General features: G+C 65.7%; 36 protein-coding genes and 3 pseudogenes (2 of these 39 only partly in view). 26 read left to right on the top strand and 13 right to left on the bottom strand.

Annotated features, from left to right (window positions below; translation table 11 throughout):
- The 15 genes from trbE to FHR21_RS08265 form a co-directional block, all read left to right on the top strand.
- Positions 1-1,985: the 3' portion of a conjugal transfer protein TrbE gene (trbE, locus tag FHR21_RS08335; RefSeq protein WP_184097118.1), read on the top strand. Its footprint begins 469 nt before the window's first position; 1,985 of the gene's 2,454 nt are visible here — the last part of the coding sequence; its start codon lies beyond the left edge, outside the window; it ends in the stop codon at positions 1,983-1,985.
- A 4-nt stretch (positions 1,986-1,989) separates the two neighbouring features.
- Complete coding sequence (gene trbJ / locus FHR21_RS08330; protein ID WP_184097116.1) at positions 1,990-2,742, top strand: P-type conjugative transfer protein TrbJ; 753 nt, start codon at positions 1,990-1,992, stop codon at positions 2,740-2,742.
- Between the two features lie 126 nt (positions 2,743-2,868).
- Positions 2,869-4,170, top strand: a complete 1,302-nt coding sequence (gene trbL, locus FHR21_RS08325; protein WP_184097114.1) for a P-type conjugative transfer protein TrbL — start codon at positions 2,869-2,871, stop codon at positions 4,168-4,170.
- A 3-nt stretch (positions 4,171-4,173) separates the two neighbouring features.
- Positions 4,174-4,977 carry a conjugal transfer protein TrbF gene (gene trbF, locus FHR21_RS08320; protein WP_067105498.1) on the top strand — a complete coding sequence of 268 codons (804 nt, stop codon included), beginning with the start codon at positions 4,174-4,176 and terminating at the stop codon, positions 4,975-4,977.
- Complete coding sequence (gene trbG, locus FHR21_RS08315) at positions 4,974-5,792, top strand: P-type conjugative transfer protein TrbG (RefSeq protein WP_067105497.1); 819 nt, start codon at positions 4,974-4,976, stop codon at positions 5,790-5,792. Before trbF ends, trbG begins: the two co-directional genes overlap by 4 nt.
- Positions 5,789-7,006 (top strand): TraB/TrbI/VirB10 family type IV secretion system protein, encoded by a 1,218-nt coding sequence (locus tag FHR21_RS08310; RefSeq protein ID WP_184097112.1) that lies wholly within the window; start codon positions 5,789-5,791, stop codon positions 7,004-7,006. The genes trbG and FHR21_RS08310 overlap by 4 nt, the downstream gene beginning before the upstream one ends.
- Positions 6,999-7,214 (top strand): DUF2274 domain-containing protein, encoded by a 216-nt coding sequence (locus tag FHR21_RS08305; RefSeq protein ID WP_067105495.1) that lies wholly within the window; start codon positions 6,999-7,001, stop codon positions 7,212-7,214. Before FHR21_RS08310 ends, FHR21_RS08305 begins: the two co-directional genes overlap by 8 nt.
- Complete coding sequence (locus FHR21_RS08300; protein ID WP_082737238.1) at positions 7,211-7,432, top strand: helix-turn-helix domain-containing protein; 222 nt, start codon at positions 7,211-7,213, stop codon at positions 7,430-7,432. Before FHR21_RS08305 ends, FHR21_RS08300 begins: the two co-directional genes overlap by 4 nt.
- A 451-nt stretch (positions 7,433-7,883) precedes the next feature.
- Entirely contained in the window at positions 7,884-8,171 is a 288-nt protein-coding gene (locus FHR21_RS08295; protein ID WP_067184137.1) for a hypothetical protein, read from the top strand.
- The gene (locus FHR21_RS08290) at positions 8,168-8,392 is read left to right on the top strand and encodes a hypothetical protein (RefSeq protein WP_067105493.1); all 225 of its coding nucleotides are present in this window, start codon (positions 8,168-8,170) and stop codon (positions 8,390-8,392) included. The genes FHR21_RS08295 and FHR21_RS08290 overlap by 4 nt, the downstream gene beginning before the upstream one ends.
- A 115-nt stretch (positions 8,393-8,507) precedes the next feature.
- Complete coding sequence (locus tag FHR21_RS08285) at positions 8,508-10,655, top strand: catalase (RefSeq protein ID WP_184097110.1); 2,148 nt, start codon at positions 8,508-8,510, stop codon at positions 10,653-10,655.
- A gap of 12 nt (positions 10,656-10,667) precedes the next feature.
- Positions 10,668-11,900: an NAD(P)/FAD-dependent oxidoreductase gene (locus FHR21_RS08280; RefSeq protein WP_246427113.1), complete on the top strand. Its 1,233-nt coding sequence runs from the start codon at positions 10,668-10,670 to the stop codon at positions 11,898-11,900.
- Between the two features lie 223 nt (positions 11,901-12,123).
- Positions 12,124-13,923: a cation:proton antiporter domain-containing protein gene (locus tag FHR21_RS08275; RefSeq protein WP_338113109.1), complete on the top strand. Its 1,800-nt coding sequence runs from the start codon at positions 12,124-12,126 to the stop codon at positions 13,921-13,923.
- A gap of 442 nt (positions 13,924-14,365) precedes the next feature.
- A complete protein-coding gene (locus FHR21_RS08270; protein WP_156482940.1) occupies positions 14,366-14,518 on the top strand; it encodes a hypothetical protein in 153 nt (50 codons plus the stop codon).
- 132 nt (positions 14,519-14,650) lie between these two features.
- Positions 14,651-14,821, top strand: a complete 171-nt coding sequence (locus tag FHR21_RS08265) for a hypothetical protein (protein ID WP_184097106.1) — start codon at positions 14,651-14,653, stop codon at positions 14,819-14,821.
- Positions 14,822-14,941: 120 nt separating this feature from the next.
- Here FHR21_RS08265 and FHR21_RS08260 read toward each other — a convergent pair whose 3' ends face one another.
- From FHR21_RS08260 to FHR21_RS08240, 6 genes are all read right to left on the bottom strand, one after another.
- The gene (locus tag FHR21_RS08260; protein ID WP_067184129.1) at positions 14,942-15,124 is read right to left on the bottom strand and encodes a hypothetical protein; all 183 of its coding nucleotides are present in this window, start codon (positions 15,122-15,124) and stop codon (positions 14,942-14,944) included.
- An 11-nt stretch (positions 15,125-15,135) separates the two neighbouring features.
- Complete coding sequence (locus tag FHR21_RS08255) at positions 15,136-16,437, bottom strand: glycoside hydrolase family 130 protein (protein ID WP_067105490.1); 1,302 nt, start codon at positions 16,435-16,437, stop codon at positions 15,136-15,138.
- Entirely contained in the window at positions 16,430-18,613 is a 2,184-nt protein-coding gene (locus FHR21_RS08250) for a glycosyltransferase family 4 protein (protein ID WP_246427112.1), read from the bottom strand. Before FHR21_RS08250 ends, FHR21_RS08255 begins: the two co-directional genes overlap by 8 nt.
- Before the next feature lie 141 nt (positions 18,614-18,754).
- Entirely contained in the window at positions 18,755-18,889 is a 135-nt protein-coding gene (locus FHR21_RS21050; protein WP_255211373.1) for a hypothetical protein, read from the bottom strand.
- A 1-nt stretch (position 18,890) separates the two neighbouring features.
- Entirely contained in the window at positions 18,891-19,166 is a 276-nt protein-coding gene (locus tag FHR21_RS08245; protein ID WP_148650869.1) for a hypothetical protein, read from the bottom strand.
- 318 nt (positions 19,167-19,484) lie between these two features.
- Positions 19,485-20,315 carry an SDR family oxidoreductase gene (locus tag FHR21_RS08240; RefSeq protein ID WP_067105487.1) on the bottom strand — a complete coding sequence of 277 codons (831 nt, stop codon included), beginning with the start codon at positions 20,313-20,315 and terminating at the stop codon, positions 19,485-19,487.
- 111 nt (positions 20,316-20,426) lie between these two features.
- Between FHR21_RS08240 and FHR21_RS08235 the strand changes: the two genes are divergently transcribed.
- From FHR21_RS08235 to FHR21_RS08210, 6 genes are all read left to right on the top strand, one after another.
- Complete coding sequence (locus tag FHR21_RS08235; protein ID WP_067184118.1) at positions 20,427-20,645, top strand: hypothetical protein; 219 nt, start codon at positions 20,427-20,429, stop codon at positions 20,643-20,645.
- Between the two features lie 431 nt (positions 20,646-21,076).
- The gene (locus tag FHR21_RS08230) at positions 21,077-21,400 is read left to right on the top strand and encodes a DUF6961 family protein (RefSeq protein WP_067105485.1); all 324 of its coding nucleotides are present in this window, start codon (positions 21,077-21,079) and stop codon (positions 21,398-21,400) included.
- 277 nt (positions 21,401-21,677) lie between these two features.
- Positions 21,678-22,283 carry a hypothetical protein gene (locus FHR21_RS08225; RefSeq protein ID WP_221235068.1) on the top strand — a complete coding sequence of 202 codons (606 nt, stop codon included), beginning with the start codon at positions 21,678-21,680 and terminating at the stop codon, positions 22,281-22,283.
- On the top strand, positions 22,276-22,569 hold the full coding sequence (locus tag FHR21_RS08220; RefSeq protein WP_217983779.1) for a hypothetical protein: 294 nt from the start codon (positions 22,276-22,278) through the stop codon (positions 22,567-22,569). The genes FHR21_RS08225 and FHR21_RS08220 overlap by 8 nt, the downstream gene beginning before the upstream one ends.
- Complete coding sequence (locus tag FHR21_RS08215; protein ID WP_067105482.1) at positions 22,559-22,792, top strand: hypothetical protein; 234 nt, start codon at positions 22,559-22,561, stop codon at positions 22,790-22,792. The genes FHR21_RS08220 and FHR21_RS08215 overlap by 11 nt, the downstream gene beginning before the upstream one ends.
- Before the next feature lie 30 nt (positions 22,793-22,822).
- Positions 22,823-23,092 (top strand): hypothetical protein, encoded by a 270-nt coding sequence (locus FHR21_RS08210; RefSeq protein WP_067105481.1) that lies wholly within the window; start codon positions 22,823-22,825, stop codon positions 23,090-23,092.
- Positions 23,093-23,300: 208 nt separating this feature from the next.
- Here FHR21_RS08210 and FHR21_RS08205 read toward each other — a convergent pair whose 3' ends face one another.
- The 5 genes from FHR21_RS08205 to FHR21_RS08185 form a co-directional block, all read right to left on the bottom strand.
- On the bottom strand, positions 23,301-23,543 hold the full coding sequence (locus FHR21_RS08205; RefSeq protein WP_184097102.1) for a hypothetical protein: 243 nt from the start codon (positions 23,541-23,543) through the stop codon (positions 23,301-23,303).
- 73 nt (positions 23,544-23,616) lie between these two features.
- Positions 23,617-23,823, bottom strand: a complete 207-nt coding sequence (locus FHR21_RS08200) for a hypothetical protein (protein WP_067105479.1) — start codon at positions 23,821-23,823, stop codon at positions 23,617-23,619.
- A 16-nt stretch (positions 23,824-23,839) separates the two neighbouring features.
- Positions 23,840-23,983, bottom strand: a complete 144-nt coding sequence (locus FHR21_RS08195) for a hypothetical protein (protein WP_184097100.1) — start codon at positions 23,981-23,983, stop codon at positions 23,840-23,842.
- Positions 23,984-24,007: 24 nt separating this feature from the next.
- A complete protein-coding gene (infA, locus tag FHR21_RS08190; protein ID WP_067105478.1) occupies positions 24,008-24,265 on the bottom strand; it encodes a translation initiation factor IF-1 in 258 nt (85 codons plus the stop codon).
- Between the two features lie 15 nt (positions 24,266-24,280).
- The gene (locus tag FHR21_RS08185) at positions 24,281-24,487 is read right to left on the bottom strand and encodes a cold-shock protein (protein ID WP_067105477.1); all 207 of its coding nucleotides are present in this window, start codon (positions 24,485-24,487) and stop codon (positions 24,281-24,283) included.
- A 590-nt stretch (positions 24,488-25,077) separates the two neighbouring features.
- On the opposite strand from FHR21_RS08185, the gene FHR21_RS08180 reads away from it, so the two are divergent.
- The 4 genes and pseudogenes from FHR21_RS08180 (at position 25,078) to FHR21_RS08165 (ending at position 27,730) form a co-directional block, all read left to right on the top strand.
- On the top strand, positions 25,078-25,455 hold the full coding sequence (locus FHR21_RS08180; protein ID WP_169799620.1) for an RNA-dependent RNA polymerase family protein: 378 nt from the start codon (positions 25,078-25,080) through the stop codon (positions 25,453-25,455).
- A 569-nt stretch (positions 25,456-26,024) separates the two neighbouring features.
- Positions 26,025-26,444: pseudogene (locus FHR21_RS08175) on the top strand (conjugal transfer protein TraG); the annotation flags it as partial.
- Complete coding sequence (locus FHR21_RS08170; RefSeq protein ID WP_082737236.1) at positions 26,413-26,598, top strand: helix-turn-helix domain-containing protein; 186 nt, start codon at positions 26,413-26,415, stop codon at positions 26,596-26,598. The pseudogene FHR21_RS08175 and the gene FHR21_RS08170, both read left to right, overlap by 32 nt.
- 367 nt (positions 26,599-26,965) lie before the next feature.
- Complete coding sequence (locus FHR21_RS08165; protein WP_184097179.1) at positions 26,966-27,730, top strand: phage integrase central domain-containing protein; 765 nt, start codon at positions 26,966-26,968, stop codon at positions 27,728-27,730.
- On the opposite strand, the pseudogene FHR21_RS08160 reads toward FHR21_RS08165, so the two are convergent.
- Both FHR21_RS08160 and FHR21_RS20830 read right to left on the bottom strand, forming a co-directional pair.
- Positions 27,697-28,311, bottom strand: a pseudogene (locus tag FHR21_RS08160) (IS256-like element ISSpma2 family transposase); the annotation flags it as partial. The gene FHR21_RS08165 and the pseudogene FHR21_RS08160 overlap by 34 nt on opposite strands.
- Before the next feature lie 123 nt (positions 28,312-28,434).
- Positions 28,435-28,638, bottom strand: a pseudogene (locus FHR21_RS20830) (transposase); the annotation flags it as partial.
- Positions 28,639-28,697: 59 nt separating this feature from the next.
- Between FHR21_RS20830 and FHR21_RS08150 the strand changes: the two are divergent.
- Positions 28,698-57,671, top strand: the 5' portion of a protein-coding gene (locus FHR21_RS08150) for a CARDB domain-containing protein (protein ID WP_184097098.1). 8,061 nt of this gene lie beyond the right edge of the window; only the first 28,974 of its 37,035 coding nucleotides appear in the window; the start codon lies at positions 28,698-28,700; the stop codon falls past the right edge of the window.

Below are 57,671 nucleotides of genomic sequence, written 5' to 3'. Positions count from 1 at the left end.
GCTTCATCGCCGAGACGGACCGGGCGCTCGACTTGTTCAGCGGTTTCATGCCGGAGGTGCGCGCGCTCGACGATGGCGAGACGCTGACGTTCCTTCACGGCACCATATCGACGCGCCGCCATGTCGTCGCGGTCCCCGAAACCCCAATGTATCTCGACGCCATATTGACCGACACGCCATTGACCGGCGGGTTGGAACCGATGCTCGGCGACGAGCATTTGCGGACGCTGACCATATTCGGCTTTCCGAATGTCAGCCGGCCCGGAATCCTCGATGCGCTCAATCACGAAGATTTTTCATATCGTTGGGTCACGAGATTTATAGCCCTCGACAAGCAGGAGGCGACCAAGGCGCTGACCAAGCTGCGCCGCCAATGGTTCAACAAGCGCAAGTCGGTGACGGCGATGCTGCGCGAGGTGATTTACAACCAGCCCGCACAGCTTCTCGATAGCGACGCCGACAACAAGGTGGTCGATGCCGACCTGGCCTTGCAGGCGCTCGGCGGCGATCATGTCGCCTTCGGTTATCTGACGACCACGATCACCGTTGCCGATACCGATCGCGCTCGCGTCGAAGAAAAGGTGCGGGCGGTCGAGCGCATCGTCAACGGGCTGGGTTTCACCTGTATCCGCGAGACGGTCAACGCGGTCGAGGCGTGGCTGTCGAGCCTCCCAGGCCATGTCTATGCCAACGTCCGGCAACCGATCGTTCACACGCTCAATCTGGCCCACCTGATGCCGCTATCGTCGGTATGGGCGGGATCGGCACGCAACGCGCATCTGGACGGACCGCCCTTGCTCTATGCCGAGACGAGCGGATCGACCCCGTTCCGGCTCTCGACCCATATCGGTGACGTCGGCCACATGCTCATTGTTGGTCCGACCGGCGCGGGCAAGTCGGTGCTGCTGGCATTGCTCGCCTTGCAGTTCCGGCGTTACCCCGATTCCCAAGTCTATATCTTCGACAAGGGTTTTTCGGCGCGCGCCGCGGTGCTGGCGATGGGCGGCGCGCATCATGCGCTCGGCCTCGGCAGCGAGGACGAAGGCGGGAAGGCCATCGCCTTTCAACCTCTACGGCATATCGACCGCGCCGACGAACGGGCGTGGGCGGCCGAATGGATCGGCGCCTTGCTCGCCCATGAAATGATCGTGGTCACGCCGGAGGTCAAGGAAGCGGTCTGGTCGGCGCTAACCAACCTCGCGACCGCGCCGGTCGAGCAACGGACGCTGACCGGCCTGTCGCTGCTCTTGCAGTCGGCGCCGCTGCGTGTCGCCCTCGCGCCCTATACGCTCGAAGGGCCATTCGGGCGACTGCTCGATGCCGCTGAGGACGACCTTGCGATTGCCGATGTTCAGTGCTTCGAGACCGAGGCGTTGATGGGGCACGCGGGCGTCGTCGCGCCGGTGCTGACCTATTTGTTCCATAGGCTCGAAGAGCGGTTCACCGGGCGGCCGACGCTGCTCATTCTTGATGAAGCCTGGGTGTTCCTCGACCATCCGCTGTTCGCGGCGCGCATCCGCGAATGGCTGAAGGTGCTGCGCAAGAAGAATGTCAGCGTCGTGTTCGCGACGCAATCGCTGGCCGACATTGCGGATTCGACGATCGCACCCGCGATCATCGAGAGTTGCCCGCAGCGCATATTGCTGCCGAATGACCGGGCGATCGAGCCGCAGAGCCAGGCGGCCTATGTCCGCTTTGGCCTCAACGCGCGGCAAATCGAGCTGGTCAGCCGCGCCGTGCCGAAGCGGCAATATTATCTGCAATCGGCGCGCGGCAACCGCCTGTTCGAACTGGGACTAGGCCCGATCGCGCTCGCACTGTGCGGTGCGTCCGATCCCGACACCCAGAAGCGCATCGACGCGACCCTCGCCAAACATGGCGCGGACGATTTTGCGGCGCATTTCCTGACCCAAGCCGGCCTCGATTGGGCGGCCGAGCTGCTTGGCCGATTCCCCGCCGTCCAACCTCCAGCAGAAAAGGAATAGCATCATGCCCCGCTCTCCCGTCCGCAATTATCTGCTCGCCACAGCGCTTGGCCTTGGCACGATCGGCACCGTCATCGTCGGGGTCTACACGACGAGCACCCCCGCCTCGGCACAGATCAGCGTGTTCGATCCGACCAATTATCGGCAGAACCTGCTCACCGCCGCGCGGACGCTCCAGCAGATCAACAATCAAATCCAGAGCCTTCAAAACGAAGCCCGGATGCTCGTCAATCAGAGCAAGAACCTCTCGCGCATCGACTTCCCGCAGCTCGACCAACTTCGCCAGACGCTCGGCGAGATCGACAAACTCATGGGGCAAGCGCAGGGCATCGACTTCCGCGTCGATCAAATCGACGAGCAATTCCGTCGGCAATTTCCCGACAGCTTCGCGTCGGTGATGAAGCGCGACCAGCGAATTGCGACCGCTAGACAGCGCCTCGATAATGAAATGGCCGCGTTCCGGCAGACGATGCAGGTTCAGAGCGGTATCGTCGAGAATGTCCGCGATGACGCGCAAACCCTCGCGGCGATCGTCGCCAAGAGCCAAGGCGCAGAAGGAAGTTTGCAGGCACAGCAGGCGACAAACCAGCTTCTCGCGCTCGCGACCAAGCAGCAGTTCCAGCTCCAGAACCTGATGGCGGCGCAGTTCCGAACCGAATCGCTCGAAGCGGCGCGGCGCGGCCAGAGCGCGCGCGAGGCCCGTGTCCGCACGAGCCGATTCCTCGGCGACGGCAAGGCCTACACGCCGCAGCCATAGCTTGGGCGGCGCTGCGCCCCTTGTTCCCCGGCGAGCGCCGTCCCGTCGCGGGGACCGCATGGCTCCCCCCTCTCGAGGCCAGCGGTTCCCGCGACCCCAATCCATTGCCTTTAAGGAGTCCCGTGCGTGCAGGATTTGAATGTCATCGACCAGTTCATGCAGGCGTTCATCGCCTATATCGACAGCGGTTTCGGGCTGCTCGGCGGCGATGTCGGTTTCCTGACCACGATCCTGATCGGCATCGATATCACGCTCGCCGGGCTGTTCTGGGCGCTTGGCGGTGAGGACGACGTCATCGGCAAGTTTTTGAAGAAGATTCTCTATGTCGGCGCCTTCGCGCTGATATTGAACAGCTTTCCGCTCCTCACCGACATCATCTTCCGCAGTTTCGCCGGACTGGGACTGACCGCGGGCGGCAGCGCGATCGGCGCGCAGGATTTGCTGATGCCGGGCCGGCTCGCGGGAACCGGATTCGAGGCCGCCTTTCCGCTTCTGGTGCAAGCGAAAGAGCTCGTCGGCCCGATCGACTTCTTCAATAATTTCGTCGAGATCGCGGTGCTGGTAATTGCCTGGGTGATCGTCATCGCGGCCTTCTTCATTCTCGCGATCCAGCTTTTCATCACGATCTTGGAATTCAAGCTGACGAGCCTCGCGGGCTTCGTGCTGGTTCCCTTCGCACTCTGGAATCGCACATCCTTCCTCGCCGAGCGTGTGCTGGGCAATGTCGTCTCGTCCGGCATCAAGGTGATGGTGCTGGCGGTCATCGTCGGTATCGGTTCCAACTATTTTGCCGACTTCACCGGCGCGATTGCCGGCGAGGAGGTGTCGATCGAGCAGGCGGTATCGCTGATGCTCGCGAGCCTGGCCCTGTTCGGCCTCGCTATCTTTGGTCCCGGCATTGCGTCCGGGTTGGTCGCGGGCGCCCCGCAGCTCGGCGCCGGTTCCGTCGTCGCGACAACCGCATTGGCCGCAGGCGGCTTCGCGATGGGCGGAGCCGGCGCTGTTGCCGCTACGCGGGGCGTTGCCGGCGCCGGTCTCGGCGCGCTTCGCGCCGGAACGGCGATGGGGAGCGCAGCTTCGACGGCTTACAAGCTGGGCCAGGAAACGTCCGGCACCTCGACCATCGGCGCCGGTATCGGCGGCATGGCGAGCGCCGCCAAAGGGGCTGCCGCCAACCGGATGCACAATGCCCTCGGCCTTCGCGCTGCTGCCGCGCGCGGTCAGCAAGCCGCCTGGGCCGCGGGAACCAGCGGTGCATCGAGCGCCAACGCCAGCGCCGCAAGTGGCGACGCATCGCCGCCGGCATGGGCGCAAAAACTCCACGCCACCCAGGCTAGCCGTCACCGCCGTCAGATGGCGATCCACGCCGTTCAATCGGGCGATCGTGGCGGCGCCGGGATCACACCGGACATCAAGGAAAGGGATTAAGTCATGAGATTCAAACGAGCCGTGCAGCGCTATGGGCAGACGCCCGAACCTGAAACTCCCTATCAACGCGCCGGACAACTATGGGACGAGCGCATCGGTGCCGCCCGCGTTCAGGCGAAGAATTGGCGGCTGATGGCGTTCGGTGGGCTGCTGCTCACCGCGGGCCTGTCGTCCGCGCTGATCTGGCAGTCGATGCAGAGCCATGTTGTGCCCTATGTCGTCGAGGTCGACACTCTCGGTGAGGCGCAGGCGGTCGCGCCGGCAGACACGGAGTATCAGGCGACCGACCCGCAGATTGCCTGGCACCTTGGCAAGTTCATCGTCAATGTCCGCTCGCGTTCGCTCGATCCGGTGCTCATGCGTGAGAACTGGCTATCGGCATACGACTTCGCCACCGAACGCGCGTCGCTCTTCCTTGGCGAATATGCCCGCGCCGATAATCCGTTCGCGGATGTAGGCCGTCGCACGGTGTCGGTACAGGTGACGAGCGTGGTCCGCGCATCGGATAGTAGCTTTCAGGTCAAATGGACCGAGCAGGCTTATGAACGCGGCAGCCTGTCGGGCACTTCGCGCTGGACCGCGATGCTGACCGTGAAGGTGCAGCCGCCACGCTCGGCCGAGGTGCTGCGCAAGAACCCGCTCGGCCTTTATATCGACGCGATCGACTGGTCCCGCGAACTCGACACCGATGTTCTGAAACCGCTCGATCGCTTCCCGAGACCGGACGAATTGGTCGCGCCGGAACCGCCCGCCGATATGCCGATCGACCCCGAACCGCCGCAGACCCCCGAAAGGAATGAACCATGATCCGCGCCGTCATCCTGTCGGTTAGCGTCCTTGCGCTTGCCGTTCCCGCCGCCGCCCAGCCGACCGCAAAGGTCGCCGCCGCCAACAAGGCCGCGCTGCGCGAGCCGTCGAACGCCGGATTCGTCGGCGCGGTGCAGGTCTATCCCTATAGCGACGGGACGCTCTATCGGCTCTATGCCGCCCCCGAGCGCATCACCGACATTGCTTTGCAGCCTGGCGAGGCGGTCACGTCGGTTGCCGCGGGTGATACCGTGCGCTGGACCGTTGGCGACACGACCAGCGGCAGTGGCGCAGAGCAGCGCACCCATATTTTCGTGAAGCCCTATTCGGCAGGACTTCGCTCGAATCTCGTCATCACGACTGACAGGCGCGTCTATCACATCGAACTCGAAAGCCGATCGACCGGCGCGATGGCGGCGCTGTCGTGGACCTATCCGAAAGACGAGCTGATCGCGCTGCGCCGCCAGCAGGACGCGGCAGCAGCAGCCGCGCCGATCGCGTCGGGCCTCGCGGTCGATCGCCTCAATTTCCACTATGCGATTTCCGGCGACAAACCTGCATGGCGTCCGCTGCGCGCGTTCGATGATGGGCGGCAGACCTTTATCGAGTTTTCGCCGAGCATTGCGGTTGGCGAGGCGCCGCCGCTGTTCGTCATTGGGGACGACGGCGAGGCGCAACTTGTGAACTACCGGGTCGCGGGCCGCTACTATGTCGTCGATCGGCTGTTCGGCGCGGCCGAGTTGCGCCTTGGCGGCAAGAAGCAGCAGATCGTGCGGATCGAGACGGCGCAGCCGAAGCGGAGGAAAGGCAAATGATCGACCCGGCTATCCCGCCCGTCAGCACCGCACCGGCCAAGGCCGACCCCGAAACGCTCGCCCTTCGCGCCGCGCCGGGTCGCGTGACCCGCTTTCGGCGCGGCGCGATCGTCGCCATTGCCGCTGTCGGATCGACCGCGATTGTCGGCGTCACATGGCTGGCGTTGAAGCCTGCGAGTATCGGCATCATCGCACCCGCCGACGACAAGCTGCATGGCGCGAAGGCGCCGCCCGATGCACTCGCGGGCGCTCCCGTCAGCTATGGCGACGTGCCGCAACTCGGGCCGCCGCTCCCCGGCGACCTTGGCAAGCCGATCCTCGACCATCAGCGCAAAATCGGGATGGCGCCGATCGAGTCCGCGGACGAGGCGGCGCGGCGCACGGCGCAGGAGGCCGAAGCCGAACGCCAGCGCATCGCGGCCGAACAGCGCGCGGCCCGCGAGTCCGGCGTCATGCTGCAAGTCGCCGGCAACACCGCATCTGCTCGCCCGGTCGCGGTCACGGCAGAACAGACGCCCGAGTTGCCAGCGTCGCCGCAGGCCGCAGACGATCCGAACGGACAGCAGCGCAAGAACGCAATGATCGGCAAAGCGAACGCGGGCGGCGACGTAAACCCGCACAGGCTGACCGCGCCCGTCTCACCCTGGACCGTGCAGGCGGGCAGCGTCATCGCGGCGAGCCTCATCACCGGGCTTATTTCCGATTTGCCGGGGCTGGTGACGGCGCAGGTCACGGAAAATGTCTATGACAGCGTGACCGGCCAAAGCCTGCTTATCCCGCAAGGCTCGCGGCTGGTCGGCAGTTACGATAGCGTCGTCGCGTTCGGCCAAAGCCGCGCGCTGGTGGTCTGGCAGCGCATCATCCTTCCCGATGGTTCGTCAATCCGCATCGACAATGTTCCCGCGACCGACACGCAGGGCTATGCGGGCCTCGCCGACAAGATCGACCGGCACACATGGCAGCTATTGAAGGGCGTCGCGCTCTCGACGCTGCTTGGTGTCGGCTCGGAATTGAGTTTTGGCAGCAGCGAGAGCGACCTTGTTCGAGCGATCCGCGAGTCCGCGCAGCAGAGCGGCGCGCGCGCGGGCGACCAGCTCGTCACCCGCAATCTCAATATCCAGCCGACTATGCGCGTCCGGCCCGGCTGGCCGCTGCGTGTCATCGTCCACAAGGATATTGTCGTCGGGCGGCCGTGGGGAGGCGGAAATGGCTGACCTGAAATTGCCGAAGCTGCCGGAGCGAACGCCGAAGAGAATCACGTTCAACGCCATGCCGGGTTTGTTCGAGGCATTGAACGCTTATGCCGACGCTTACGAAGCGGCATACGGCAGGCGTGAATCCGTGCCGGACCTTATTCCTGCAATGCTTACGGCTTTCATCGAAACCGATCGCCGCTTTCACCGAGGGAGGCGGAAGCCATGAGCAAGATGCAGAGCAGGCAAGGGCCGCAAGTTGCGTCCGAGGACCGCCACCATATCGAACCGATCAGCGTCCGCATATCCGCCGCGGTTAAACTCACTGGCATTGGACGGTCGACGCTCTACGAACTCATCAAGGCCGGAGAGCTAGAAACTGTAAAAGTCGGTCGATCGACCTTCATTCGATACGCCAGCCTCAAGCGCCTGTTCGAGAAAAGCTAGGGCGCCGCGAGCGAGCCGCAGGGGATGGCCGGCAAAATCCCTTGCGCCTGTCTATAGGCAATTTACCCTGCAATTCTCCGTTTTTCGTCAGATGCAGGGTAATGGACCGGCAGGCCCGCCACCGAACTTTTTCGATTCCCATTTTCGCGAAGTTCGATCCTCTATTCGATTCCCATTTTTCGTTATAGTCGCGTGAGGGTGTCAGCGAGGGTATGTCTCGGCCGATTGGAAATAATATTCATTATAAACATCATCTTAGGAAGGTGATGCGGCTCCCTGCTTCGACGAAGGACAGGCACGGCTAGGGGCGAAATGTCGCGGACCGCGGCCCTTGGATTTTCGTCCTTACAATCCGTGTGTACAAACCCATATAGCATCTATCGCGGCCCTCCTTTTTGTAAGCCGCCGCGGCTGAGAGCCTGTGCTCCCGCTTACGCAGAGGAGCCACGCCATGAATCGCCCCGACACCGCCGAAAGAACCGTCGCATCGTCTCGCCCCGTGCGCCATTTCCACAAATATCGAAGCCCGCTCTCCCTCGATCATGCCCGGCGTCAGGGTGACATCAGCCAGCTTGCCTATCTGGTGATGGGCGGACGCGACCCTGCCATCGCCTTTCTCAATGGAGAAAATGTCGTGCTTGGCGGAAGGCCGCTCGCCATCGCAACCGCCAGCCCGGAGGGCTATGTGCAGGTCGCGGAGATCATCCGCTCTGGTGCTTCCGTGCCGGAATCGACGTGAGCCGCGCGATCAACCTCGCGTTGCCTGAGGCCGATGTCAGGGAAATCTGCCGTGCGTCGGGAGTGGCTATCAGTGCGATCGAGCGGTTGCCGTCAGGCGGCACGCGCTTGGTCTGCACGACCAGTAGCGGCGCCGACGAAATCCGCCTCAGACTCGCTGGCCACCTGATCGAAGGCGCGGTCGATCGATTCCGCTTCTATAGGCCATCCCCGACCGGTTGATGGCATGCAATGGCGCCGGAGGCGGCCTAGCTCGATCAGAAGAAAGCGGGCGCGACGAAACTTAGGGGGAAGCCGCGGGTTGAGACCTTATCCCCGCTGACCGAAGGATCCGATCATGGCGAAGAAGCCCGTGCCGTCACCCGCCGCAGACCATGCACTTCGTGACCACCAACCGGGAGAGGGCCAGCCGGCGCCGATTGACAGCAGAGGCGATGGCGATGAACTGCATCAGCAAGTCGGAGATGGAGTCGCCGATGCGGCGGCTTATCTCACCGATAATTTCGGTCACCGGATTTCGGACAACCAGAATTCGCTTCGCGCCGGCGCACGCGGGCCGACCTTGCTCGAGGATTTCGCCCTCCGCGAGAAAATCTTCCATTTCGACCATGAGCGCATTCCCGAACGCATCGTCCATGCGCGCGGGTCGGGCGCGCACGGCGTGTTCGAATGCACCAGGGCGATTCCCGAACTGACCAAGGCGTCGATCTTCCAGAAGGAAGGGGCGAGTTGTCCGGTCTTCGTTCGCTTCTCGACCGTCGCCGGCGGCGCCGGATCGGTCGACACGCCGCGTGACGTGCGCGGCTTTGCGGTCAAGCTCTACACCGAAACCGGTAATTGGGATCTGGTCGGCAACAATATCCCGGTCTTCTTCATCCAGGACGCGATGAAGTTCCCAGATCTCGTCCACAGCGTGAAGATGGAGGCCGACCGCGGTTATCCGCAGGCGGCGAGCGCACACGACACCTTCTGGGACTTCATCGGCCTGATGCCCGAATCGATGCATATGATCATGTGGGCGATGTCCGACCGCGCGATCCCGCGCAGCTTCCGCATGATCGAAGGCTTCGGCGTTCATACCTTCCGCTTCGTCAACGATGAGGGTGCGGGCAAATTCGTCAAATTCCACTGGAAGCCCGTGCTCGGCATCCAGTCGACGACATGGGACGAGGCGGTCAAGATCGCCGGTGCCGATCCCGATTTCCTGCGCCGCGACCTGTTCGAGGCGATCGATGTCGGCGACTTCCCGGCGTGGAATCTCGGCGTGCAGGTCTTCGACGAGGCGTTCGCGGCAAAGCAGCCCTATGACGTGCTCGACGCCACCAAGCTGATCCCCGAGGAGGATATCCCCGTCGAGATCGTCGGCCGCATGACGCTCAACCGCAACGTCGACAATTTCTTCGCCGAAACCGAGCAAGCCGCCTTCCTGCCGTCGAACATCATCCCCGGCATCGATTTCAGCAACGACCCGCTGCTGCAGGGCCGGCTCTTCTCCTATCTCGACACGCAGAAGTCGCGGCTAGGAACGACCAATTTCCACCAGATTCCTATCAATGCGCCCAAATGCCCCTTCCACAATTTCCAGCGCGACGGGATGATGCAGACGCTCGTGCCGACCGGGCGCGCCAATTACGAACCCAACAGCCTCGCCGAAGCGGGTGAGAATGGCGGTCCGCGGGAGAGTGCGGAGGCGGGCTTCACGACCTTCAGCGCCAACGACGAGCGCAACGATCCCGCGCAAAAGCTCCGTATCCGTGCCGAGCTATTCGCGGATCATTTCAGCCAGGCGCGGCTCTTCTACCTGTCGCAGACCGCGAATGAGCAGGCGCATATCGCCTCGGCGCTGGTCTTCGAACTGTCAAAGGTCACGCTCGATCACGTCCGCGCGCGTGTCGTCGGCCAGCTTCGCAACATCGACGAGGATCTGGCGAAGCGCGTTGCCGCGGGCCTCGCGATCGACCTGCCGCCCAAGGAAAGGGCTGCGCGAGCGCCGGTCGATCTCAAACCCTCCGATGCGCTGTCGATTCAGAAGAATGCCGATGACACAATGGAGGGCCGCAAGGTCGCGATCCTCTTTGCCGAAGGGTCGGACAAGATGGCGATTGACAAGCTGAAAGCCGATATCGAAGGCACCGGCGGTACCCCGTTCCTGGTCGCGCCCAAGGTCGGCGGGATCAAGGTCAAGGGCGGCACGCTCAAGGCCGATGGCCAACTCGCCGGATCGCCTTCGGTGCTGTTCGACGCGGTCGCCTCGATCCTGACAGAAGAACAGGCCAAGGCGCTTTCGGTGCAGGGTGCGGCGGTGCAGTGGTTCATGGACGCCTATGGCCATTGCAAGACCATCGCGCATGACGACGCGACCCAGATATTGCTCGACAAGGCGGGCGTCGAAAAGGACGGCGGCGTCGTTGCGATCGACGCCTTCGCCGATGTCGGCACGCGGCGTCATTGGGCGCGTGAAGCCAAGGTGCGCGATCTTGCCTGATCGCCTACGTTGATGGCGGCCGCGTCCGCGACCCATCACCGCGATCTCCGCACCGGCCGGTCGATCTGGTCGGCGCGGCGTCGTCCGGCGATCTCGTCAAGGCCTTTGACGCGCGATATCGCGTGCGATGCAATCGTCGTCGGTGCCGGCGTATCGGGCGCGTTGATCGCGGAGGCGCTGTCAGAAGCAGGGCTCACGACCGTCATCGTCGATCGTCGCGGCCCCGCCGAAGGGTCGACTGCGGCATCGACGGCGATGCTGCAATATGAACTCGACACGCCGCTCTCGCTGATGGCGGAGCGGATCGGGCGCGAGAAGGCCGAGCGCATCTGGCGCCGCTCGCGCCAGGCGGTCGATGCGCTGCGCGAGCGGACCGAGCGGCTGGGCCTCGCCGTCGACGGCGCGACGCGCGGTTCGATCTATCTCGATGGCAATGTCCTCGACGCCGACGGTCTGGCGCGCGAAGCCGACGCCCGCCGGCGCGCGGGTTTCGAGGTTGAGCTTCTCAAACCCGCCGCGGTGCTGGAGCGATACGGAATTGAGGGACGTCATGCGCTGATCGGTTTCGGCAATTATTCCGCCGACCCGCGCCGGATGACCCTTGGCTATCTGAACGCCGCCATCGCGCGCGGCGCCCGGCTCTATTCGCCGGTCGATATCTGCGACATCGACGCGCGCGAAGACGGCGTGACGCTTCACAGCGCGCGCGGTCCCGAGATCCGTGCGCGCCATGTGGTCATGGCGACGGGCTACGAGATGATGAAGGGCATCCCGCGCAAGGGAAACAGGATCATATCGAGCTGGTCGATCGCGACCCGCCCTCAGCCCCGCGCCATCTGGCCGACGGCCGCGATGATCTGGGAAGCCGCCGACCCCTATCTCTACATCCGCACCACCCCGCGCGGCGAGGTCATATGCGGCGGCGAGGATGAGGAAATCGCGGACGCGGGCGAACGCGACGCGAAGCTTCCCGACAAGATCAGAACCCTGTCGCGCAAGCTCGCCGCGCTGCTGCCGGGAATCGACGCGACTCCGGTCCATGGCTGGGCCGGCAGCTTCGGCGACAGCCCTGTCGGCACCCCGACGATCGGCCGCATCCCGCGCATGCCCAACTGCTATGCAGCCATGGGTTATGGCGGGAATGGCATCACCTTCTCGATGATGGCGGCGCAGATGCTGCGCGGGCTGATCTGCGGCTATGGCGATCCCGACGCGGACCTCGTCAGCTTCCATCGAAAATTCTAGGCGGGTCCGCGCAACGCAGTCGCGCCATCGCACCTGTCAGTGTCTTTTCCTGCTTCCGATGAGCAGCATGGTCTTGGCGCCGTCGCTGGTGTAGGGTCGATCCTTCACCGCCACCGATAGCGCGGCCGCTTTACCCATCGGCGCTCCATCATACCGAGTGCCGCCGGCATGGCGGCTCTTTCCGAAAGGATCGCTATTGCCCCATGACACCAGCCTTCTCGCCATGCTCGTTATGGGACTGGTCCTCGCTTTCATCGGCGGATTCATTGCCAGCAGGCTGAAGCTGCCGCCGCTCGTCGGCTATCTGCTCGCAGGCGTGGCGGTCGGCCCCTTCACTCCCGGCTTCGTCGGCGATGCTGCGCTGGCGAACCAGCTCGCGGAGATCGGCGTGATCCTGCTGATGTTCGGTGTCGGGCTGCATTTCTCGATCAAGGATTTGGTCGCTGTCCGCAGGATCGCCATCCCCGGCGCGCTCGTCCAGATCGTGGTTGCGGCCCTGCTCGGGGCGGGCCTGGTGCATCTCTGGGGCTGGACCACCGGGGCGGGCCTGGTTTTCGGTCTTGCCCTGTCGGTCGCGTCGACCGTCGTGCTGCTGCGCGCGCTCGAGCAGCGCAATACGCTCGATTCGATCAACGGCCGGATCGCCGTGGGTTGGCTGATCGTCGAGGATCTCGTCATGGTGCTGGCCCTTGTGTTGCTGCCGGCGTTAGGGCGCGCGCTGGGAGGGGAAGGAGCTTCGGGCGGCGCGGGCGATATCGCGCTCGTCTTGCTTGTCACGCTCGGAAAGGTTGCGCTGTTCCTTGCGCTTGTCCTGATCGTCGGAACGCGCGCCGCGCCCTGGATATTGGAACGTGTCGCCCGAACGGGCTCGCGCGAATTGTTCACTCTGTCGGTTCTCGCGACCGCGCTCGGTATCGCTTTCGGCTCGGCCGCCCTGTTCGGCGTGTCCTTCGCACTCGGCGCCTTCTTTGCTGGCGTGATCCTCAGCGAAAGCGATTTCAGTCATCGGGCGGCCGCGGACTCGCTGCCGTTGCAGGATGCTTTTGCCGTCCTGTTCTTCGTCTCGGTCGGGATGCTGTTCGATCCGGGCATCCTGGTCCGTGAACCGTCCGCCGTTCTGGCAGTGCTGGCGATCATTCTGGCCGGCAAGTCGGTTGCGGCGTTTGGGATCGTGCTGGCCTTCGGCTATCCGGCGCGGACGGCGCTGACCGTCTCGGCGAGCCTGGCGCAGATCGGCGAGTTCTCCTTCATCCTGATCGGCCTGGGCGTCACCTTGGGGCTGGTCGAGGCGGAAGCGAGGGACTTGGTCCTCGCCGGCGCGCTGCTGTCGATTACGCTCAATCCGCTCGTCTTCATCGCTTTCGACGGCTTCGAGAGATGGCTGCGACGACGACCGCGGCTGTTGGCATTGCTGGAGCGGGGAGGCGATGAGAGCCTTTCCCGTCTGCCCGACGCGAAGCACAGCAGCTTTCGCCATCACGCGGTCGTTGTCGGCTACGGCCGGGTCGGGCGCGTGGTCGGTAGGATGCTCAAGAGCGAAGGTCTTCCCGTTATCCTCGTCGACAAGGATCGACGCCGCGTCGAGGCGCTGCGCGAGCGCGGCATTACGGCCATCTATGGCGAAGCATCGACCCCGGGTATTCTCGAGGCGGCGGATATCGCCCAGGCGCGGCTGCTCGTGATCGCGACGCCGGATGGCTTTCAGACACGGCGCATCATCGAGATCGCGCGCGAGCTCAATCCCGAAATCGACACCGCGATCCGGACCCACAGCGAAGCCGAGGTCGCCCATCTCGAAGGTCAGGGCGTCGGCCTCGCGATCATGGGCGCGCGCGAGCTGTCGTTCGGCCTCGCCGGCTATGCGCTGCGCAGCCTCGGCATTTCGAAGAAGCGCGTAGCGGCCATCGTTCAGAAGGAGCGCGTATCCGGGGAAGGCGGCGCGTTCGAGCGCCGGCCCGACATACCGCCTCGCGAAGCGCCAGAACTGCGCCAGCGCCGGGGGGATGACGAGGATGCAGGCTGATCCGGTGCGCAGGCCCATTCTGCGTGGCGAATTGATGCCCGCATCATGTCCGTCTGTGATAGGATGTGTCATCACCCGATTTCGATCGCAAGCTTCCCGTGACTGAGAGACCTCGAGCTCCCGCTTGCCCAGCGGGAGTCTATTCGATGATTTCCATCCACGAACCCTCGCGATCTTTCGGCCGGATCATTCGGTTGTGGAACCGGCTTCTCCATCACGGGCTGGAACATGTTCCGCAAACGATGGGAAACGCGTTTCACCAGTCGCGGCGCCGGCGACACGACCTCGAGCGCGCAATCGAAAGCTGGGAGCGCGAAAACGACGCCTGCTCGGGGGCGCCGCAAACAGCCCATCCTCAAGTCGTGTCGTCGTCTTCTGTCCAGCATGCCCTTGAGCAATGGGACAATGAGGGCGGAGCACAACCAGCGAAAGGAACGCGATCATGATACTGCACAATCTCTTCGGCCGTCACCTCGTCGATTTCAAGGCGAGCCACTGGGATCGGGGGCGCTTCGTCAGCCATTGCACCGTTTGCGGTTGCGAGATGGTCAAACTACCCGGCTTGGTATGGCAGGCGAGCGGACGGCGGGGCTGAGACGATCGGCTCTGCCGCTCGACCGGACGGAATCGCTCTATTAGCGACCCGGCATGATAAACAGGAACAATGCCCTATCCCGCGCGTCTTCTCCATGCCCACTACCGGGCAATTGAAGAGAGGAGAATGGTCATGGTCAACCCCGACCAGAACCAGACCGGCAGCCAGCCGGGCCGCAAGTCGGAAGGCGAGCGCCAGCCCCAGCAGGAGGACGGCGGCCGCCGTCAGCCCGGCCAGCCGGACCGCGACAAGCGGCCTCAGCAGGGTGGAGAAGCGGAAAAGCCGGGCAAGCAGAGCAGCTAGTCCGAGCTAACCGATCGTCCCCAGGCCGGGCTGCGTGTCGATACGTGGCCCGGTTTCGTTTTGGAAGTGTCCTGCCGCGCTTCAAGTCATTCCCGCTCGCCGACAGTATCCGATTTCCCTTCACATGCGGGAACGGCATGCCTGTGCAACCGCGTCGGCAAGGCTGGCATAGCGATAGCCGTCTAGGAGATAGGTCGCGGCGGGCACGCGGGTAATGCCGTATCGATCGAGTGTTTCACGCTCGGCGGCGTCGATACCGCCGCATTTGCATGACCGGTCGTTGCCGGACGGGGTCTTGTCCATGTCGAAGCCTTTCAATCCTTGAGCTGGTCGAGAAGTGTCGTGATCCTGATCGTGGCGACGGTCGAAAAGGCGTCCGATATGGCATAGGGAAGCAGGATGCGCTCTCCGACCTTGATGGCGCCGCACGAATAGACGACGTTCGGGACATAGCCATGGCGCTCCGCGGTCGCGGGCTGGACGAGCGGTACGCGCGAGCGCCCGAGCACGCGCGAGGGATCGTCCTTATCGAGCAGAACCGCGCCGATCGAATAATGGCGTACGGGGCCGACGCCATGGGTGAAGAGCAGCCAGCCTTCGTCGAGTTCGATGGGCGAGCCGCAATTGCCGATTTGGACGAACTCCCAAGGATATTTGGGCTTCACGATCACCTCGCCGAGGCCCCATTCGTGGAGGTCGTCCGACAGGATGAGGTGCAGGCTCTCATTGTCGTGGCGCGCGATCATCGCATAGCGCCCGCCGATCTTTCGCGGAAAAAGCGCCATCCCCTTGTTGTGCGCCGCAGCGCCCTTGAGCGGTGCCAGATGGAATGTCACGAAGTCCCGGGTTTCGATCAGCTCCGACCTTATGCCGCTTCCGCTGTAGGCGGTGAAGGTCGCATAATAGATGGTCTGGCCTTCGTCGTGGAAGGCGACGAAGCGGGCATCCTCGATCCCGTTCGCCTGCCTCTCGGTGACGGGGAAGATCACCCGCTCCGCGATGTCGCTGGCGGGATCGAAGCCGAGTTCCAGACGATCGCCGACACGGGCGGTCACGACGGGCGTCGCGGCGAGCCGCGCGGGCGGGTCGATGGTAACGGTTCCGTCGGCGGCCAATATTCCCGACCGGAACGTCAGGGAAGAGATGTGGCCTTCGCCGACCGCGCGCAGGCTAAGGATGAAGCGGCGGCATCCTGCGGCGACTCCCGACTGGTCGGGGTGCGGCACGATGCTGGGATTGAACAGCGCGGCTGCTTCGAAGCTGTACTCATGAAGAAAGTAGGCGCCGACGAGCTGACGCTGCGCCTGCGAGAAGCTCTTGTGAGCTGTGAAGGCATCCTCCATTTCCGCGGCGCGCCGTTCGAATATTGCGGGGAGGTTGCGGTGCCGGTCGTCGAAGTTTCGCAGCGTTTCGGCAAGCAGCGCGTCGGTCTCGTCCGCGGTCATTGCGAGGACGCGGTCGACGATGTGATTGGCGCGGGTCTTGTCGACGGGATGCAGGTCTCGGGGTTCGACCGCCGGCCGGAACGGCCGGACGACGACGCGCGACGGGTCGGGCCGCAAGTGAAGCGCCTGCCGGTTGAAGAAGGGCGCGGATGGCGGAGCCCCGTCAGGCATTGATGGCTTCGTGTGTGGATGGGCTCGGCTGTGACGGCGCCCGCCGGTCCGCCGCTCTCAGGCGCTGCATATCGGCCAGCGCGAGCAGGAAGGATAGCACCGATTCGGCCCCCCGGTTCTCGTTCGCGCGGTCCGGGTGGAGGCCGTCGCGGCAACTGCCCGTCGCGAGGTCAGCCAGCTTGATGCCGAGATCGTTCGCGCCAAGAAACCATGCGAAGGCGCGCTCGGCTTCCGCACGCCACGAAGAGTCTGGATCGACGCCTTTCGCCGCGATACAGGCCGCGATCGTCGCGCAAGCCTCCAGCGGCTGTTGATCGAACGGTTCGGGACTATTGCGCGAGGTCATCAGGAAGCCATGCGAGCCGACGGGCCGGAAATGACCTTCGGGCGCCGTCTGCATCGCCACCAACCAGCGCAGACTTCGCAATCCCGCTTCGACCATGGTCGCCGAGAGCGCTGCGGCGCCCGTGACGATCAGCGCTTGCGGCAGCCGGGCGTTGTCATAGCTGAGGCCATTTTCGAACCATGTCCATTCGGGACCTTCCTGTTCGCCCAGCAACCTTTCGAGGCGGCCGGCGAGTTCGGCACGCAGGCGCGCGGCGGCATGATCTTCGGCATAAACCGCGCAATAGGATGCGAGGCCGAGCAAGGTGAACGCCCAGGACCGCGGTGAGGTGAAGGCCTCGACGTCGGCCAGCGCCTCGCTGAACAGCTCTTTTGCCCAGCGCGCATGGCCAAGGGAGCAGGCACGCGCACTATAGGCGCCCAGCGCCCAGAGCGTCCGCCCGTGACTGTCCTCCGAGCCCGCATCTTCCAGCCATCGCCGGTCGAAGCCCATGAAATTGCGAAAACGCCGATTGCCCGGATTCCAGCCGTGCTGGATGAAGGCCGCGAATGTGGATGACAGCCGGCGCGCCAGCGGCGCATCGGGGCCGTCGGCGAGACCGCAGCACAGGAGCAGCGCCCGTGCATTGTCGTCGATGCAATATCCATGACTGCGGTCGGCGATTGCGTGAACGGCATGCTGGAATATCCCCGTGTCGTCGGACATCGCGGCGAGATGGTCGAGCGAGATCGGTGGGAGGTCGGGTTGGACGTTCGTCCGCAGGCGGACTGGCCCGGGTTCGGGCATCCCCGCCTGGCCGCCGGACGCGAGCCTGCGCTCACGGCAAGCCTTGCGAAAGCTCGCGGCATAGCGCCGCGCCGAATTGGCCCAGATCATGGGGCGGCTCGCCGCATAGGCCTTGCGCCCCATCGCCAGACGTTCGGTGTCGTTGCCCAGCAGATCGGAAATCGCCGGGCCGAAGCCTGCCGGATTGTCGAACGGGATCAGGACGCCCGACCCGTCGGCGAGCAACTCGGCGGCGTGCCAATAGGGCGTGGAAACGACCGGACGCCCCAGACCATGCGAATAGGCGAGCGTTCCCGACGTCATTTGCGCCGCCGCCAGATAGGGCGTCGCATAGACATCGCACATCGCGATATGGTCGAGCAGTTCGGGGCGGTCGACGAAACGGTTGATGAACGCGACATGGTCATCGAGGCCAAGCTCGCGTACCCGCGCCGTCAGCGTGTCGCGATAACGCTCGCCCTCACGGGCCAGCAAGGCGGGGTGGGTGGCGCCCATCACCACATAGAGGACATCGGGCGTGCGCCGGACAATCTCGGGCATGGCCTCGATCATCGTCTCGATACCTTTGTTCGGGCTCATCAGCCCGAATGTCAGGATCACCTTGCGATCGGTAAACCCCAACCGCTCCTTGGCGGCTCGCGCCGAGGCGAGCGGAACATCGGGAATGCCGTGGGCGATAACGTCAATCTTCCCCGGATCGGCGCCATAGACATTGATCAGCATGTCGCGGGCCTTGTCGGCCATGACGACCACCCGCGCCGATGCGGTAACGATATCCTTCATGACGCGGCGCTGCGCCGTGGTCGGCCGATCGAGAACCGTGTGCAAGGTGGTGACGAGCGGCGCATCGAGCCTCGCTACGAGGCCGAGAATCAGCGCGCCTGCCTCGCCGCCGAAGATGCCGAACTCATGCTGGAGGCAGACGAGATCGAACGCCTCGCGATTGATGAAATCGGCGGCGGCGCGATAGTCGGCCACCTGGCCCTGCCGGATTGTCTTGCGGACGGCTGGCGGAAATTCGTGGTCGCCGCCCGGCTCGATCATCGCGACAATGGCCGTATCCGCAACCTCGCCGAGCGCGCCGACCGCGAGTTCGAGGTCGGTCGTGAAGGTGGCTATGCCGCAGCGGCGCGGGAGGGCATTGCCGACGAACGCGATCCGCAGCGCCGGCGTGTGCAGGCCATCTCAGTGCTTGCCTTTCGGTTTGGCGGTCATTTTCACCGCAGACGCCTCTTGGGCGGCAAGGGCAGTGAGTGCTTTGGGTTTTGCTGCCTTGGGCTTGCGGATCTCGCGATTGCTGCGCTTTTGCGATTTTGCCATGTCAGACGTCCTTCCGTTCGATCATCCGATACGAGAATTCGTCCGAACGCCGCGGGCGGGCCGAAGCGATCGCTCCGCTCCGGACATTCGGAGAAAGATAGGGACGGTGACGGTAGGGGAAGGATTTGAAGCACTGACCGAGGCTTTCGATCTTGCGCCGATATCGCATGACCTCCGAGGGTTTGGTCGCGGCGGAATAGCGCATCAGCGCGATCTGTTCGTCTTCGAGTAGCTGATTGAGGCACATGGTGCGTGCTCCTGCATCAAGCGAGAGCACAATTTTTGTCCCTCTGTCACGTGGAGCTTGTTCAAAATTCAGGTGATGAGGGCCTTATACCACGGATCGCGCAAACCACCCCACGAATTCGGGGCAATTCGAATGCCTATATGTTTATCATTGCGGCCAACACTTCCCGGGCAGAGCGACACCAACCTGACGGCAATGGCTATGATCTGTTGATTTTGGAGGATTTGCGCGCGGTTGCGAACGCAGTCGGCCGCACGCCTCGCCGGGGGCAATCGACCGCATTCGTATCGAGCCCGTTCGCTATTGGCTTGTCGTTTCCGCAGCGTTGCGCCGCGCGCGATCAATTCATTAGTCCTGCCTGGGCGGCCTGCCTATGTCATGGAGCGTATGAAGGCGCTCGCCGACGATTTGCCAGATATGGGCGGCCCCGCGATCGCCAAGGCGAACCGCCCCGGCTTCCTCGTCGACGGCAAATTGTTCCGAAGCATTGCCGTAGCGATATTCCGCGTCGAGCATCGCCCTTGAAATGACCTGTTCGCGATCAGGCGCATCGGCTTGTTCGCTCAAGCTGCGCTCCCGAATCCGCTGGCGGAGGAGTTCGGCGCGTTCATCATGGATGTTGACGTTTCGCCAAGTCTCCAAGGGCAATTGCCCGGTATGGCCGCGCGCGATGTCCTTGTCCGTCGATGGCCATGCAGAGCCGGGATTGACGGCGCTGCTGCTCCCACCGTCGTCCATCGATATATTGTCGGCAAGCGCTGCGAGCGCCATTTCATCGTATCCGAGCGACCGATAGATATCGCGGCCGATGACCCAGCGCGCTTCTTCTATCTCGGCCAGTCGATCGACTATATCTTCGAGTGCGGAGGCGCTGCGTTCTTGGGGCGTCATGCTGAGCGCCTTATGAATGAGAAGCTCGGCAATGAATGTGTCGCCGAGGAAATCCGCATATCCGGCAGCCTGCTCCGAGGTTGTCGGGTCGGCTTTGAGGCGGGCGGAACCGGGCCGCCTTTTGTCGGCAGGCCCGTCGTCGAGACCGCGCCGGTCGCGATATTCGGCGATCCGCCTGGCATAAGAGTCGGACAGATCGAAGCTGGACGGAGGATGTCCGTCGCGCCGCGCCCGGCTTACGGCAATCAAGGCCATCTGATGATGATAGAGAAGTTGATCGAAATCCATATTCCGTCTCCCGCGTGCGGGAGCGCGAAAGTCTCTCGGTCGCCAACATGCAAAAATGAGGCTGACGATACCCCCGTAGGTGGTGCGAACAACCGCTCTTTACAAGGCCAGATGGTCGCGCTGACCCGTTTCGCAGCGAACCACCGCGGTATCGTTGCGATCCCCAAGTCTGTGCGCCAGGAACGCATGGTCGAGAATTTCGCGATCCTCGACTTCCAGCTCGACGACGAGGATCTCGCCAGGATCGCGACCCTCGATCGGAAGGCCAGCAGCTTCTTCGATCACCGCGACCCGGCGAAGGTGAGGTGGCTCGGTACCCGCAAGCTTTAGGTCGATGAAAGGCTTCGCGCCGTCCCGGCGCGACGCAAATGCCGCACATGATCGAGAAGGCTGCCGCGACGGCGGTTCAACTTATGCCTGCCGAGACGGCCGAGCTTAGCCAAAGCCGAACAACCGCGGCGCGACGGCATTCCAGATGTCACTGCGTGCGATCCGCGACTCGGTCGTGTGGAACGGAATCAGGATCAGCGCAGCCCGGAGCGGTACCGGATGAATCGGTTCCACCCAAGCCCCCCAAGATCTGAATCATAGGACCCTCTCCCGGAAAATCGCCGGAAATCGTCTGGCTCGTCGGCTGTGGTCTTGGCTGTGAAGCGACGGGGTGCCACCGGCCAAACATTTGGTCAGCCGTTCGAAGCGCGCCGGATTTTGGATTCCCGCAAGGCCGGCGATATATTCGGGAGATAATTGGAGTCGCACCTATGGGAACGAAGGCCACTCGCGACCTGTGGGGCCAAGCCCTCGCCATCGAAAATCAGTTTGGCGATCGTGGGCCCGAGGTTCTCGCACGGCGTATCGACCGGCTGCGCGATGCTGGTGAAATCGAGGACGCGGAATTCTGGTCGCAGGTCGCCGGATGCCTGACCGATCTGCATGCGATCCGCCTGCCGGGCGCTTGCGCCGTCAATATGGACGGGCCGCGCGGCCAGCGCCAAAGTGCACACACGCCATGCAATTCGGCCTCGCCGGATACACCCGCGGAACGCGTGCAATTGAACTCAGTCGATCAGTTTCAGAGTGATTAGCTCGACCCTTTCTCTTCGACGGGTTCAATATCGGCTATCAAAGCACCCAGGCTGAATTTCGGCGCCGCTCGGTTGTCGGCTGCAAGCCGCTGTCGATCCGCAGCATTGCGAGCCGGCAAGCACGGGGCCGAACCCCCTCTCTTGTAAATGAGAAGCCGCTACCCCATCTCCATGAGATCGTCGGCGTCCTTTCGCTTGCCGGGGACTGAGAGACCATCGCGCTCCCGCTGAACGGGAGGTGGACGTGGATCTCAATCAACTCCTTTATCATCACCAGATGGCGCTGATCGCAGCGAACCGCGCCCACCGCGATGGGCGGCCCCACGCCAATTTCGATCTTCCGCGCTATTATGCGAAGCGGATCGGCGAGTATCGCGCGCGGCGCGGCCTCGGCGTCGGTCCGGCCCTCATGGCCGATCGAGACGGCGGCCCGCGCGCGGATCCTCCGACCTCGGCACAGGGCGACGACTATCCGGTTTTTCTTGGCGACACGCTGGTTGCCGAACTTCTCGTCAACAAGGCGCTGGCCATGACCGAGGCCGAGCGCGCGGCATGCGCGCTGGGCGGCATAGCCGAGCGCTTGACCGATCTCCACGAAGAGCTGTGGGTCATCGGACACGATATCTACCAGGCCCTCGATCTCGACGAGGAAAAACTCGCGAAGCTGGCTGCCGACCTGCCTCCGCCCCCCCCCCCCCACGAACGGCAGGCCGTGCATCTGCGGCCTTTCCGCCCGCAGTCGGACGAGGGCATCGTCCATAGCTATGTTGACCAGTTCAGCGTGGGAAGCTTTCGCTATACCAATATCGAGGATGCCCGCGCCGCGCTGCGTCGTCAGCGCGAGAGCGCTGCGAATTCCGGGAGGCAAGCCAATGATGCCTGACCGCAAGGAGATGCCGGCGGCGCGCGCGCGGACCAATCCGTTCAGGCGGCGCCGGCCCTTCGCACCGCTTCCGCCGCAAGAAGCGAAGCGTCAGGGCGCGATCAGCGCGCTCGCTTTCCAGTTGCTCGGCGGGCGCGATCCCGCGCTGACCTTCCTGAATGGCGAAAGCGCCGAATTGCGCGGCCGCCCGATCGCAATCGCCACCCTGAGCGATACGGGCTACGCTCTCGTCGAGCGGGAAATCCGCTCGCGCGCGGCCGAGACCGGTGAGCGCCATGTCAGGTGATCGGGAAGCCGCGCGGCATATCACGCGCACATGGTTCGAGTGGGAAATCGACGGGCTGGCACGCAAAGTCATTCTTGTCGTCGAAACCGATCTGGCCATGCAGCCCGACGAGCAGGACTATGACGCGCTTACTCTCGACATGCTGCGTACGGAAGCGATCGCCCGGTCGCGGGCGTCGCCCGGCGCGATCGATCGCATTCGCATCGTGCCCGTTCGCTACTAGTGGCCATGACACAGGGATGGAGCATCCGGCATGGCCGATTATGAAATCACCGGCATCCGGCAAGGCGGGATGGACGGACGGACGCATCATATCGAGGCGGTAAAAGTCGGCGAAAGCCTGTTCCTCGTCGATCAGATCATCGACTGGACGAAGGACGAGGTTCATCGCTTCTGGATATGGTTCCAGGAAGAGAGGATCGATATCGTGGCGCTACAGCACGGCTCGTCGCGGCGTTTTTATCTCACCGTCGACGGTGGCGGTTTCCCGCCGGCTGCTTTGCTGTCGCTCCCGCGCGTTTGATAGCGCGCGGGATTTGGACTTTCTGCTGCACCGGAAATCGTGCGGGCCATCGCGAAGAGACTTCGGACGATCGGGCAAATCTCCATCGCAAAAGGGCCTCGCATCTGCATGCGAAGCCCTTTCATCCTCTGCGCTCGTGACCAAAGGAAGCCCCATTGGCCTTCCCGGGTCGCGAGGAAAGCCTTTGTCATACGACAATAGGCCGATGCTAGGCGATGTCGAGCGCGATCGCGCCCGAGTCGGTCTTTATCACCGCGACGGGCCGCCGCGCATGCGCGCTGCTATATCCGACAAAATCAGGTTCGAGACCGCGTTTTTCGCGAAACTGGTTGATCCGCCGGGCATAATGGTTCGGGAGATCGAAACCGGCGGGCGCTTCGCCGGCGCGGCGTGCCCGGTCGGCAGCGATCACGGCCATTTGATGATGATAGAAGAGCTGGTTCATATCCATGATGGTGTCCTGGTGGGGCCTTTCGTCATGCTGACGGCCGCCGTGCCGGTGATTCAGGTTCGCGCTCGCGGATTCAGGCGAGACATTGGGCACGGACCGCTTCGGCGAGCCGATCCCTGTCAGCGCGGGCCTGTTCGGATTTGAACTGGCGGTTGGCCAGCGCGTGCCACGCGGCGGCCGAACGGAGATTGCGCTCGCGAACTAGTGTCAGGTCCGCCGCGGCGGCGTCGGCCTCGCATCGCTCGGCCTGTTCGCGATAATTGTCGCTGGTTGCTGCCACGGCGCTTTCCTTTCGTTCAATCGATCATGTCGGCGATCAGCCGCTTCAGTTCGCAGCGCGAGAGCGTTGGCGAACGGCGCGGCGTGCGGCCTATAGTGATCGGATTGCCTGCCAGCGGGAGGCCGGCGAGCGCGGGTAGAATGGTGTTGGTCTGAAACATATTGGTCTTCTTGATTCTCAGGTGTCAGCGGCGCTTGCGCGCGCCGCCGGCTGGACCGCCGGGGCCGCGATCGCGGTAGACGATGCGGCCCTTGGTCAGGTCATAGGGCGTCATTTCGACGCGGACGGCGTCGCCGACCACCGAACGGATACGAAAGCGTCGCATCCGTCCGGCGGTATAGGCGATCAGCCGATGGCCATTTTCAAGGATGACGCGGAACCGCCCGTCGGGCAGGATTTCCTCGATCGAGCCCTCGAAGCTGAGGACATCTTCCTTGGCCATTGCCGAAGGGCCGGGTCAGGCCGCTTCGAGATTGACCGCGGAGATCTTGCCGTCGCGGCCGGTTTCCAGTTCGTACGAGACGCGCTGGTCCTTGCCCAGCGACGCCATTCCGGCGCGCTCGACGGCAGTCACATGGACGAAGCTGTCGCCCGAGCCGTCTTCATTCGAGATGAAGCCATAGCCCTTGTCGCTGTTGAAGAATTTGACTTTGCCGATCGGCATGAGTGTTTCCTTTCACGAAAACAGGATATCCGCCGGCAAAAGCACCGACAGAGCTGGAAGCGTGAGAAGGGAAGAATCGCCCCGGAGCGGGGTATCAAAATTCCGTCGCAGGCGACGTTAGCAACTGTGATATGGGCCATCCTTTTCGAAAAGTCAAGTTTCTGCCTGGATTTTCATTAAATGGCGAGGGCGGTGTTTCCTGTTTTTCTCTTTGAGGACTGGAATTATTCAATCGCAGCTTCTTACGGTCGCGGCCTCTCGTCGCCTTCTCGACCTGCTGGCGGATCTGCGCGATGCGCGTCGATGTCAGCTCTGGTGCCGATATAAGCGTCGTGTGCTCTGCATGAGCTATTGATTGGGACGTCGCCAACGCGGCGGGATTGGCTGGATGTATCTATGTCCGTGCCGGGCGGAATAACCACCTTCCAGAGCCGCACAATGCATAGCTTCCTATGTCTTCTGCAATAAGCGCCGTTCCAAGAGGCTTGCGAAACCACGGCGGCCATCTGCGATAATAGCGACGGTTAAGGGGGCAACGGAACTTCAGCCTGCGGTTCGGTTTAATTCAATCGCCATTGTTAGCGTCTGTCGTGCTTGACCATTCGGCTCTCGGCGCGGCGATCGCTTGCGTCAACAACGCAGTCTGGCCAGTGTCGATATATGTAGACGACATCATCGTGTCCTCGCACGATGTTGCGACGGTTGATCATGCTTTGAGCGAAATACGCGCTGCCGCCGATGCATCCGGCTTCGTTATAAATGATGCCAAGTCCGATGGGCCCGCAGCAGAGATCACCGCTTTCAACATCCATATCGGTAGCAGGCGTATGGAAATTGCTGCTGATCGGATGGTCGAATTTCTCGAAAATATTCAAGGCGGTTCGGACGAACAAGTCGCCGGAATCCTGAATTATGTCGGTAGCGTAAATGAAGGTCAGAGGGAGCTACTTGTAGCTGGGAGGGACTAACCCGAATCTATCGGCTTTCAAATACCGGATACGGGATGGCTACAAGCGCCCTTCGGTCGATCACGGTATCCGCAAAAGGTAGGATGCTCCGGCGGCCAGCCGCTCTGTCGGAACGCTATTCGCCCAAAACGCTGAAAGTGTTGAGGAACCTTCGAAAGTCGCGGCCTCGTCGATCAATTTCCTATTCCGCGCTCCGCGGCGCGGTCTCCTAGCACTAACTGTGCTCGGCCAAATGCCCAAGCATGTCGAGTAATACCGTACGGCGTGCGGCATCGTGCTCGACCGGCCGCTGGCGGAGAGCGAAAAGGACGGCGGTGCCCGCATTTCGGCTCGGGCTCATCAGAGGTGGAACGGCCGACATCAGGCGCGATGCAGTCACGCCGATACCTATAGCGAAATCTGATAGCCCTTCGCACTGCGTCGCGGCGCGTCATCACGCGCCATAACCGTCATATGAGATTTCACCGACCCGGCTGATTTTTGGGACGCCGACGCGATCCCTGCGTCGCCGGGAAAATGTCTTAACGCCTACCAAACTCCTTGTCGGACAGATTTTCGTCGTTTTCGCGATGGTAATCGCAGGCGTCTGGATCGCCACGCAATGGTGTGCGGCACAGCTAGGTTATCAGCCGCAGCTTGGACCGGCATGGTTTGTCCTGTTCGACACGCCGGTCTATCGGCCGTGGGCGATATTTCCGTGGTGGTATCACTACGAAGCCTACGCGCCCGAGGTTTTCGACAAGGCCGGGATGATCGCCGGAGCGAGCGGCTTTCTCGGCTGCGCGTCCGCCATCGCCGGGTCGCTATGGCGCGCGCGCCAGTCGCGGCATGTCACCACATACGGCTCCGCGCGCTGGGCTACAAACGGCGAGATCGACCGCGCCGGCCTGCTCAGCGACAGCAGCGTCTTTCTCGGCCGCAAGCGGTGGCGCTATCTTCGCCACGACGGGCCGGAGCATGTCATGGCCTTCGCCCCGACGCGCTCGGGTATGCGTCCGCATAGCCGCCGCGGTGAAACTCACCGGCATAGGTCGATCGACGCTCTACGAACTCATCAAGGCCGGCGAGCTTGAAACGGTAAAGGTCGGTCGATCAACCTTCGTCCGATACGCCAGTCTCAAGCGCCTGTTCGAGAAAAGTTAGGTGCCATGAGCGAGCCGCAGGAACGACAGGCAAGATCGCTCGCGCCTGTCCATAGGCAATTTATCCTGCAATTTCGCGTTTTCGCCAAATGCAGGATGAAGGACAAGTAAGCCCCACCACCGGCGTGTTCGATTCCCTTTTTTCGCGTTTCATCCCTCTTTTCGATTCCCATTTTTTCTTTGTGGTCGCGTGAGGGTATGAGTGAGGGTATGTCCTGTCCGATCGGAGAGAATATTCAATATTAACATGCCATTAGGTGGATGGTGTGGCTCCCGCTACCCTCCAGAAGCCGATTTCAGGGCGTCTCACACCATTTACGAATTCGGGCTCTTCCCCGTGAACGGGGGATGAGGGTGGATCAGACCCGATTGATTCGGGCGGGCTATATCTTCTCGTGACCCCTGCGGGGCGACGATGTTGGCGGATGAACTACCGCTTTCTTGGAAAGCAAAAGACCCTGTCCTTTGGCGCTTGGCCCGATGTTGGCCTTGCCGGAGCCAGAGCCAAGCGCGACGAAGCTCGGCAATTGCTGGCCACCGGGCGCGATCCAGCCGAGCAAGCCAGGCTCGAAAAGGCGACAGCGAGCATCGCGGCGGCAAACACATTCAAAGCCGTCGCAGAGGAATGGCTGGCCAAGGTCACGAAGGAAGGCCTCTCGCCGGCCACGCTCAAGAAGAATCGTTGGCTGCTGGACTTCTCCTACCAGTTTATCGGGCATCGGCCGATTGCAGAGATCAAGCCGTTCGAATTGCTGACCCTGCTTCGCAAATATGAAACGAAGGGAAAGCATGAAACCGCTCTTCGCCTGCGAAGCATATGCGGTCAGGTTTTCCGCTATGCGATCGCCACTGTTCGAGCGGACCGCGATGTCGCCGCCGATTTGCGCGGGGCGTTGATTACGACAAAGGTGACGCATCGCGCCGCCATTACCACACCGGCAGAGGTTGGCGCGCTGCTGCGAGCGATAGAGAGCTATGAGGGCCATCCGTCCACGCTGATCTCGCTGCGCCTCTTGCCCCATGTTTTTGTTCGCCCCGGCGAACTCCGCGGTCGCGTCCGTCAAGGTGGTGTAATTTCGGCTGTGGCCGTGGGCCCTCGTCAGGCGGCTTTGGCGGTGATGTGTAGGGGCTGATTTTCCTCCTCGATCATGGGTTGGTTGAGCTCGGCCATGTCTTCGATCTGCATGTAGCGATGCTGGAGTTGCCACTCGTCGTTCTGCTCCATCAGCACAGCCCCGACGAGGCGGATGATGCTGTCTTCGTTCGGGAAGATGCCGACGACGTCGGCGCGGCGCTTGACCTCCTTGTTGAGCCGCTCGAGCGGATTGGTTGAGTGTAACTTCGTGCGGTGTTGGGTGGGGAAGCCGGTGTAGGCGAGCACGTCGGTTTCGGCCTCGTCCATGCAGGCGCCGAGCTTGGGCCAACGGGTGCGCAACTGGTCGGCGACCTGTCGCCAGACCTGCGTTGCGCTTTTCTGATCGGGCTGCAGGAAGACCTGGCGGATCGCGGCGGCGACGACAGTGTTCTGGCCCTTGGGCACATAGGACAGGGCATTGCGCATGAAGTGAACCCGGCAGCGCTGCCAGGTGGCGCCCATGACGCGGGTGATCGCGCCCTTGAGGCCCTCGTGAGCATCGGAGATGACCAGCTTCACGCCGGTAAGACCGCGCCGAACAAGGTCCTTAAGGAAGTCGGACCAGAAGACCTCCGCTTTCAGCATGGCATGCATTGTGACAGCCAGTTTACGGGCGAGCGCAACTGCGGCCCTTTTGAACCCGACGCGCTCTCTGAGTTGGAGGCCCCATGTCCGCAAGCTGCTCTCTGCGGAGCTGCGGGTCAGGATGACGGTTGCGGCCTCATAGAGAAGGCTGCGCAAATGACTATCGCCGCGCCCGGATATGTGGCCGCTATAGTCAACTTCTCCTGACTGGTATCGACGCGTCCCAGCCTGCGTTCGTTGTGTGTCTTTCGTCGCCCAAGACGAAGCGCCGCAAACTTCCTCGCACGGAGGCCACGCGAGTGTGATCCGAAATCGTCCCATTGGCCGCATAGAGATATGGGATTGATAGCGACCGTCGCGTCGGAAGAGGGGGGATCGGAATGCTCAATGGTTTTAGGCGTGGAACGTCGCCTGGCCGCCCACTCGCCAATCTCTTCAGTTTCGGGGAGGGGGCCGCGCGCATCCGCGCCGAACAGCGCAAGGCGGCGCTGCGCCGATCGTCGATCCTGTCCAGCCGCCTGTCGGTCGAGGCGCTCGAGCCGCGCCTGCTGCTGTCCGCCGACGTCGCGCCGATCGACGTCGGACTCGGCCTTGGCCTTCCGTCCGGGCTGGTCGCCAGCATGGAGCCCTCTGCCAAATTCCTGACCGTGATGCCGTTCGACGGGGCCGGCGCCGGCACCGGCATCGGCGGCATCGCGCCGGGCATCGACATGTCGGCGCTTTCGGTGCGGGTCGGCGGCTATGCGCTCGATGTCGACGGCGCCGACACGGCCAGCGGCTTTTATGCCCATGGCGGCTCCGGCGGCTCGGGATCGGCGGGCGCGCCGGGCACCACCGCCGCGCTGACGACTTTCGGCGGGGCGGACGGGGAGGGCGAGGGGATCTCGCTTCTGTCCTTGTCGGCCCCGACGGCCGTGCCCCCGGTCACCGGTTCGCTCGACGTGCCCGGCGCGACGCAGAGCTTCACCTTCACGCTGACCGAGGCGCGCAAGGTCTATTTCGATTCGCTGACCGACCGGTCGAACATCCGCTGGTCGCTGGTCGGGCCGAACGGCACGCTCGTCAGCGGCCGTGCCTTCGGCGCGTCGGATTCGATCGACATCTCCGGATCGAACATCCTCGACCTGGCCGCCGGTGCCTATCGGCTGACCGTCGATGGCGACGGCGACGCGACGGGGGCCTTCGCCTTTCGCCTGCTCGACATCGCCAATGCGGCGTCGATTCAGGCCGGCGCGCTGGTTTCGGCGCAGAACGAAGGGCGCGCCACCGACCTCTATGCCTTCGACGCGGTCGCCGGCGAACGCTATTTCTTCGACCGGCAGACGCTGACCGGCGGCACGGTGAGTTGGCGGCTGATCGGTCCCGACGGCGAATATGTGCGCGGCCCGGACTATTATAACGATTCGGGCGTGTTCGCGCTCGATCGCACCGGCACCTACACGCTCGCGATCGAGGGGGTAGACAGCAACAGCGCCGCGTTCGACTATGGCTTCATCCTGTCGCGCGTGACCGCGACCGAGGCCGCGCTGACGCCGGGCGAACTGGTGCGCGGGCGGATCGAGGGCGCGGGCGACACGATCACCTATATCTTCGACCTGGCGGGCGAGACGCGGCTGCTGTTCGACGCGCTGCGCGACGACCGCGGCTTTCAATGGAGCCTAGCCGGCCCGCGAGGCACGGTGGTCGACGGGCGCTATTTCTCCAATTCGGAAGGTAGTTCGGGCCAGCCCCTGCTGGCGCTGCCCGCGGGGCGCTACCGGCTGACGGTGGGCGGCGGCGGGAGCGACGCGCGGGGCGACTTCGCCTTCCGTCTGCTCGACGCGGGCGCGGCGCAGGACGTGACGGCGCTGCCCGGGTTCGGGGGCGCGGTCGGCGACGGCGGGGTGAGCGACGCAATCGGGCGCGGCGACGGCGCCCCGCTCGACTATTCGGGGCTGCCCGGGACCGTCAACCACGGCTGGGACGTCAATCGGCAGAAGGACCTGATCGTCGCCGATTCGGACGCGTTGCGCCCGGCGACGCTGACGCTGGAGGCGTGGGTGCGCAGCGCGGAGGCCGTCGACGACGGCGACGGCGGCATCATCATCTTCGGCGGCGACCCCTATCAGGCGATCCTGTTCAAGGGGTCGAGCACGTCGTGGGACGACGGCTATGGCCTGCTGCGGATCGGCGACACCGTCCGCTTCTATCTCAACGACTGGTACGACGCCTATATTGAGGCGCCGATCGAGAGCGAACGGTGGGTGCATGTCGCCGCCACCTATGACGGCGCGGTCATGCGGCTTTACGTCGACGGCCTGCAGGTCGCCGAGCGCGACTTCGCCGAGGCGATCCGCCACAGCGGCGCGCCGCTGGTGATCGGCGGCGGCCCGCAGGCCTATTATCCGTGGAACGGGGCGATCGACGAGGTGCGCGTCTGGGACGTAGCGCGTTCGGCGGCCCAGATCGCCGCCGCGGCGCAGGCGCCGCTGTCGGGCGGCGAGGGCGGGCTCGTCGGCTATTGGCGGTTCGACGAGGCCGACGGATGGACCGCGGCCGATTCCTCGCCCTCCGGCTCGCCCGCGACCGGCGGCGCGCCGGCGACCGAAACGCGGCTCTACAGCTTCGCCGCGGCGAAGGGCGAGCATTGGTATTTCGACGTCGCGAGCCAGAGCGGCGCTTCGCTGACCGTGCGCGTCTACCGTCCGGACGGGACTCAACTCGTCGCGCCGATGGCGCTGGCCGACCTCAACCTCGCCAATCTGCCGATGGACGGCACCTATCTGATCGCGGTCGAAGGCGTTGTCGGCAACGGCGGTGCCGCCGCCTTTTCCGCGCGCATGATCAAGGTCGCCGATCCGACGCGCGCGATCGCCGTCGATACCCTCGTCACCGGGCGGCGCGAGCCCGGCGAGCGGCACACTCTGACCTTCACCCTGACGCAGCCGTCGCGGCTGCTGTTCGATTCGCTGAGCAGCCGCTGGGACCTCCACTGGACGCTGACCGGACCGCGCGGCGCCGAGGTGAACCAGCGCGCCTTCGCCTATTCGGATTCGATCGACCTGTCGTCGGGCCTGTCGTCGCTGCTCGACCTGCCCGCCGGCACCTATAGCCTGATCGTCGACGGCAGCGCCGGCGAGGCGGTCGATTACGCCTTTCGCCTGATCGACACCGCGAACGCTCAGCCGGTCGCGCTCGACGCCGACGTCACCGGCAGCTTCGCGACCGGTGGGACGAGCAACGTCTATCGCTTCGACGCCGCGGCGGGCGACAAGGTGACGCTCGAACGGCTGATCGATGCGACATCGAGCGACTTCAGCATCGGCTGGCGGCTGTTCGACCCGTTCGGGCGGCAGGTGACGAACGCGAACTACCTTTACGGCACCTCGACCGTCGATCTGCGCGTCACCGGCACCTATACGCTTGCGATCGAGCAGCGGGTCGGAGCCGCGCCGATCGGCTATGGCTTCCGCGTCAACCTGACCGAGCATGTCGCGCTGCCCGACATATCGGGCGGCGCGCTATTCCAGCTTGGCGACACGCTGTCGGACACGCTGGTCGCCGGCGGCGAGCCGGGACTCCATCGCTTCACCGTCGCCGGCCCGACGCGGCTCACTTTCGATTCGCTGACCAACGACAGCGGCAAGACATGGACGCTGCTGGGGCCGAACGGCGTCGAGGTGACCGGCCGCAGCTTCAGCGCCAGCGACGGCACCGGCATCAGCGGCAGCGCGGTGATCGACCTTCCCGCGGGCGGAACCTATCAGTTGCGGGTGTCGGGCACGGCCGGCGCCTATTCGATGCGGCTGCTCGACCTGGCGGCGGCGACGCCGATCACGCCCGGCGGCGCGCTGGTCGAGAGCCGGCTGCTGCCCTCGCGCGCGACCGACATGTACAGCTTCACCGGCGTCGCCGGCGAGACGCTGTATCTCGATACCCAGACGGCGCTCAGCAGCGGCAGTTTTCGCCTGATCGACCCGTTCGGCCGGTTGGTCGTCGGGCCCGTCGGCTTCGCGGACCGCGAACTGGTGCTGCCGGTCGACGGCACCTATGTCCTGTTGATCGAGGGGCGGGTGGCGAACACCGCCGCCGACGACGATTATTCCTTCATCCTCAACCGCCCGCGCGATCCCGCGCCGCTCGACCTGACGCTCGGCGCGCGGATCGACGGCGTTCTGGCGGCGGCGGGCGACGTCCAGCGCTATCGCTTCCAGCTTTCGTCGGAGCGGCTGCTGGCCCTCGACAGCTTCACCGGCAGCACGACGCTGACGTGGCGCCTGAAAGGACCCGGGATCGATTATTCGGCGTCGCTGCGCGATGCCGACGGCGCCTTTCAGGGCACGCGCCCGCCGCTGATGCTCGCGGCCGGGGACTATGAACTGCTGATCGACGGCACCGGCGCGGCGGTCGGCCCCTATGCCTTTCGCCTGCTCGACCTTGCCGCGACGGCGACGCTGCTTGCCGCCGATGGCGCGACGATCGCGGGTGCGCTGGCGCCGTCGAGCGAAACCGACGTCTATGCGCTCGACCTTTCCGCAGGCGAGACCATCGTCTTCGACGCACAGACGGTGCCGGCATCGAGCACGATCCGCCTGGTCGATTCCTTCGGCAACGAGGTGACGGGGGCGTTGACCTTCGCCGACCGGACGCTGGTCGCGGCGGTCACCGGGCGCCACTATCTGCTGGTCGAGGGACGCGCCACCAACACGGCGGAAAGCAGCGCCTACAGTTTTGCGCTGATCCGGCCGGTCGATCCCGCGCCGCGGGCGATCGCGCTGGGCGAGACGGTCAGCACCGCGATCGCACGGCCGACCGAGGTCAACCGTTTCACCTTCACGCTGACAGAGACGACGCGCGTCTATTTCGATTCGCTGACCAATGATTCGACGATCCGCTGGGCGCTGCGCGGCACGACCGGGACGATCAGTTCCGCCGATTTCTATTACAGCGATTCCTCCGAAGCGTCGGGCGAGCGGGTGCTGACGCTGGCGCCCGGCAGCTATGAGATCGCCGTGCAGGCGGACGGTTATCGCACCGCGCCCGCCAGTTTCCGCCTGCTCGATCTTGCGGACGCGGCGCCGGTGGCGTTCGGGCAGAGCGTCAGCGGGCGGCTCGAGCCGTCGAGCGAGACCGACATGTACCGTTTCGACGCGGCGGCGGGCGAGCGATATTATTTCCAGAACCTGCTGGGCATCGGCAATGCGACCATAAGGGTTATCCGGCCCGACGGCACGCAGACGCGCACCCCGGCCGGTGTCGCGGATTATGAGTTCACCGCCGATCAGGCGGGCACCTATGTCGTGATGATTGAGGGGCGGGTGTGGGACGCGACGGCGCGCGATTATCGCTTTGCGCTGCACCGGGCGACGACCGCCGCGACGGCGATCGCGCTCGACGGCAATGTCGAGCAGCCGTCGCTGCTGCGCCCCGGCAAGATCGGCAACGCGCTGTCGATGACGACGCACGAGCAGATACTGGTCGACGATCCCGCGCTCGACCTGCGCGAGGATCTGACGATCGAGTTCTGGCTGAATCCCGAGCGGATGACCGACAGCTGGACGCCGCTGATCTACAAGGGCGAAGGGACCGACGGGCGCGGCTATACGCTGTGGTACAACAGCAGCGGCTATGTCCACCTGTCGAGCTATCGCGGGACGGCCAACGACACGCTGGAGACGGCCAGCGGATCGGTGCCGCAGGGCCAGTGGACGCATGTCGCCGCGGTGATCGAGCGCAGCACGGGGCAGATGCGCATCTATCTGAACGGCGTGCTCGTCGCGTCGCGCACCAATGTTCCCACCGCGCCGCATAACGGCGGCGCCACCTCGCCGCTCTACATCGGCACCGGCCCCGAACAGAACGACAGCTATCAGAAGCTGGAAGGCGCGATCGACGAATTGCGCATCTGGGACCATGGTCGGTCGGCGGACGATATTCTCGCCGGGATGGAAGGGGTGCCGTCGGACACCGGCGGGCTCGTGCTGCGGATGGATTTCGATGCGATCGCGGGCGGCACGGTCCGCAACCAGGTGTCGGGAGCGGATGTTCCCGTCTTGCGCGACCTGGCGGGACTGGACGGGGTGATCGAGGGGCGGCTGACGACGCCGGGCGATACGCGCACCTACAGCTTCACCGTCGCCGAACCGAAGATATTGCTGTTCGACGCGCTGCACGACAACAGCCAGATGACCGTCACCATCACCGGACCGGGCGGCGTTTCGGCGGCGCGCAACATGCGCAACGGCGAAAGCCACGAATATGGCAGCGGCAATCCGCTGATCGAGGTCGGGCCGGAGACCTATACCGTGACCGTCGACGGCACCGGCGCGGCCACCGGCGCCTATGCCTTTCGCCTGATCGACGTCGGAGCCGCGCCCGTCCTGCCGCAGGGTAGCGTCGCGACGGGGCGGTCGAGCGGGTCGCGCGACAATGCCGTGTGGCGGATCGACGCGGCTGCCGGGGACCGGCTGTTCATCGACCTGCAGCAGTTCGGCGGATCGCTGGGCCGCGCCAGCTTCCGCCTGTTCGACCCCTTCGGACGGCAGATTTCCGGTCCGGTGCAGGTCGGCGACATCGACACCGGCGTGCTCGCCTATGGCGGCACCTATACGCTGGTGATGGAGATGCGCGCGGCGGTCGTGAACTGGCCGGTCGATTATCGCGTGGCGGTGTATAACATGGCGCAGACCGCGCCAGTGCCGATCACGCTCGAAGGGCCGAACCCGGAGGCGCCGGCGGTCGTCGCGGGGGTCGACGGCAACGCGCTGAAGCTGCGCGGGGTCGATTATGTCGAACTGCCCGACGGGCCCGACGTCGACCTGACCCGCAATTTGACGATCGAGGGCTGGTTCTTCCTCGACCGCTTCACCAGCAGCTGGATGCCCGTGGTGTCGAAGGGGCTGGGCGACACGGCGCCCTATCGCCTAGCGGTCAACAGCAGCGGCCAGATCTGGGCGACGGTGCGCGATGCCTCCGGGCGCGAGGACGTCACCAGCGCGAGCGGCGTGGTGCCGACCGGCGAGTGGATCCACATGGCGATGGTCGTCGATCGCGACAACCGGACGCTCAAACTCTATGTCAATGGCCAGGAAGTCGCGTCGCGGCAGATCCGCCTGAACGACAATGTCGACGTCGCCGACCCCTTCTACATCGGCCATTATGACGATGAATCCATCTATGCCCCGATCGAAGGGGCGGTCGACAGCTTCCGCCTGTGGGGCGTCGCGCGCAGCGCGGCGGAGATCGCCGCCGACATGGCATCGGCGCCCCCCGCCGGGACGCCGGACCTGAAGATCGCGCTCGATTTCGATTCGACCAGCCTGCCCGCGGGCGCGCTGCTGCGCAGCACCAACCCCAATGGCGTGACGGGACGCATCGCGACGCCGGGCGCCGAGAACCGCTACAGCTTCACGCTGACCCAGACGACGCTGGCGCTGTTCGACAGCCTGACCAACAACAGTCGGCTGCGCTGGAGCCTGACCGGTCCCGATGGCGATCTGATCGTCGACGGACGCCGCTTCGACCAGTCGGATTCCTTCACTTTCACCGGCAATCCGGTGCTGGCGCTCGCGGCGGGACGCTATGAACTGACGATCGACGGCATCGACGATGCGGTCGCCGACTATAATTTCCGCCTGCTTGACCTCGCCAATGCGGCGCCGCTGGCGATGGGCAGCCGCGTGACGGCATCGCTGACCCCGTCGAACGCGACCGCGATCCATCGTTTTTCCGCCAATGCTGGCGAATCCTTCTTCTTCGACGTGCTGAGCGTCAAGAGCGACGTGCGCTGGCGGCTGATCGACCCGAACGGCAACATCGTCTTCAACCAGCAGTCGATGGCCGACATCGACGGGCAGCTTCTGACGCTCGGCGGGACCTATACGCTGCTGATCGAGGGGCGCATCGATCAGGGGCTGGCCGCGGCCTATGATTTCATCATCTATCCGATGGCGGTGCAGACCGCGCCGCTGACCATCGGCGCGCAGATTTCCTCCACCATCTCGCAGCCCGGCGAGCGCGACGTCTACAGCTTCACGCTGACCGAACGGACGCGGCTCGTCTTCGACTCGCTGCTCTATCAGGGTGAGCTCAACTGGTCGCTGGCGGGGCCGGACGGACAGATCGTGTCGGCGCGCCGCTTCGACCAGAGCGACGGGCTGAATTTCACCGGCAACCCGGTTCTCGACCTCGCGGCCGGCACCTACACGCTGACCATCGACGGCAATCGCCAGTTTACCGGCGCCTATGCCTTCCGCCTGCTCGACCTCGCGGCGGCGGAGCTTCTGGTCGCCAATCAGGGGACGACCGGCAATCTGGGGCCGCAGGGCCGCGAGACGGCCGCCTATCGTTTCGAGGCGACGGAAGGGATGCGGTTCGGCATCGATGTGCTGAACAGCCCCAACTACAATCATCGCCTGCGGCTGATCGATCCGCTGGGGCAGGTGGTGTTCGGCCCGACCTCCATGCAGGACAGCGGGCTGATGACCGCGGCGATGGCGGGCACCTATACGCTGCTGGTCGAAGGCTATGCCGCCGAAGGCAGCAATTTCAGCTATAGTTTCCTGCTGGAGGTCGCGGCGCAGCCGCCCGCCAACGGGGCGACCGGGCAGGATTTCGACGCCGACGGGCTGCCCTATGTGCTGGTCAATCACCAGGGGGCGGCCGCGCAGGTGCTGCGCGATGGCGAGAATGATTTCCTGCGGCTGACCGACGCGCTGAACAGCAATCCGCACAACAGCGTCTTCTTCTCCGCGACCGGCAGCGGACGGCAGGACGTCGTCGATGTCGGCTTCGATTTCCGCATCGAGCGGCGCGCGGGGCAGGCGACCGACCCCGACGGCATCGCCTTCGCCTGGCTGCCCGTCGCGCTCTATGGCGCCGGCGGCCCGGGGCCGACGATCCCGCGCAGCGGGTCGAGCGGTCTCGAGCCCAATGTCGCGGGGGCGCTGGGGATCGGCTTCGACAGCTTCGCCAACAACGGCGAGGTCAACGCCAACCATGTGTCGATCCATTACAACGGGGTGAAGCTGACCGACATCGCCAGCCCCGGCCTGACGCTGGCCAGCGGCGACTGGACGCACGCGCGCATCCTGATGACGCGCACCGCCGGCGGCACGCTGCTGACCATCCGGCTGACCGCCGAGGGCGGCAGCACCATCGAGGTCGTCACCGACTATTTCATTCCCGGCATGGAGCTGGAGGCGGGGCGCGTCGCGCTCAGCGCCTCGCAGGGCACCTCGACCGGCGACCAGGACGTCGACAATATCGCCGTCGCCATGACCCCGGCGGTGGCGGCGATGCCCGCCGTGCCGTTCGGCGAGGCGGTGACCGGTTCGATCGCGCGCACCGGCGCGGTCGAGCGCTACAGCTTCACGATCACGCAGCCGACCGCGGTGGTGTTCGATCCGCTGACCAACAACGGCAATTTCCGCTGGCAGATCAGCGGGCCGAGCCAGACCCCGGCGGCGCGCCAGTTCACCGCGTCGGATTCGCTGAACTTCAGCGACAATCCGGTCATGCTGCTCCAGCCGGGGACCTACAGCCTGGCGATCTCGGCCGGGACGGCGACGGGCAGCTATGCCTTCCGCCTGCTCGACCTGGCGCAGGCGGCGGCGCTGACGCCGGGCGAGCAGCAGTCGGTGACGCTGAATCCGGGCAACATGACCCAGTTGTTCCATTTCGACGCAGCCGCGGGCGAGCGCCTGTTCTTCGACTATATGAGCGGCGCGACGCTGCCCTATTGGCGGCTGATCGACCCGCGCGGCAACACAGTGTTCACCCCGCGCTCGATCGGGTCGGATTCGCAGGTCGAGCTGACCGAGACCGGCCGCTACACGCTGATGGTCGAGGGGCGCATCGCCAATGCGGAACCGCAGACGACGGCGTTCCGCCTGGTGTCGATGACCGACCGCAGCGCGGCGCTGACCGTCGGCGCGACGACGCAGGGGACGGTGCCGCTGCCCGGCGACCGGATGCGATACAGCTTCTCGCTGGCGCAGGATGCGCTGCTGCTGTTCGACAGCCTGACGGGCAACGGCAATTTCCGCTGGAGCCTGACCGGGCCGCAGGGCACGACGATCCAGGACCGCACCTTCGCCAACAGCGATTCGCAGTCGCGCACCGACGCCACGCCCTTCCTGGCCGCGGCGGGCGACTATGTGCTGACGGTGTGGGCGAACAACGACGTCACCGGCGATTATGCCTTCCGCCTGCTCGACCTCGCGTCGGCGTCCGCGATCGCGCTCGATACCGTCATCGACGGCCTGCTCGAACCCGCCAACAGCACCGGCCTGTATCGTTTTGCCGGCGAGGCCGGCGACAAGCTGTTCTTCGACTATCTGTCGTCGGGGCCGACGGGGCGCTGGCGGCTGATCGACCCGCAGGGCCGCCAGATCGTCTACAACAACACCGGCGCGAGCAGCGACATGGGGCCGGTCGTGCTGACGCGTTCCGGCACCTATACGCTGGTGGTCGAGGGGCATGTCACCGTCGCGGGCGCGTCGGCGCCGGTCCAGTTCAAGGTGTCGAAGCTGGTCGACAAGGTCGCGCCGCTGACGCTCGGCGCAACCCATTCGGGCACGTTCGCGCAGCCGCAGCAGGAGGATGTCTATCGCTTCACGCTGACGGAAGGCACATTGCTGCTCGTCGATCCGCTGACCAGCGACGGCAGCCTCGTCTGGACGCTGACCGGGCCGCGCGGCGAGGTGGCGAGCAAGGGCTTCCAGAGCTCCGACGGCGCGTCGGTCGGCGCCGCCAACCCGGTGCTGGTCGTCCCGGCGGGCGACTATGAACTGCGGGTGCGCAACAACAGCACGACCGCGCGCGACTATGCGCTGCGCGTCCTCGATCTCGCCGCCGCGACCCCGATCACCCCCGGCCTGCCGGTGACGGGGACGCTGAGCCCCGGATCGGAGACCGAGGCGTTCCGCTTCGAGGGCGAAGCCGGCGAACGCTATTATTTCGACCGTCAGGCCCTGTCGGGCGGCAGCCCCTATTGGCGGCTGATCGCGCCCAACGGGCGGCAGTTGTTCAGCGGCTATTTCAACGACGTCGACAGCTATGTCCTGCCCGACACGGGCACCTACACGCTGCTACTCGAAGGCTATATCGGCGACGTCGGTTCGGTCTACACCTATGGCTTCAACGTCTTCGAGAACCCCGAAACCGCGCCGATCCCCATTCCGGGGCTGGAGGTGCGTCCCGCCCCCGACCTGGTCCCGCAGGGCGTCACGGTCAGCGGCGAGGGGGCGATCCAGTCGGGCGGCACGATCACCGTCGCGTGGCAGACGCGCAACGACGGCACGCTGCCCGCGACCGGGACATGGTCGGACCGGCTGATCCTGCGCAACCTCGACACCGGGCAGATCATCGGCAATTTCGTGATAGCCGACAACGGCGGCGACCTGGCGCCGGGCGCGTCGCGCCAGCGCCAGACGGTGGTGAGCCTGCCGACCGGCAACGCCGGCGTCGGCCGGATCGTCGCGATCGTTACGACCGATATCGCGAACGCGGTGGCGGAGGAGAATGCCTCGGGATCGGCCGAGACCAACAATGAGGCGTCGGTCGAGTTCCAGTCGATCCTCGCGCCCTTCATCGACCTGAGCGTCGGTCAGGTCGCGGTGGAACCGGCGAGCGGCTGGAAACCCGGTGATACCGTCACGATCAACTGGAAGACCACCAACAGCGGCAACCAGCCGACCGCGGGCGCCTTTTCGGAGCGCATCGTCGTGCGCAATGCGTCGAGCGGGCAGCAGGTGCTGCTCGCCACCGTCGCGGCGGCCCCGATCGACGCGGGCGCGTCGCGCAGCGGCAGCTACAGCATCGTCTGGCCCGAGGGACTGATCGGGCACGGCCAGTTCACCTTCACCGTCACCACCGACATCCTCGATCAGGTCGCGGAGGCGAACGACGCCGGAACCGGCGAGACGAACAACGCGGCGGCGCTGACGATCACCTCGGCCCCCGATCTGGTGATCCGCGACATGGCGATCGACGCCATCGCCCCGCAGGCGGGCGACAGCATCACGCTGAGCTGGACCGAGGCCAATATCGGCAATGCCGCGACGCTGGCGGGCTGGAACAACCGGGTGCTGGTGCAGAACGTCACCACCGGCGAGACTTTGCTCGATACCGCGGTCGCGAGCGACATGCTGCTCGCCGCCGGGGCGGAGCGGGCGCGCAGCTTCACCTTCAAGCTGCCCGATGGCGCGCGCTCGGTCGGGTCGATCCGCGTCAACCTGTATGCCGACCAGAATGCCGGGGGCGGCGGCAATGCCGTGCGCGAGGTCGCCGACGGCCGCAACGCCGAAGGCAACAACAGCGCGCAACTGACGATGCCCGTCGCGGCGCGCGTCTATGCCGACCTGCGCGTCGGCGACGTTGGCGCGCCGCCGACCGCGATCGGCGGCGGGACGATGACGGTGAGTTGGCGGGTCGACAATGCCGGCGCGTCGGCATCGGCCGAGGGCGGCTGGGTCGACCGGGTGATCCTGAGCGCCGACGCGGTGCTCGGCAACGGCGACGACATCGTCATCGGCGAATATCGCCGCACCGATCCGCTTGCCGAAGGCGGCAGCTATACGGCGTCGCTCGACATCGCGCTGCCCTCCGACATCGGCGGCCTCTATCGCCTATTCGTCGTCACCGACGCGGGACAGGCCGTGGTGGAGCCCGATACGCGCGCCGACAACGCCAGCGCGCCGGTGGAAATCCAGATCAGCGCGACCGCGCCGAATCTGGTGGCGGACGCGGTGTCGGGGCCCGCCGGCACGGTGTTCGGCGGCGATCCCTTCACCGTGTCGTGGCGCGTCCGCAACACCGGCGACGCCCCCGCCGCGGGCGGGCATATCGACCGACTGATCCTGTCGGCCGACGGCGTCGTCGACGCGAACGATCTGGTGCTGGCCGAAGTGGTGCGCGGATCGGGGCTCGCGGTCGGCGACAGCTACACCGCCAGCGTCGAGGTGCGGGTGACCGACGGCCGGGTCGGCGACTATCGCCTGATCCTGGTGACCGATGCCGGGCAGACGGTGTTCGAGAATTTGCTGGAAGGCGACAACAGCGTCGTGTCGCCGGTGGTGCGCTTCGCCGCGACGGCGGCGCCCAATCTGGTCGTCGACAGCGTTTCGGTGCCGCCGGGCGCGGTGCCCGGCGAGACCGTCCTCGTCACCTATGTCATCCGCAACACGGGCGAAAGCGCGGCGACCGCGCCGTGGGTCGACCGTATCTATATCGACGACGACACGACGATTTCGGGCGCGCAGCAGCTTGTGTCGGTGCCGCGCAATTTCGACCTTGCGCCCGGCGAAACCTATGAGGTCAAGCAGCTCGTCACCATTCCGACCGGCTATACCGACGGCGAATGGCGCATCTTCGTGCGCGCCGACGCGCAGGGCCAGGTCTATGAAGGTGGGCGCGACGGCGACAACGACGGCATGTCGGGCGCGCTGATGCTGACCCATCCGGACTTGGTGCCGGTGCTGATCCAGGGGCCGGAAGGCGGCAACGCCGAATCCTTCACCGAAATCGAGGTGCGCTGGCAGATCCGCAACGACGGCACCGGTTCGACGCTGGGCGGCTGGGCCGATACCGTCTGGCTGTCGCGCGACGATGCGGTCGGCGCGGGCGACATCAAGCTGGGCGAGCTGATCGCACAGGCGCAGCTCGCGGCGGGCGCGATCTATGACGGGGTGCTCAAGGTCACGCTGCCGATCGACGCCAGCGGCCCCTGGCGCCTGATCGTCCAGTCGGACAGCGGCGGGGTCGTCGCCGAAACGGCGGCGGGTGAGGCGAACAACATCGGGTCGATCGCGCTCAACATCGGGCTGTCCGATTATGCCGACCTCGAGGTCAGCGACGTCACGGCGCCCGCGCAGACGATCGACGATCCCGCGCGCGTCCGCGTCGAGTGGACCGTCACCAACGTCGGCACCGGCGCCGGTTTCACCCACGGCTGGACCGACAGGGTGATCGTGTCGCGCGACGGCGTGCTCGGCAACAATGACGACATCGTGCTCGGCGAATATGTCCACAGCGGCGCGCTAAACGTCGGAGAGACCTATCGCGCGGGGCTCGACCTGATCCTGCCGGCCGGATTCCACGGCCGCTACACGCTGTTCGTGCAGTCGGACGCGAAGGGCGAGGTGTTCGAGAATGGCGCGGAGGCGAACCGCGGCGTGCTGGCGGGGAATTTCGACGTGTCGCCGATTCCGTGGGCGGACCTGGTCGTCGCGTCGGTCGCGGTTCCCGCCGGCGCGGTGTCGGGACAGACGATCGACGTCACCTGGCGCGTCACCAATCAGGGCATCGGGCTGACCAACAGCGGCGAGTGGTTCGATCAGGTCTATCTGGAACGGACCGACGGCACCGGCCGGGTGCGGCTGGGCAGCGTCAATCACCTCGGCTATCTGGCGCCGGGCGCCAGCTATGACCGCACGGCCAGCTTCCGCCTGCCCGAGGGGCTGTCGGGCGCCTATCGCATCGTCGTCGAGACGCCGGGGTCGAGCGACCCGCGCAGCGGCCCCTATGAGTTCGTGTTCACGACCAACAACAGCCGCGCGTCGGACGCGATGGCGGTCGCGCTCGCCCCGCCGCCCGACCTAGTCGTCGACAGCATCTCCTTCCCCGCGACGGGTGTCGAGGGACAGGTCATCGACGTCGAATGGACCGTCCGCAACGCCGGCACCGCCAATGCGACCGGGACGTGGACCGACCGCGTCTATCTGCGCAAGGTCGGCGATACGGGCGCCGGCACGCTGATCGGCACCTACAGCTACACCGGGCCGCTGGAGGCCGGAAAGACCTATAGCCGCAAGGAGGAAATGCGGCTGCCCTCGAAGACGAGCGATCAATATGAGCTGATCGTCGTCACCGACGCGGGGAACAGCGTCTACGAACATCTGAACGAGGACAACAACCGGCGGGTCAGCAGCACCGCGATCCTGGTGTCGGCGCTGCCGCGACCCGACCTGCGCGTCAGCGAGGTCATCGCCCCCGACCGCATCACCGCCGGCGCGACCGCGTCGATCGAGTTCAAGGTCGTCAACCAGGGGCTGGTCGCCGCCAACGGGCTGTGGACCGATCAGGTGTGGCTGTCGCTCGACGACAAGATTTCCAACGACGACATATTGGTGTCGAGCCTGCAGAACCCGTCGGCGCTCGGCTCGCTCGAGGAATATCTGTCGGCTTCGGGGACCTTCACCATCCCCAAGCGCTTCCGCGGCACCGTCTATATCCTCGTCGCCACCGACAGCGGCAACGCCATCGACGAATGGCCGAACGACACGGCGCAGAGCAATATCGTCGCGCACGAGATATTCGTCGACCCGATCCCCTTCGCCGATCTGGTGGTCGACAGCGTCGTCGCCCCGGCGCAGGCGTTCGAGGGCAACAGCGTCACGGTGCGCTACAGCGTCACCAACCGCGGCGCCGGCGACACCGACCTCGGCCGCTGGACCGAGCAGATCTGGCTGACCCGCGACAAGAACCGGCCGCATCCGGGGCAGGGCGACATCCTGCTGACGACGCTGACCTATGACGGCGGCATCCTGGTCAAGGATGCGGGATACGACCGCGAACTGACGCTGACGCTGCCCGAGGGGCTGGTGTCGGGCACCTATTACATCATGCCGTGGGTCGACCCCTATGCGACGCTGCTCGAGGATTCGCTCGCGCCCAACGTCAATCCCGACGACCCCAACGAGATCAACAGCAGCAACTATCGCGCGCGTGCGATCGACATCGTCGGCGTCCCGCCGCAGACCTTCACCCGCGCGATCGCCGTCGATGCGGTCACGGCCGATCCGGTCGGCGTCGGCGGGGGGCAGTTCAACGTCAGCTGGACGGTCCGTTCCAACGGCAACGCGGCTGCGGCCAAGTGGATCGATCGCGTCTATCTGGCCGATGCGCCGCTGCTGGAAAATGCGACGTGGCGTTTCGACCTCGGCAGCTTCGACAATCTGAATCCGCTCGACCCCGGCCAGTCCTATACCAACAGCCAGACCTTCACGCTGAACCCCGCGGCGGCGGGGATGTACGTGATCGTCGTGTCGCAGCTGGCGGGCGATCCGAACAATCTCGACAACAACGGCTTTGCCGCGACCAGCGTCACCAACGCGCCCGCCGACCTGCGCGTCGTCCAGGTCGTGCCGGCGGCGCCGACGGCCCCGGCCTATTCGGGCGAGAAGACCAGCGTCACCTATACGGTCGAGAACCGCGGCGGCGCGGTGTGGAGCGGCACCCAATATTGGACCGATGAAATCTGGATCTCGAAGGACCCGGTGTTCGACACCCGCCGCGCGCAGAAGGTCGCGACGGTCAACGTCACCAACGGCCCGCTCGGCGCCGGGCAGAGCTATAGCCGCACCGCCGAATATTCCCTGCCGCCGGGGGTCGAGGGCGAATATTACGTCTATGTCGTCGCGAACTCGGCCGGCAACACGCCGGTGCCCACCGACATCGTCCGCGACGGCGGCAACAGCGCCCTGCTCGACCGCTTCGCCAAATATGCCTTCGAACTGCCGCAGGGCAACGTTGGGCAGGCGGCCTTCCCGGTCGTCTATCGCGAGCCCGACCTGCGCGTCACCGAACTGACGCTGCCCGACACCATCGCCGCGGGCAGCACGATCACCATCAGGTTCAAGGTCGAGAATGTCGGCAACCGCGCGACGCGCGAGGACAGCTGGACCGACCGCGTCTATCTGTCGCTCGACGCCTCGCTCGACGAAGGCGACTGGCTGATGTCGCGCGAGAGCGCGCCGGGCGTGATCGTCCGCGCCGAGAACAAGCATGTCGGCGTGCTGGAGGCCGGCGAATCCTATTACGCCACCGTGACGGTGACGCTGCCCTTCGAGCTGAACGGAGCGATGCACGTCATTGCGATGACCGATTCGGAACTCGCCGATTCGGGCTATGCGAACAGCACCCTGTCGCCGCGCCTCAACGGCGTGCGCGGGTCGCTGGCGGGCAAGGTCAGCGAGTTCCAGGGCGAAGGCAACAACAGCATTGCGAAGGCGGTGACGCTGACCCCCTATACGCCGCCCAACCTTCAGGTGACGGCGCTCACCGCGCCCGAACGCGCGGTGCGCGGGCAGACCTTCCGCCTCGAATATCGCGTGACCAACAACGGCGGGGCGACCCCGGCGCTGCAGGCGCAGTGGGACGACCTGATCTATCTGTCGCGCGATCCGTTTCTCGACCTGACGTCCGACCGCTATATCGGATCGGTCCGCCACAGCGGCGGGCTGGCGGCCGGCGACAGCTATGACGTCGCGCTCGACCTTGCGGTGCCGACCGACCTCGGGACCGAGGCCTATTATGTCTTTGTCGTGTCCGACCCCGCGCGCTACAACGCCACCGGACAGGTTTTCGAGAGCGACGAGCGGGACAATATGCGCGCCAGCGCCGTCCCGATGGTGATCGAATTGCCGCCGCCGACCGATATCCAGGTCATGGACATCACCGTGCCCGATACCCAGCGGCCCGGCGACGAAGTGACGATCAGCTGGACGGTGAAGAATGTCAGCGACGTCGTCGCGGCGGGGCGCTGGACCGACGCCGTCTATCTGTCGCGCGACGCGACCTGGGACGTCGGTGACAAGCTGCTCGGCCGCGCCGATTACGGCGGCGTCCTCAATCCCGACGGCACCTATACGCTCAGCCTGACGACGACGCTGCCCGGCGCGGCGGCGGGCGACTATCGCATCATCGTCCGCGCCGACGTGCGCAACCAGCTTCACGAGGATGTCGGCGAGGCGAACAACACCACCGCGTCGGCCGAGACGCTGTCGATCGCCGTCGATACGCTGACGCTCGGCATCCCGCTGACCGTCGCGCTGGCGCCGGGGCAGGAGCGGCTCTACCGGATCGAGGTTCCCGCCGACAAGACGCTGCGCCTGCGCGTCGGCTCCGACGACGAACGCAGCATCAACGAGGTGTTCGTGCGCCACGACGAGGTGCCGACCTCGGCCGCGTTCGACGCGACCTATACCGGCCCGCTGGCGCAGGAACTGACGGCGATCGTCCCCGGCACCGAACCCGGCGTCTATTATGTGCTGGTGCGCGGCTACAGCGGCCCCGCCGACGGATCGCAGGTGACGCTGGTCGCCGACCTGCTGCCGCTGGTCATCACCGACATCCAGACCGATCGCGGCGGCGATTCGCGCTATGTGACGACGACGATCAAGGGCGCGCAGTTCCACCCCGACGCCATCGTCAAGGCGTCGCGTCCCAATATTGCCGAATATGAACCCGTCGCGTGGAAGGTCGTCGATGCGTCGACGATCATCGCGACCTTCGATTTCACCGACGCGCCGCACGGCCTTTACGACATCAAGGTCATCAACCCCGACGGCGCCCAGTCGAGCGAGCCCTATCGCTTCCTGATCGAGCGCGGGATCGAGCCCGAGGTGACGATCGGCGTCGGCGGCCCGCGGGTGATCCTGGCGGGCGACCAGGCGACCTATTCGGTGGCGCTGGAGAACCGGTCGAACCTCGACGCGCCCTACACCTATTTCCAGGTCGGGGTGCCCGAACTGGGCAGCAACCAATATGTCTATGGCCTGCGCTTCCTCGATTTCTTCACCAACGTCCGCGGCGCGCCCGAAGGCGTGCTGGCGGGGGTCAACGCGCTGGTGCCGTGGCTGGGCCTCGAATCGATCACCAACACGGGCGGCCAGCTCATCACCTCGGGCTTCCTCTACGATCATCCGGCCGACGGCTTCACGGGCTTCACCTTCAACGTGTCGACCTATCCGGGGCTGAAGGCGATGGCGGACCGCTCGTTTGAGGCGTTCCGCGCGCAGATGGCGCAATCCTTCCCGTCGCTCGACAATCTGCTCGCGGCGGGCGAGGGGAATCTCGAAAACTGGTGGGATGCGGTCAAGGACCTGATCGCCGACCAGCTTCCCGCCGCGCGCGGGGTGCTCGACCAGCTCGACTTCGTCGGCCTCTACCAATCGAACGCCGCGACGCCGAGCCGGGACGAGATTCCGTTCATCCCGTTTCGCTTCCACATCCTCGCCTCCGCGACGACGATGACGCGGGCGGAGTTCGTCGCCTTCCAGACGAACGAGGCCCTGCGGCTGCGCGACGCGATACTGGCGGCGGACGACGCGCCGCCCGCGCTGCTGGCACTCGCCGCGAGCGAGCGGGACTGGGTGAACCTGTATCTTGCCGCGCTGGAGGATGCGGGATTGCTGCGCCCCGAGGGCGAGGTGCCGCCGATCCGCACGCAGGCGCATATCGTCAGCCTGATGGCGACGCTGGCGTCGGGCATCCTCTATGGTCCGGCGGGCAGCGAAATCCGCTCGAACGGCGATTACCTCGGCTTCTTCGAGCAGGTGCGCGCGCTGTACGGCCACAAGAACGGCCAGATGGCGGCGATCGAATATATGGATCCGCGCCAGAGCCCGCGCTACACGGGCGAGGTGCCGATCCCGGCGCTTCCCGACCCCGCCGACTATGATCTGGGCCTGAGCGGTCCGACCTGGTTCGAGGCGTTCCGCGTCTATGTCCCCTGGGTCGATTTCGCGCAGCGCGGCGCGGGCCTGCCCGCCGATTTCCAGATAAACGGGCCGGAGCCGGTCGACGGCGATCCGCTGGCGCAGCTCGATTTCTCGCGCTTCTTCACCAGCGGCGGCGCGGGTGGGCGGCTGGCGTCGATCACCGGGCCGCAGACCATGGACACGCTGGGCTGGCTGCCCGCTTCGGCCGAGCTTCCCTACAGCATCGGTTTCGAGAATTCGGCCGGCTCGTCGCGCTACACGAACGAGATCCGCATCGTCACGCAACTCGACCCGCAGCTCGACGCGCGCAGCTTCACCTTCGGCGATATCCGCATCGGCGACATCACCATCGACGTGCCCGACGGGCGGACGAGCTTCCAGGCCGAATATGACTTCGTGCGCACGCGCGGTTTCATCCTGCGCGTCAGCGCGGTGCTCGACCTCTATCAGCAGCCCGCGAGCGCGAGCTGGCTGATCCAGGCGATCGACCCGGTGACGGGCGAGGTGCTGCAGGACACGACGCGCGGCCTGCTGGCGCCCAACAACGCGCAGGGGTCGGGGGCGGGCTTCGTTTCCTATGCGGTGCGGCCGGCGGTCGACGTCGCGACGGGCGAAACCATCGCCGCATCGGCGCGCGTGCTGATGGCCGGCTTCGCGCCCGAGGACACGACGATCCTCAACCAGATGGTCGACGGCAAGGCGCCCGAAAGCCGCCTGACCGCGACGCGCATCGGTACGACGAACGATTATCGCATCGATTGGAACGTCCGCGACGACAATGGCGGATCGGGCGTGCGCCACGTTACCCTTTATGTGGCAGAGGACGGCGGCGATTTCCGCATCTGGCAGCGGCGGCTGACCGACGCGTCGGGATCGCTGGTGTTCGAGGGCGAGGCCGGAAAGACCTATGAGTTCCTGGCGCTGGCGACCGACGTTGCGGGCAATCGCGAGGTGCCGAAGCCCGGCGTCAACGCCGTCGCCGACGGGTCGGGCGTCAATCTGGGCGCGCTGCCGACCGTGCCGGGGACGACGCCGCCCAATTTCGGGCAGGCGCCCGAACCCTCGCCCGCGCCGTCGACCAACGCGCTGTTCACCGCGGCCGAAGCCAAGGTTCCCGCCGCGGCGGCGCTGGCGGCGCCCAGCGAATTCGATGCGATCTTGAGTCCGTTCATCGCGCGCGCCTTTGCCGTGGGGATCGGGCAGAGCGACGGCGGCATCGGTCCGATGGCGATCGTCGAGGCGCCCGACGGCAGCATTCTGGTTTCGGGCGGCGCCAATCGCGGCACCATCTGGCGCTTCGACGCGCGCGGCGGGGTGGCGGGCATGCCGCTCGCCGAACTCGATGTGCCGGTGTTCAACATGGCCTTCGACCTCGAAGGACGCCTGTGGGCGACGACGGGCGGCGGCGCGCTGCTGCGGCTCGACCCCGATACCGGCGCGGTGATCGAACGCCATGGCGACGGCATCACCATCGCGATCGCGGTGCATCCCGAAAGCGGCGCGATCTATGTATCGACCAACGCCGGCATTTCGGTCTTCGACCCCGACAACGGCAGCGTCACCCAGTGGAGCCGCGACGAGAATCTGCGTGTCGGCAGCCTCGCCTTCGACGGCGACGGCACGCTGTGGGCCGTGACCTGGCCCGACCGCAAGCAGGTCGTGCGCTTCAACGACCGCGCGCGGGCGGAGACGATGCTGACCTTCGATGCGCCCGCCGATTCGATCGCCTTTGGGCGGGCCGGAACGCGGCTGGACGGGCTGATGTTCGTGTCGCACACCGCGGGCAAGGTCGCCGACACCGGCCTTGCCGCCGAGGGCAGCGAGCTGACGATGGTGGACATGGCGACGCTGCGCCGCATCGCGGTGGCGACGGGAGGATCGCGCGGCGACGTCGTGCACGCGACCAGCGACGGGCGGCTGCTGATCAGCCAGAGCGGGCAGGTCGATGTCGTCGCCCCGGCGACCGTGCCGGCGGTCGTCGCCACGAATCCGCCTGCCGGATCGAATGCGGTGCTGCCGATGCCGTTCCTGACCGTGACCTTCGATCAGGACATGTTCGTCGGCGCGGCCAGCGATGCCGCCTCGGTCACCAACCGCCAATATTACGAGCTGACCGACGACAGCGGCAAGACGCACGCGATCCGGTCGGTCTCCTACGACGCGGCGACGCGCACCGCGGTGCTGGAGGTCGGGACGTTGCTCGCCGGCAATTACCGGCTGACGGTCAAGTCGGGGCTCGCCGCCGCGACCGGCCAGCGCATGGCGGTCAATTATCAGAGCGCGTTCCAGGCGTATGACGATATTTCGATGCTGGTCGATGTCGTGTTCAGCGACACGCGGATGGACCGCCTGACCGGCACGATCTCCTACAAGGTGACGATCACCAACCGTACCGACGGACCGATCACGCTGCCGGCGCTGTTGACCATCGACCCGCTCGGCGGTTTTCCGGGCGTTCCGACCGACGCCTCGGGCCGCACCGACGACGGCCGCTGGCTGGTCGATCTGGCTTCGGCGCTGCCGCCCGGCGGCGTGCTGGAGGCCGGGCAGAGCACCAGCGGCCGCACCGTGTCGATCACCGCGCCGGGCGACCGGCGGCTGGAATTCGCCGCGGGCATCGTCGCCGGCACCCTGCCCAACACCGCGCCGAGCTTCACCAGCCAGGCGCCCGACCGCGCCAAGGTCGGCCAGGCTTTCGCCTATCAGGCCGCCGCGAGCGATGCCGAGGGGCAGACGGTCGTCTTCGGCCTGCTGACCCATCCCGACGGCATGACCATCGACGCCGACACCGGGCTGATCCGCTGGACGCCCGGGCCCGACAGCCCGGCGAGCGTCGCCGTGGTGGTCGAAGCCTTCGATTCGCGCGGTGCGGTGTCGCTTCAGCGCTTCGTGCTGGCGGTCGAAGGCGGCAACAGTGCGCCCGAGTTCCGCAATGCGCCGATCCGCGTCGAGGGGGCGGAAGGGCAATTGTTCGAATTCCAGCTTGCCGCCACCGACGCCGATTTCGATCCGCTCACCTATTGGGTCGACGGCCTGCCCGCCGGCGCGAGCTTCGACCCGGCGACGCGCATGTTCAGCTGGCTTACCGACTATCGCTCGGCGGGCACCTATGACGTGCGTTTCTATGTCACCGACGGGATCAGCCGGGACGAGGCGCTGATCTCGCTGGTCGTTGCCGACCGCAACCAGCCGCCGCAGGTGGTGCCGGTCGTCGACCGCAGCGCCCGCGAAGGCGATTTCATCCGCTTCCGCATCAACGCGACCGCCGACAGCGACCGGCCGCTGACCTTCTCCAGCCCTTCGCTGCCGTTCGGCGCGACGCTGAACCCGACGACCGGCGCGTTCGAATGGACGCCGACCTATATCCAGGCCGGCGACTACAACGTCACCTTCGACGTCAGCGATGGCGAAACCACGGTGCGCTTCACCACGAAGATCACGGTGCTCAACGCCAATGCGGCGCCGGTGTTCGATCAGCTCGACGGGTGGCAGGTGCTCGAAGGCCAGCTTCTGGTCTTCAAGGCGTTCGCCTTCGATCCCGACAATCCCTATTACACGCCCGCGCTGCGCAACATGCAGACCGGCGAGGTCGTGGCGACCACCAGCCTGCCCAAGACGGTGACGGTCGAGCTGTTGTCGGTGCTGCCGCCGGGCGCGACCTTCGACCCCGAAACCATGGAGCTGCGCTGGACGCCCGACAATGCGCAGGCCGGCGATTACGAGCTGCGCTTCCGCGCCACCGACACGGGCGACGGCGACGAGCCGCCGCTGTCGACCGAAATCACGGTGCCGATCCGCGTGTTCAACCAGAACCGTCGCCCCGAAGTGCGGACGATCGAGAATGTCACCGTGGCCAAGGACACGGTGGTCGAGATTCCGGTTTCGGCCTTCGACGCCGACGGCAATCCGCTGAGCCTCGCGGCGATCAACGAAAGCCCGTTCCAGCCGCTGCCGCCCTTCATCACCTTCGTCGACAATGGCGACGGCACCGGCGTGATGCGGATCGCGCCGGGCGCGAACCATCGCGGCGACCATGCGGTGACGGTGACCGCGACCGACGACGGCGACGGCACCGGCACCCCGCTGACCGGCGCCTATACCTTCATCATTTCGGTCACGAGCCCCAATGAAGCGCCGGTGATCGGCCATATCGGCAATCTGGTCGCGGTGGCCGGGCAAAAGCTGACGGCGACGATCGACGTTCGCGACATGGACCAGGATGCCTTGTCCTATGCGCTGTCGGGCCTGCCCGGTGCGACCGTGACGCCGACCTCCGTCTATGGCCGCGTGACGCTGGAGTGGACGCCGACGGCGGCTGAGATCGGCAGCTATGACGCCAGCCTGACCGTCACCGACAGCGGCAACGGCGTCACGCTGGCGGCCAGCGACACGCGGGCATTCCGCATCGTCGTCCGCGCCGCCAACAGCGGCCCGCAACTGACCCCGGTCGGCGACAAGGCGATCGTCGAGGGCGAGGAACTGCTGTTCAGCCTGCGCGGGATCGATGCCGACGGCGACGACATCAGCTTCACGATGGAGGGCGCGCCGGAGGGCGCGATGCTCGATCCGGTGACCGGGCTGTTCCGCTGGAAACCGGCGCTGAATGCCGCCGGCAGCTACCAGATCCTGTTCGCGGCCGGCGACGGCCATTCGCGCAGCACCGAGCGGGTGACGATTACCGTCGCCAACGCGAACCAGACGCCGCTGTTCGTGCCGATGGCGACGCAATTGCTGCGCGAGGGCGCCGCGTCGACCTTCACCGTCGTCGCGGCCGATGGCGACGGCGATCCGCTGTCGCTGTCGGTGGTCAGCGGCCTGCCCGCGGGCGCGCTGTTCGTCGCGGCGCGCGGCGAGCTGCAATGGATGCCCGGCTATGACCAGGCGGGCGATCATCTGATCCGCTTTGCCGCGACCGATCCGTCGGGCGCGGTCGGCACCATCGACGTGCTGGTGCGCGTCGCCAATGTGAACCGCGCGCCCACGATCACCGAGGGCTATCACGCCTTCCTGATCGGCGAGGAAAAGCGCTTCCGCATCGCGGCGCAGGACCCCGACAGCGACGACACGCTGACCTTCAGCGCCGAAAACCTGCCCGAGGGCGCGATGATCGACGCCGCGACGGGCGAGTTCGTCTGGACGCCGGGACCGGGGCAGGCGGGCGACTATGTCGTGACGCTGATCGTCAGCGACGGGCGCGCGACGACGCGGCGGACCGTGCTGATGCGGGCGCAGCTTGAACCCGCGGCGCCGACGCTGCGGATCGAGACGACCCCCAGCTTCGCCGCGACGCCGGGGCAGAAGGTGCTGCTCCATCCGACGGCGGACAGCCTGTCCGACATCGTGTCGCTGCGGCTGTGGGTCGACGGGCAGGAGGTCGCGCTCGACGCCAATGGACGCGCGACGATCACGGCCGGCAATCCGGGCAAATATTGGGTGCGCGCGACGGCGGTCGATGCCGATGGCGGAACCGCGACGGTCGAACAATGGCTGAAGGTCCGCGATCCCGCCGACAAGGCGGCGCCGGTCGTCGCGTTCGGCGGCGGGATCGACGCGATGATCGTGCGCGGGACGCTCGACGTGCGCGGCAGCATCGCCGACACCAATCTCGATTTCTGGACGCTGCAACTGATCGGCGCCGACGGCAGCGTGCAGGATATCGCGCGCGGCGATACGACCGCCGACGGCGTGCTGGCGACGCTCGACGGGCGGCGGCTGGCCGACGGCTTCTATACGCTGCGTCTGACCGGGCGCGACATTTCGGGACGCACGAGCGTCGCGAGCGCGGCGGTCGAGGTGCGCACCGGCGCCGACAAGGCGGGGCGCCATCAATCGACCCATGTCGATGTTTCGGCCCAGCTCGGCAGCGTGCCGTTCGCGCTGACCCGCGCCTATGACAGCCTGACCGGCGAATGGATCTTCCTGGGCCTCGACGTCGCGATGGAAACCAACGCCGGGACGCTGCCCGGCGTCGGCGGGGCGCTGCCCGGTTTCGAGCAGGGCACGCGGCTGATGCTGACGCTGCCGACCGGCGAGCGCGCGGGCTTCACCTTCCGCCCGGTGGCGGAGACGATCGGCTCCGTGACCTTCTATCGCCCCGCCTGGGTGGCGGACAGTGCCAACGGCTGGACGTTGCAGTCGGTCGACCGCCAGCTTCGCAAGGTCGGCGGCGCCTATTTCGATGTCGAGACCGGGCTGGCCTACAACCCCGCGTCGCCGGTCCACGGCAACCGCGACTATGTGCTGAAGGGACCGGACGGCACGACCTACGTGATCGACAGCGGCAACGGCACGGTGGAAATCCGGTCGGCCGCGGGAATGCTTCTGGTCGGCGATGGCGGCGTGACCGCGCTGGGCGGCGCGGCGCTCCAGTTCCTGCGCGATGCGGCGGGGCGCGTCGTGCAGGTGACGGGACCCGGCGGGTCGGACACCGTCTATGAGTATGACGACGCCGGGCGGCTGACCGCGGTGCGCGACCTCGCGACCGGGGCGGGGGTCCGCTACGGCTATGTCGACGGGCGGCTCGCCATCGAGATTCCGTCCGATGGCGAGGGGCGGCGCATCGACTATGCCGCCGACGGCAGCGTCACGACCAGCGTCGTGCGCGACGATCTGGGCAGCGCCGCGGCCTTCACCGGCAAACCCTTCGCCGGCACGCTGCCCGCCGGGGGCGGCAGCGACAGCTATGCCTTCACCGTGCGCGCGAGCGAGATCGCGGGGATGGAGAGCGGCGCGTTGATCCTGCGGGTCGCGACCACGGGCGATGCGATCCCCGAAATCTCCGGGCTGACCGCCATCGCCAGCAGCGTGTCGGGCGGCCAGCGGGTGACGCTGTTCGCGCTGCGCGAGGCCGGACTGCACGAACTGATCGTGACCGGCGCCGGTGCCTATGGCGTCGAGATGCGCATCGCCGGCGACGTCAATGGCGACGGCAGGGTCGACGGCATCGACAGCGCGGCGGTGATCGCGGCGCTGGCGGGCGCCGATGTCGACGGCGACGGCGTCGTCGATGCCACCGACACGCAGCTCGTCGCGGCTAACTACGGCTTCCGCGCCAACCAGGCGCCGGTGATCGCCGACGCCATCGATGCGGTGAAGACCCACGTCGACCTGTCGGCCTGGATCGACGTGGGCAAGGTCGCGACCGATCCCGACGGCGACCGCCTCTATTACCGGATCGTCGGCGTCACCGGCGGCTCGGCGGTGCTGACCGCCGACGGCCGCTCGGTCGTCTTCACCCCCGACGCCGGGTACAGCGGCGCGGCCGCAATCCGGATTTCCGCCGACGACGGCTTTGGCACCTCGGCCGAGGGCGTGATCGACATCGCGGTGTCCGACGCGCGGCTGGTCGCGATTGATTTCGACCTGCGCCGCGTCCGCTTCGCCGAAGAAGGCGGGGTGGCGCCGATCATGGTGATCGGCCAGTTCGAGGATCAGGCCGACGTCTATCTGCCGCTATCCTATCTGAACGTGACGGTCGCCAACCCCGAGGTGGTGCGCTGGGGCGACGATGGGCTGCTGACCGCGCTGCGCGACGGCGCGACCTACATCAAGGTCGAGCGGGGCAGCATCGCGGCGGCGACGGTCGTCACCGTCGGGTCGCCGAAGGACGGCGACGAGATATTGACCGCCGTCTACAATATCGACGCCTATCCCGATAATGTGACGATGATGGCGGGCGGCGCGACGCGCCGGATCGTCACCGCGCAGGACCCCGAAAAGCAGTATTTCCTCGACGGAGCGGAAGCCGGGACCACCTATGTTTCGGGCGACACCGCCGTGGTCACTGTCGATGCCGACGGCGTGATGCGCGCGGTCGGTCCGGGGGTGACGACCGTCACCGTCATCAACCGCTTCGGCGAGGACCGCATCGAGGTGCGCGTGTCCGATCCGATCGTCGGCAATGTCGTGCAGATTGGCAAGGACGGCGCGATCGTCGCCAATACCGACGGCATCACCATCGGCTTCGGCCCCGGCGGGCTGGACGGCGACGCGACCGTGACGATCGAGTCCATCGCGCTGGGCGACCTGCCGGTCGCGATGCCGAACGAGGATATCTTCGATTTCGTCGGCGCATTCGAATTCGATGTCGCGGGCGCCGAATTGACCGGCCCCGTGCAGCTGGCGGTACCGGCCGCCGGCGGTGTCGGCGCGGTGGGCGACGAGGTCTGGTTCTTCCAGAAGATGCTGCTGCCGGTCGGCGAAAACGGCGCCGAGGTCGAGGTGTGGACCGTCATCGATTCGGGCCGCATCGACGAGGACGGCATGGCGCGCGCCGAATCGCCGCCGTTCCCCGGCCTGACGCGGCGTGGCCAGATTCTGGTGGCGCGGGTCGCGTCGCCGCTGCCGCGCATCCAGCTCGACCCCGGCTATGCCGCCGCGCTGACCGCGATCATGGTCCCGGCGCTCGGCATCGCGGCGTCGGGCGGCCTTGGCGGCGCCGTCGTCGGGCTGGGCCTTGGCGCGACGGCGATCGCGCTGATGGCCGCGCCGACGCTGTTCGGACTCGCGGAGCTCGAGGTATGGCGCACCTATGCCGATGGGGAGGTTCTGAAAACGACGCTCGACGTCACCATCTCTCCGACCGACCTTTACACCAAGGTCACGGCCACGGTGCCGACGCCCAAGAAGATCAGCGACGGCACGCCGGAGATATTGGGCGGCACCGTGCAATTCGTGAACGGCAAGCCGGTCGCGGTGCTGACGGGGCGCAATTTCATCTATCCCGCCGCGACGGCGGCGCTGGGGGCGACGACGGCGGGCGACAGCTTCGCCGACATGCGCGTGGTGCTGCGCAACGGCAGCCAGGAGATCGTCCTGACCAGCGACAAGATCCGCGTACGCGAAGGCGGGACGCAGGATTTCGCGGTCGTCGAGTTCGACGTGCCGCAGCGCGTCCTGCTGGGCGTTACGGAAATCCGCGTCGAACGGCCCGCCGCCGGCACGATGCTGGACGCAAAGGGACGGATGCCCGCGAATGCCCAATATGTGGCGAGCAAGACGATCACCATCGACAACAAGGGCGGCTTTGCCTTCGCGGGCGATGCCAGCGGCGTCCAGATCATCGACCTTGCGCGCAAGGACGAAGGCGGCGCCGACCTGCTGGTGGGGCGGATCGAGTTGGGCGCGCCCGTGACCGAAATCGTCGTGACGACCGACCTCGGAAGCGCCTTCGTGGCGACCCAGAAGGGCGTTGCGATCATCGATACGCTGACGCTTCAGCAATATGACGCCGATTTCGACACGCCCGAAGTGGACATGATCGAAATCCCCGGCGGCGTGACCACGCTCGCGGTCGATCCCAACAACCGATACCTCTACGTCGGCGGGCTCGGCAAGGTCTACATCATCGACATCGACCCCGGTTCGGCGACCTACCTGCAACTGCTGGAAAATGAAACGCACGCGATCAACGTCGCGATCCGCAGCGGCGGCGAGGAGTTCGGCCACATCACCAGCATGGCGATCAACGCCGACGGCACGCGCCTCTATGTCGGCGTGCCGGTGTCGGAGATGTACGGGCCGCGCGGCTGGACCAACTATGGCAAGGACCATGGGTTGGTGATGGTCATCAACGTCGACGACCGCGACCGTCCGAAGGCCGGCCAGCCCAACGCCCGCAAGTGGCGCGAGGTGATCGGCAAGATCGACGGCGGCGTCGAGGTTTATGACATCCAGGCGACGGCGGAAGCCGACAAGATGGTGTTCGTGTCGCGCGGCGATACGCGCAACGGCGTCCACCTGCTGAGCGTCACCAACAACAATCCGATCAATTTCCAGGTCAAGCATGTCGGCGTGGCGCCGGTGATCAACGAGGGGCCGATCGGCGTCCGCGACGTCATCAACAGCATCGCCGGCATCTATTATTCGTCGACC

It is taken from the genome of Sphingopyxis panaciterrulae, from assembly GCF_014199295.1.
GTDB lineage: Bacteria > Pseudomonadota > Alphaproteobacteria > Sphingomonadales > Sphingomonadaceae > Sphingopyxis > Sphingopyxis panaciterrulae.
The sequence above is the reverse complement of the archived record's forward strand: the minus strand, read 5'-3'. Positions and strand labels throughout refer to the sequence as shown.

Bases quoted from the DNA above. Each gene is read 5' to 3' on its own strand.
- FHR21_RS08170 (WP_082737236.1), top strand. From the start codon at position 26,413: ATGTCATGGCCTTCGCCCCGACGCGCTCGGGTATGCGTCCGCATAGCC.
- FHR21_RS08275 (WP_338113109.1), top strand. From the start codon at position 12,124: ATGCTCGTTATGGGACTGGTCCTCGCTTTCATCGGCGGATTCATTGCC.
- FHR21_RS08230 (WP_067105485.1), top strand. From the start codon at position 21,077: ATGGGAACGAAGGCCACTCGCGACCTGTGGGGCCAAGCCCTCGCCATC.
- FHR21_RS08285 (WP_184097110.1), top strand. From the start codon at position 8,508: ATGGCGAAGAAGCCCGTGCCGTCACCCGCCGCAGACCATGCACTTCGT.
- FHR21_RS08220 (WP_217983779.1), top strand. From the start codon at position 22,276: ATGCCTGACCGCAAGGAGATGCCGGCGGCGCGCGCGCGGACCAATCCG.
- FHR21_RS21050 (WP_255211373.1), bottom strand. From the start codon at position 18,889: ATGGCAAAATCGCAAAAGCGCAGCAATCGCGAGATCCGCAAGCCCAAG.
- FHR21_RS08265 (WP_184097106.1), top strand. From the start codon at position 14,651: ATGGTCAACCCCGACCAGAACCAGACCGGCAGCCAGCCGGGCCGCAAG.
- infA (WP_067105478.1), bottom strand. From the start codon at position 24,265: ATGGCCAAGGAAGATGTCCTCAGCTTCGAGGGCTCGATCGAGGAAATC.
- FHR21_RS08255 (WP_067105490.1), bottom strand. From the start codon at position 16,437: ATGCCTGACGGGGCTCCGCCATCCGCGCCCTTCTTCAACCGGCAGGCG.
- FHR21_RS08235 (WP_067184118.1), top strand. From the start codon at position 20,427: ATGGTCGCGCTGACCCGTTTCGCAGCGAACCACCGCGGTATCGTTGCG.
- FHR21_RS08270 (WP_156482940.1), top strand. From the start codon at position 14,366: ATGATACTGCACAATCTCTTCGGCCGTCACCTCGTCGATTTCAAGGCG.
- FHR21_RS08280 (WP_246427113.1), top strand. From the start codon at position 10,668: ATGGCGGCCGCGTCCGCGACCCATCACCGCGATCTCCGCACCGGCCGG.
- FHR21_RS08225 (WP_221235068.1), top strand. From the start codon at position 21,678: ATGGCGCTGATCGCAGCGAACCGCGCCCACCGCGATGGGCGGCCCCAC.
- FHR21_RS08260 (WP_067184129.1), bottom strand. From the start codon at position 15,124: ATGGACAAGACCCCGTCCGGCAACGACCGGTCATGCAAATGCGGCGGT.
- FHR21_RS08305 (WP_067105495.1), top strand. From the start codon at position 6,999: ATGGCTGACCTGAAATTGCCGAAGCTGCCGGAGCGAACGCCGAAGAGA.
- trbG (WP_067105497.1), top strand. From the start codon at position 4,974: ATGATCCGCGCCGTCATCCTGTCGGTTAGCGTCCTTGCGCTTGCCGTT.
- FHR21_RS08185 (WP_067105477.1), bottom strand. From the start codon at position 24,487: ATGCCGATCGGCAAAGTCAAATTCTTCAACAGCGACAAGGGCTATGGC.
- FHR21_RS08210 (WP_067105481.1), top strand. From the start codon at position 22,823: ATGGCCGATTATGAAATCACCGGCATCCGGCAAGGCGGGATGGACGGA.
- FHR21_RS08205 (WP_184097102.1), bottom strand. From the start codon at position 23,543: ATGGATATGAACCAGCTCTTCTATCATCATCAAATGGCCGTGATCGCT.
- FHR21_RS08295 (WP_067184137.1), top strand. From the start codon at position 7,884: ATGAATCGCCCCGACACCGCCGAAAGAACCGTCGCATCGTCTCGCCCC.
- FHR21_RS08300 (WP_082737238.1), top strand. From the start codon at position 7,211: ATGAGCAAGATGCAGAGCAGGCAAGGGCCGCAAGTTGCGTCCGAGGAC.
- trbF (WP_067105498.1), top strand. From the start codon at position 4,174: ATGAGATTCAAACGAGCCGTGCAGCGCTATGGGCAGACGCCCGAACCT.
- FHR21_RS08310 (WP_184097112.1), top strand. From the start codon at position 5,789: ATGATCGACCCGGCTATCCCGCCCGTCAGCACCGCACCGGCCAAGGCC.
- FHR21_RS08215 (WP_067105482.1), top strand. From the start codon at position 22,559: ATGTCAGGTGATCGGGAAGCCGCGCGGCATATCACGCGCACATGGTTC.
- FHR21_RS08250 (WP_246427112.1), bottom strand. From the start codon at position 18,613: ATGATCGAGCCGGGCGGCGACCACGAATTTCCGCCAGCCGTCCGCAAG.
- trbJ (WP_184097116.1), top strand. From the start codon at position 1,990: ATGCCCCGCTCTCCCGTCCGCAATTATCTGCTCGCCACAGCGCTTGGC.
- FHR21_RS08240 (WP_067105487.1), bottom strand. From the start codon at position 20,315: ATGGATTTCGATCAACTTCTCTATCATCATCAGATGGCCTTGATTGCC.
- FHR21_RS08195 (WP_184097100.1), bottom strand. From the start codon at position 23,983: ATGTTTCAGACCAACACCATTCTACCCGCGCTCGCCGGCCTCCCGCTG.